Annotated in this window: 45 protein-coding genes, 1 pseudogene and 1 riboswitch (1 of these 47 cut by a window edge); of the genes and pseudogenes, 28 read left to right on the forward strand and 18 right to left on the reverse strand. The window is 73.0% G+C overall.

Going from position 1 to position 41488, the window contains the following annotated elements; all coding sequences use genetic code 11:
- Window positions 1-97: the final stretch of a VOC family protein gene (locus tag IE124_RS19735; RefSeq protein WP_189509131.1), read on the forward strand. The gene continues 371 nt to the left of window position 1, outside the view; the window shows 97 of its 468 coding nt (coding positions 372-468); its start codon lies beyond the left edge, outside the window; its stop codon occupies window positions 95-97.
- Window positions 98-144: 47 nt separating this feature from the next.
- On the opposite strand, the gene IE124_RS19740 is transcribed toward IE124_RS19735, so the two are convergent.
- Window positions 145-1362 carry an acyl-CoA dehydrogenase family protein gene (locus tag IE124_RS19740; RefSeq protein WP_189509132.1) on the reverse strand — a complete coding sequence of 406 codons (1218 nt, stop codon included), beginning with the start codon at window positions 1360-1362 and terminating at the stop codon, window positions 145-147.
- Between the two features lie 164 nt (window positions 1363-1526).
- On the opposite strand from IE124_RS19740, the gene IE124_RS19745 reads away from it, so the two are divergent.
- A complete protein-coding gene (locus IE124_RS19745; RefSeq protein ID WP_189509133.1) occupies window positions 1527-2174 on the forward strand; it encodes a TetR/AcrR family transcriptional regulator in 648 nt (215 codons plus the stop codon).
- A gap of 8 nt (window positions 2175-2182) precedes the next feature.
- Here IE124_RS19745 and def read toward each other — a convergent pair whose 3' ends face one another.
- Entirely contained in the window at window positions 2183-2743 is a 561-nt protein-coding gene (gene def / locus IE124_RS19750) for a peptide deformylase (RefSeq protein WP_189509134.1), read from the reverse strand.
- A gap of 125 nt (window positions 2744-2868) precedes the next feature.
- Here def and IE124_RS19755 point away from each other — a divergent pair, with 125 nt between their 5' ends.
- From IE124_RS19755 to IE124_RS19775, 5 genes are all read left to right on the forward strand, one after another.
- Entirely contained in the window at window positions 2869-4116 is a 1248-nt protein-coding gene (locus IE124_RS19755; protein WP_189509135.1) for a Mur ligase family protein, read from the forward strand.
- 19 nt (window positions 4117-4135) lie between these two features.
- Window positions 4136-4864, forward strand: coding sequence for a type 1 glutamine amidotransferase (locus IE124_RS19760; protein WP_189509136.1), 729 nt, complete (start codon window positions 4136-4138; stop codon window positions 4862-4864).
- Window positions 4865-5011: 147 nt separating this feature from the next.
- On the forward strand, window positions 5012-6037 hold the full coding sequence (locus tag IE124_RS19765) for a 6-phosphofructokinase (RefSeq protein WP_189509137.1): 1026 nt from the start codon (window positions 5012-5014) through the stop codon (window positions 6035-6037).
- 102 nt (window positions 6038-6139) lie between these two features.
- Entirely contained in the window at window positions 6140-7087 is a 948-nt protein-coding gene (locus tag IE124_RS19770; protein ID WP_189509138.1) for a cytochrome c oxidase assembly protein, read from the forward strand.
- 121 nt (window positions 7088-7208) lie between these two features.
- Window positions 7209-7430 carry a hypothetical protein gene (locus IE124_RS19775; RefSeq protein ID WP_189509139.1) on the forward strand — a complete coding sequence of 74 codons (222 nt, stop codon included), beginning with the start codon at window positions 7209-7211 and terminating at the stop codon, window positions 7428-7430.
- Between the two features lie 97 nt (window positions 7431-7527).
- Here the strand turns inward: IE124_RS19775 and IE124_RS19780 are convergent, their stop codons facing one another.
- Window positions 7528-8574 carry a DUF3048 domain-containing protein gene (locus IE124_RS19780; protein WP_189509140.1) on the reverse strand — a complete coding sequence of 349 codons (1047 nt, stop codon included), beginning with the start codon at window positions 8572-8574 and terminating at the stop codon, window positions 7528-7530.
- 79 nt (window positions 8575-8653) lie between these two features.
- Here IE124_RS19780 and IE124_RS19785 point away from each other — a divergent pair, with 79 nt between their 5' ends.
- Together IE124_RS19785 and IE124_RS19790 are read left to right on the forward strand one after the other, a co-directional pair.
- A complete protein-coding gene (locus tag IE124_RS19785) occupies window positions 8654-9373 on the forward strand; it encodes a lysophospholipid acyltransferase family protein (protein WP_189509209.1) in 720 nt (239 codons plus the stop codon).
- 64 nt (window positions 9374-9437) lie between these two features.
- Window positions 9438-10472: an NAD-dependent epimerase/dehydratase family protein gene (locus tag IE124_RS19790; RefSeq protein WP_189509141.1), complete on the forward strand. Its 1035-nt coding sequence runs from the start codon at window positions 9438-9440 to the stop codon at window positions 10470-10472.
- 55 nt (window positions 10473-10527) lie between these two features.
- Here the strand turns inward: IE124_RS19790 and IE124_RS19795 are convergent, their stop codons facing one another.
- From IE124_RS19795 to IE124_RS19825, 7 genes and pseudogenes are all read right to left on the reverse strand, one after another.
- Complete coding sequence (locus tag IE124_RS19795; RefSeq protein ID WP_189509142.1) at window positions 10528-11271, reverse strand: urease accessory protein UreD; 744 nt, start codon at window positions 11269-11271, stop codon at window positions 10528-10530.
- Window positions 11268-11963: an urease accessory protein UreG gene (gene ureG / locus IE124_RS19800; protein WP_189509143.1), complete on the reverse strand. Its 696-nt coding sequence runs from the start codon at window positions 11961-11963 to the stop codon at window positions 11268-11270. Before ureG ends, IE124_RS19795 begins: the two co-directional genes overlap by 4 nt.
- Before the next feature lie 75 nt (window positions 11964-12038).
- Entirely contained in the window at window positions 12039-12701 is a 663-nt protein-coding gene (locus IE124_RS19805; RefSeq protein ID WP_189509144.1) for an urease accessory protein UreF, read from the reverse strand.
- Window positions 12702-12714: 13 nt separating this feature from the next.
- Window positions 12715-14436 (reverse strand): urease subunit alpha, encoded by a 1722-nt coding sequence (locus IE124_RS19810; protein ID WP_189509145.1) that lies wholly within the window; start codon window positions 14434-14436, stop codon window positions 12715-12717.
- Window positions 14437-14719: 283 nt separating this feature from the next.
- Window positions 14720-15028, reverse strand: a pseudogene (locus tag IE124_RS19815) (urease subunit beta); the annotation flags it as partial.
- Window positions 15029-15040: 12 nt separating this feature from the next.
- A complete protein-coding gene (locus IE124_RS19820; protein WP_189509146.1) occupies window positions 15041-15343 on the reverse strand; it encodes an urease subunit gamma in 303 nt (100 codons plus the stop codon).
- Window positions 15344-15506: 163 nt separating this feature from the next.
- Complete coding sequence (locus IE124_RS19825; RefSeq protein WP_189509147.1) at window positions 15507-16127, reverse strand: TetR/AcrR family transcriptional regulator; 621 nt, start codon at window positions 16125-16127, stop codon at window positions 15507-15509.
- A gap of 103 nt (window positions 16128-16230) precedes the next feature.
- On the opposite strand from IE124_RS19825, the gene IE124_RS19830 reads away from it, so the two are divergent.
- Window positions 16231-17247: an ABC transporter permease gene (locus tag IE124_RS19830; protein ID WP_189509148.1), complete on the forward strand. Its 1017-nt coding sequence runs from the start codon at window positions 16231-16233 to the stop codon at window positions 17245-17247.
- A gap of 130 nt (window positions 17248-17377) precedes the next feature.
- On the opposite strand, the gene IE124_RS19835 is transcribed toward IE124_RS19830, so the two are convergent.
- Window positions 17378-17656: a type II toxin-antitoxin system Phd/YefM family antitoxin gene (locus IE124_RS19835; RefSeq protein WP_189509149.1), complete on the reverse strand. Its 279-nt coding sequence runs from the start codon at window positions 17654-17656 to the stop codon at window positions 17378-17380.
- A 70-nt stretch (window positions 17657-17726) separates the two neighbouring features.
- On the opposite strand from IE124_RS19835, the gene IE124_RS19840 reads away from it, so the two are divergent.
- The 3 genes from IE124_RS19840 to IE124_RS19850 all read left to right on the forward strand — a co-directional run bounded on the left by IE124_RS19840 (window position 17727) and on the right by IE124_RS19850 (window position 19665).
- Window positions 17727-18350 (forward strand): ATP-dependent Clp protease proteolytic subunit, encoded by a 624-nt coding sequence (locus IE124_RS19840; protein ID WP_189509150.1) that lies wholly within the window; start codon window positions 17727-17729, stop codon window positions 18348-18350.
- Window positions 18351-18357: 7 nt separating this feature from the next.
- A complete protein-coding gene (locus IE124_RS19845; protein WP_189509151.1) occupies window positions 18358-18663 on the forward strand; it encodes a hypothetical protein in 306 nt (101 codons plus the stop codon).
- A gap of 339 nt (window positions 18664-19002) precedes the next feature.
- Window positions 19003-19185: riboswitch (cyclic di-AMP (ydaO/yuaA leader) on the forward strand.
- A 3-nt stretch (window positions 19186-19188) separates the two neighbouring features.
- Window positions 19189-19665, forward strand: coding sequence for a C40 family peptidase (locus IE124_RS19850; protein ID WP_189509152.1), 477 nt, complete (start codon window positions 19189-19191; stop codon window positions 19663-19665).
- A gap of 59 nt (window positions 19666-19724) precedes the next feature.
- Here IE124_RS19850 and IE124_RS19855 read toward each other — a convergent pair whose 3' ends face one another.
- Window positions 19725-20168 carry an ATP-binding protein gene (locus IE124_RS19855; protein WP_055644775.1) on the reverse strand — a complete coding sequence of 148 codons (444 nt, stop codon included), beginning with the start codon at window positions 20166-20168 and terminating at the stop codon, window positions 19725-19727.
- Between the two features lie 172 nt (window positions 20169-20340).
- Window positions 20341-21522 carry an 8-amino-7-oxononanoate synthase gene (locus IE124_RS19860; RefSeq protein ID WP_189509153.1) on the reverse strand — a complete coding sequence of 394 codons (1182 nt, stop codon included), beginning with the start codon at window positions 21520-21522 and terminating at the stop codon, window positions 20341-20343.
- Window positions 21523-21665: 143 nt separating this feature from the next.
- Between IE124_RS19860 and bioB the strand changes: the two genes are divergently transcribed.
- The 8 genes from bioB to IE124_RS19900 all read left to right on the forward strand — a co-directional run bounded on the left by bioB (window position 21666) and on the right by IE124_RS19900 (window position 29359).
- Window positions 21666-22964 (forward strand): biotin synthase BioB, encoded by a 1299-nt coding sequence (bioB, locus tag IE124_RS19865; protein ID WP_189509154.1) that lies wholly within the window; start codon window positions 21666-21668, stop codon window positions 22962-22964.
- The gene (locus IE124_RS19870; protein ID WP_189509155.1) at window positions 22957-24237 is read left to right on the forward strand and encodes an adenosylmethionine--8-amino-7-oxononanoate transaminase; all 1281 of its coding nucleotides are present in this window, start codon (window positions 22957-22959) and stop codon (window positions 24235-24237) included. The genes bioB and IE124_RS19870 overlap by 8 nt, the downstream gene beginning before the upstream one ends.
- A gap of 27 nt (window positions 24238-24264) precedes the next feature.
- A complete protein-coding gene (gene bioD, locus IE124_RS19875; protein WP_189509156.1) occupies window positions 24265-24993 on the forward strand; it encodes a dethiobiotin synthase in 729 nt (242 codons plus the stop codon).
- 109 nt (window positions 24994-25102) lie between these two features.
- Window positions 25103-25447 carry a VOC family protein gene (locus IE124_RS19880; RefSeq protein ID WP_189509157.1) on the forward strand — a complete coding sequence of 115 codons (345 nt, stop codon included), beginning with the start codon at window positions 25103-25105 and terminating at the stop codon, window positions 25445-25447.
- A gap of 10 nt (window positions 25448-25457) precedes the next feature.
- On the forward strand, window positions 25458-26135 hold the full coding sequence (locus tag IE124_RS19885; RefSeq protein WP_189509158.1) for a class I SAM-dependent methyltransferase: 678 nt from the start codon (window positions 25458-25460) through the stop codon (window positions 26133-26135).
- 65 nt (window positions 26136-26200) lie between these two features.
- The gene (locus IE124_RS19890; RefSeq protein ID WP_189509159.1) at window positions 26201-26626 is read left to right on the forward strand and encodes a GNAT family N-acetyltransferase; all 426 of its coding nucleotides are present in this window, start codon (window positions 26201-26203) and stop codon (window positions 26624-26626) included.
- A gap of 367 nt (window positions 26627-26993) precedes the next feature.
- A complete protein-coding gene (locus IE124_RS19895) occupies window positions 26994-28343 on the forward strand; it encodes a hemolysin family protein (protein ID WP_189509160.1) in 1350 nt (449 codons plus the stop codon).
- Window positions 28340-29359, forward strand: coding sequence for a hemolysin family protein (locus tag IE124_RS19900; RefSeq protein WP_189509161.1), 1020 nt, complete (start codon window positions 28340-28342; stop codon window positions 29357-29359). Before IE124_RS19895 ends, IE124_RS19900 begins: the two co-directional genes overlap by 4 nt.
- Before the next feature lie 75 nt (window positions 29360-29434).
- Here IE124_RS19900 and IE124_RS19905 read toward each other — a convergent pair whose 3' ends face one another.
- Together IE124_RS19905 and IE124_RS19910 are read right to left on the reverse strand one after the other, a co-directional pair.
- The gene (locus IE124_RS19905) at window positions 29435-30121 is read right to left on the reverse strand and encodes a maleylpyruvate isomerase N-terminal domain-containing protein (protein WP_189509162.1); all 687 of its coding nucleotides are present in this window, start codon (window positions 30119-30121) and stop codon (window positions 29435-29437) included.
- Entirely contained in the window at window positions 30085-30552 is a 468-nt protein-coding gene (locus IE124_RS19910) for a hypothetical protein (protein ID WP_189509163.1), read from the reverse strand. The genes IE124_RS19905 and IE124_RS19910 overlap by 37 nt, the downstream gene beginning before the upstream one ends.
- Before the next feature lie 64 nt (window positions 30553-30616).
- Between IE124_RS19910 and IE124_RS19915 the strand changes: the two genes are divergently transcribed.
- From IE124_RS19915 to mug, 3 genes are all read left to right on the forward strand, one after another.
- The gene (locus tag IE124_RS19915; protein ID WP_189509164.1) at window positions 30617-31399 is read left to right on the forward strand and encodes an SGNH/GDSL hydrolase family protein; all 783 of its coding nucleotides are present in this window, start codon (window positions 30617-30619) and stop codon (window positions 31397-31399) included.
- Between the two features lie 97 nt (window positions 31400-31496).
- Window positions 31497-32939 (forward strand): adenylosuccinate lyase, encoded by a 1443-nt coding sequence (gene purB / locus IE124_RS19920; RefSeq protein ID WP_189509165.1) that lies wholly within the window; start codon window positions 31497-31499, stop codon window positions 32937-32939.
- A 62-nt stretch (window positions 32940-33001) separates the two neighbouring features.
- Entirely contained in the window at window positions 33002-33499 is a 498-nt protein-coding gene (mug, locus tag IE124_RS19925; protein ID WP_189509166.1) for a G/U mismatch-specific DNA glycosylase, read from the forward strand.
- A gap of 139 nt (window positions 33500-33638) precedes the next feature.
- Here the strand turns inward: mug and IE124_RS19930 are convergent, their stop codons facing one another.
- Window positions 33639-34109 (reverse strand): hypothetical protein, encoded by a 471-nt coding sequence (locus IE124_RS19930; RefSeq protein ID WP_189509167.1) that lies wholly within the window; start codon window positions 34107-34109, stop codon window positions 33639-33641.
- A gap of 152 nt (window positions 34110-34261) precedes the next feature.
- Between IE124_RS19930 and IE124_RS19935 the strand changes: the two genes are divergently transcribed.
- A complete protein-coding gene (locus tag IE124_RS19935) occupies window positions 34262-35419 on the forward strand; it encodes an ROK family transcriptional regulator (RefSeq protein ID WP_189509168.1) in 1158 nt (385 codons plus the stop codon).
- A 50-nt stretch (window positions 35420-35469) separates the two neighbouring features.
- Here IE124_RS19935 and IE124_RS19940 read toward each other — a convergent pair whose 3' ends face one another.
- Both IE124_RS19940 and sigJ read right to left on the reverse strand, forming a co-directional pair.
- A complete protein-coding gene (locus IE124_RS19940) occupies window positions 35470-36210 on the reverse strand; it encodes a GntR family transcriptional regulator (RefSeq protein ID WP_189509169.1) in 741 nt (246 codons plus the stop codon).
- Window positions 36211-36502: 292 nt separating this feature from the next.
- Window positions 36503-37426, reverse strand: coding sequence for an RNA polymerase sigma factor SigJ (gene sigJ, locus IE124_RS19945; RefSeq protein WP_268246743.1), 924 nt, complete (start codon window positions 37424-37426; stop codon window positions 36503-36505).
- 118 nt (window positions 37427-37544) lie between these two features.
- Between sigJ and IE124_RS19950 the strand changes: the two genes are divergently transcribed.
- From IE124_RS19950 to IE124_RS19960, 3 genes are all read left to right on the forward strand, one after another.
- Window positions 37545-38375, forward strand: a complete 831-nt coding sequence (locus tag IE124_RS19950; protein WP_189509170.1) for an alpha/beta fold hydrolase — start codon at window positions 37545-37547, stop codon at window positions 38373-38375.
- A 1123-nt stretch (window positions 38376-39498) separates the two neighbouring features.
- Window positions 39499-40530 carry a PucR family transcriptional regulator gene (locus IE124_RS19955; protein WP_370468787.1) on the forward strand — a complete coding sequence of 344 codons (1032 nt, stop codon included), beginning with the start codon at window positions 39499-39501 and terminating at the stop codon, window positions 40528-40530.
- Window positions 40531-40687: 157 nt separating this feature from the next.
- Window positions 40688-41203 carry an NfeD C-terminal domain-containing protein gene (locus tag IE124_RS19960; protein ID WP_189509172.1) on the forward strand — a complete coding sequence of 172 codons (516 nt, stop codon included), beginning with the start codon at window positions 40688-40690 and terminating at the stop codon, window positions 41201-41203.
- Window positions 41204-41488: the final 285 nt, after the last annotated feature.

A 41488-nucleotide genomic window follows, 5' to 3' on the forward strand; every position in this document is an offset into this window, starting at 1 on the left:
CGCCACGATCCTGTACGCGATGGACGAGCCGAACGGCATGGACTACTACGCGGTGGTGCTCCAGGACCCGGAGGGAAACGAGTTCTGTCTCGTGTGAGACGTCCGGGGGGCGGGGTGTCCAGTGCCCCCCGCCCCCGGCGCCGACTACTTCGCGAGCGCGCGGCTGATGACCATCCGCTGGATCTCGCTGGTGCCCTCGAAGATGGTGTAGATGGCCGCGTCGCGGTGCATCCGCTCCACGGGGTACTCGCGGGTGTAGCCGTTGCCGCCCAGGATCTGGATGGCCTGGCCGGTGACCTGCTTGGCGACCTCGCTCGCGTACAGCTTGGACATGGAGCCCTCGGCCGAGGTGAAGGGCTTGCCGGCGGTCGCCATCCAGGAGGCGCGCCAGACGAGGAGCCGGGCCGCGTCGATCTGGGTGCGCATGTCGGCGAGCTGGAAGGCGACGCCCTGGTTCTCGATGATCGGGCGGCCGAACTGCACGCGGGTCTTCGCGTAGTCGAGGGCGACCTCGTACGCGGCGCGGGCGGTGCCGACGGCCATGGCGCCGACCGCCGGGCGGGAGGCCTCGAAGGTGGCCATGGCCGCGTTCTTCACCCGCTCGCCGCCGCCCGCCTTCGCCTTCTCGCGGGCCCGGGCGAGGCGCTCGTCGAGCTTGTCCTTGCCGCCGAGGAGGCAGTGGCCGGGGACGCGGACGTCCTCCAGGACGACCTCGGCGGTGTGCGAGGCGCGGATGCCGTGCTTCTGGAACTTCTGGCCCTGCGAGAGGCCGGGGGTGTTCGGCGGCACGATGAAGGAGGCGTGGCCGCGCGAGCCGAGCTCGGCGTCCACGACGGCGACGACGACGTGGACGTTGGCGATGCCGCCGTTGGTCGCCCAGGTCTTGGTGCCGTTGAGGACCCACTCGTCCTTGGCCTCGTCGTACACGGCCCGGGTGCGCATGGCGGCGACGTCGGAGCCGGCGTCGGGCTCGGAGGAGCAGAAGGCGGCGACCTTCACGTCGTTCGCGTCGCCGTACATCTGCGGGACCCAGGTGCCGATCTGCTCCTCGGTGCCGTTGGCGAGGACGCCGACGGCGGCCAGGCCCGTGCCGACGATGGACAGGGCGATGCCCGCGTCGCCCCAGAAGAGCTCCTCCATGGTCATCGGGACGCCGAGGCCGGTCGGGTCGAAGAACTGCTGGGCGTAGAAGTCGAGGGAGTAGATTCCGAGCTTGGCGGCTTCCTGGATGATCGGCCAGGGGGTCTCCTCACGCTCGTCCCACTCGGCGGCGGCCGGACGCATCACATCGGCGGCGAAACCGTGCAGCCAGTCGCGGACCTGCTTCTGGTCGTCGTTGAGTTCGAGCGTGAACTCGGCCATAGTTCCCTCCCAGCAGTACGTTACTTGCGGTAACAGCAGTGTGTTACCGGCGGGTACGGGCTGTCAACCTGCGGCGGAGCACTTCGGGCCGCCCGGCACCGGGTGCCGGGCGGGTGTTACGTTGCGACAGCCTCACGGAATCGCACGGGCGGGGAGACACGCTTATGGACATCACACACCGGACCACCGACCAGCAGAAGCCCGCGGAACAGCGACGGCGCGAACTGCTGGAGGCGGCGGACCGGGTGGTGCTCCGGGACGGGCCCAAGGCGTCCATGAACGCCATCGCGGCGGAGGCCGGCATCACCAAGCCGATCCTCTACCGGCACTTCGGCGACAAGGGCGGCCTCTACCGCGCCCTCGCCACCCGCCACACGGACGCGCTGCTCTCGGCGCTCCGGAGCGCGCTCGACGCCCCCTCCGACCGGCGCCGCCGCGTCGAGGCCACCCTCGACACCTACCTGGCCTCGATCGAGGCGATGCCCCAGGTCTACCGCTTCCTCATGCACCCGGCGGAGGAGTCGCACCAGTCGGAGCAGGGCTTCGACGTCGGCCGCCATTCGGCCCCGCTGCTGCGCCGCATGGGCGAGGAGCTCGGCCAGGTCATCGCCGAGCGCGTCGACCTGGGACCCGCCGCCGACGTCCAGGCCCGGATCTGGGGCCACGGCATCGTCGGGATGATGCACGCGGCCGGCGACTGGTGGCTCGGCGAGCGTCCCTGCTCCCGCGCCGACCTGGTCAGCAGCCTGGCCGACCTCCTGTGGGGCCGGCTCGCGATGGCCGACGACCGCCCCGGCGGGCCGGGGTTCTGACCGGACCCTCAGCCCTCCAGCACGGAAGCGCCGCCACCCCACGGCCGCTTGCGGATCGTCCGCAGCAGACGTGACTTGCGCCACCCCGTCACGTGGTCGGCGTAGACCCCGCCGGCCAGGTGGTCCGTCTCGTGCTGGAGGCAGCGGGCGAAGAAGCCCGTGCCCTCGATCCGTACCGGAGTGCCGTCCAGCCGGACGCCCTCCACCACCGCGCGGTCGAAACGCGTCGTCGGCGCCTCCAGGCCCGGCAGCGAGAGACAGCCCTCCGGGCCCCGTATCTCGTCGCCGTCCGCCTCCACCAGCGTCGGGTTCACCACATGGCCCAGGTGACGCGTGTCCTCGTCGTCGGGGCAGTCGTACACGAAGACCCGCAGGCCCACACCGACCTGGTTGGCCGCCAGTCCCACGCCGTTCGCCGCGTACATCGTCGCGAACATGTCCTCGACGAGCCGGGCCAGTTCGGGGCCGAAGTCGGTGACGGGCGCGCAGGGCGTGTGCAGGACGGGGTCGCCGAGCAGAGTCATCTCTCGCACGAGGCCGGAACTGCCGGGGATGGGACGGTTTCGCATGGCCGTAAGGGTACGGTCCGCCGTGACCAGGCTGTTTCGCGCGGCCTCTCACGGTGCCGCTGTTCGGGCTGCTGGCCTGATCTCGATAGGCTGAGCCCGGACCGACGCAAGGAGGAACAGGAACGATGTCAGGACACCCCGGTAATCCAGAGCCGCTGTCGCCGCGTGCCAAGCTGGCCGTGACGGCGGGCAGGGCCGCGGCCGCGGTGTCGCGGGCGGCGGGGCGCGGCAGCGGATCGGTGATCGGCGGCAAGGTCGCGCTCAAGCTCGACCCGGACCTCCTCGGCCGGCTCGCTCAGCATCTGGACGTCGTCCTGGTGTCGGCGACCAACGGCAAGACGACGACGACCCGGCTGATCGCGGAGGCCCTGCGCGCCGCCGGCCCCGTGGTCTCGAACGCCCTCGGCGCCAACATGCCCGCGGGCATCACCTCGGCGCTGGCCGGCGGCTCGGACTCCAAGTACGGCGTCATCGAGGTCGACGAGAAGTACCTCGCCGGCGTCGCCCGTGACACCACGCCCAAGGTCATCGCGCTGCTCAACCTCTCGCGCGACCAGCTCGACCGCGCCGCCGAGACCCGCATGCTCGCCGAGAAGTGGCGCGAGGGCCTCAACGGCACGAAGGCCGTCGTCGTCGCCAACGCCGACGACCCGCTCATCGTGTGGGCCGCCTCCTCCTCCCCCAACGTGGTGTGGGTGGCCGCCGGCCAGGAGTGGAAGGACGACGCCTGGTCGTGCCCCTCCTGCGGTGGCGTGATGCAGCGTCCGGGCGACGACTGGTTCTGCGGCGAGTGCGGCTTCCGCCGTCCCGCGCCGAGCTGGGCGCTCAACGGCGACCACGTGCTAGACCCGCACGGTTCGGCCTGGCCGATCCGGCTCCAGCTGCCCGGCCGCGCCAACAAGGCCAACGCCGCCACCTCGGCCGCCGTCGCCGCCGTCTTCGGCGTACCGCCGCAGGTCGCCCTGGAGCGCATGTACCAGGTGCAGGCCGTCGCGGGACGCTACGACGTCGTCTCCTTCCAGGGCCGCGACCTGCGACTCCTGCTCGCGAAGAACCCGGCCGGCTGGCTGGAGACGTTCTCCCTGATCGACGCGCCGCCCACCCCGGTGATCCTCTCCGTCAACGCCCGCGGCGCCGACGGCACGGACACCTCCTGGCTGTGGGACGTGGACTACGGGCGGCTCGCGGGCCACCCGATCATGGTGATCGGCGACCGCCGGCTCGACCTGGCGGTCCGCCTGGAGGTCGCGGGCGTGGACTTCCGCGTCTGCGAGACGCTCGACGAGGCCGTCACGATGGCTCCGCCCGGGCAGATCGAGCTGATCGCCAACTACACCGCCTTCCAGGACGTCCGCCGCCGCGTCGGCAACTGACCCGTAGAGGACATGCAGCATGACTGACAGCAGCCTGCGCCTGGTCTGGGTCTACCCGGACCTGCTCAGCACCTACGGCGACCAGGGCAACGTCCTCGTCGTCGAGCGCCGCGCCCGCCAGCGCGGCCTCAACGTCGAGCGCGTCGACGTCCGCAGCGACCAGCCGATCCCGACCTCGGGCGACATCTATCTGATCGGCGGCGGCGAGGACCGCCCGCAGCGGCTCGCGGCCGAGCGGCTCCTCCGGGACGGCGGTCTGCCCCGGGCCGCGTCCAACGGCGCGATCATCTTCTCGGTCTGCGCCGGCTACCAGATCCTGGGCCACGAGTTCATCAACGACGTCGGCGAGCGCCAGCCCGGCCTGGGCCTGCTCGACGTGATCACCACCCGCGGCGAGGGCGCCCGCTGCGTCGGCGACGTCCTCGCGGACATCGACCCACGCCTCGGCCTGCCCCAGCTGACCGGGTTCGAGAACCACCAGGGCATCACCCACCTCGGCCCGACGGCCCGGCCGTTCGCCCGGACCGTCTTCGGCAACGGCAACGGCACCGGCGACGGCACCGAGGGCGCGTACAACGACACCGTCTTCGGTACGTACATGCACGGCCCCGTCATGGCCCGGAACCCGCAGATCGCGGACCTGCTCCTGAAGCTGGCCCTCGACGTGAACGCGCTGCCGCCGACCGACGACCGGTGGTACGAGGCGCTGCGCGCCGAGCGCATCGCGGCGGCCACGCAGCCCGCCTGACGAAACCCTCACGGGTTCGTACGAAACTACGGTGTCCACTGTGCGGACATCCGTTTCGGCCCCGCCACCCGGCACCGATAGGGTGGCGGGGATCCAGCCGGACGACGTGGTCCGGGAGTCGGCCCACGTTGCAAAGGTTTTTGGGCTATGCGCATTGGTGTGCTCACCTCCGGCGGAGACTGCCCCGGTCTGAATGCCGTCATCCGTTCCGTCGTGCACCGCGCCGTCGTCGACCACGGTGACGAGGTCATCGGCTTCCACGACGGATGGAAGGGCCTGCTGGAAGGCGACTACCGCAAGCTCGACCTCGACGCGGTGGGCGGCATACTCGCCCGCGGCGGCACCATCCTCGGCTCCTCCCGGGTCCAGCCCGCGCACCTGGTCGGCGGCGTCGAGCGCGCCCGCGGCCACGTCGCGGACCTGGGCCTCGACGCCATCATCCCGATCGGCGGCGAGGGCACCCTGAAGGCGGCCAACCTCCTCTCCGAGGCGGGCCTGCCGATCGTCGGGGTCCCCAAGACCATCGACAACGACATCGCCTCCACCGACGTCACCTTCGGCTTCGACACGGCCGTCACCGTCGCCACCGAGGCGCTCGACCGGCTGAAGACGACCGCCGAGTCGCACCAGCGCGTACTCGTCGTCGAGGTCATGGGCCGCCACACCGGGTGGATCGCGCTGCACTCCGGCATGGCCGCCGGTGCGCACGCCGTCGTCGTCCCGGAGCGCCCCTTCGACATCGACGAGCTGACCTCCCGGGTCGGCGAGCGCTTCGAGGCCGGCAAGCGGTTCGCGATCGTGGTCGTCGCCGAGGGTGCGAAGCCGCGCGAGGGCTCGATGGACTTCAAGTCCGCGGGCACGGACATCTACGGCCACGAGCGGTTCACCGGCATAGCGAACCAGCTCTCCGTGGAGCTGGAGCGGCGCCTGGGCAAGGAGGCCCGCCCGGTCATCCTCGGCCACGTCCAGCGCGGCGGCACCCCGACCGCGTACGACCGCGTCCTCGCCACCCGCTTCGGCTGGCACGCGGTGGAGGCGGCGCACCGCGGCGAGTTCGGCATGCTGACCGCGCTGCGCGGCACGGACATCGTGATGGTCCCGCTGGCGCAGGCCGTCGAGTCCCTCAAGACGGTCCCCGAGGACCGCTACACCGAGGCCGAGTGCGTGCTCTGACGACGCCAAGAGCCCAGAACCGCCCCCGGTCGCGATCGCGGCCGGGGGCGGTTCTAGTCTGGTGCGGACAACAAGCGCGAATCGGGCTCCAGGAGTACTCAGATGGATCACAGCGGGCACGGCATGACCATGGATCTGCCGCCGTTCACGCTGGCGCGGGGCCTGGAGTTCTCTCCCGACCTCTTCTTCCTCATCGGCTGCCTCGCGGGACTCGGCTTCTACGGCTGGGGTGTGGCGCGGCTGCGGCGGCGCGGTGACGCGTGGCCCGTGAGCCGGACGGTGTTCTTCACCGTCGGTGTCCTGAGCGTCGCCCTGGTGATGTGCACCAAGCTCAACGACTACGGCATGGTCATGTTCAGCGTGCACATGGTGCAGCACATGGTCATCTCCATGCTGTCGCCGATCCTGCTGCTGCTCGGCGCGCCGGTGACGCTGGCGCTGCGGGCGCTGCCGGTGGCGGACCGGGGCTCGACGGGACCGCGCGAGCTGCTCCTGAAGCTGCTGCACAGCCGGTACATGAAGGTGATCACGCACCCCGGCTTCACGATCCCGATGTTCATCGCGAGCCTGTACGCGCTGTACTTCACGCCGCTCTTCGACTTCCTCATGGGCTCCAAGCCCGGGCACATCGGGATGATGGTGCACTTCCTGATGGTCGGCCTGGTCTTCTTCTGGCCGATCATGGGCGTGGACCCGGGCCCGCACCGGCCGGGTTACGTGATGCGCATGCTGGAGCTGTTCGCGGGCATGCCGTTCCACGCGTTCTTCGGCATCGCGCTGATGATGGCGAGCGAGCCGATGGTCGGGACGTACCGGACCCCGCCCGCCTCGCTGGGGATCGACGCCCTCACCGACCAGAACGCGGCGGGCGGCATCGCCTGGGCGTTCAGCGAGATCCCGTCCGTGCTGGTGCTGATCGCGCTGGTCTACCAGTGGTACCACTCCGAGCAGCGGCAGGCCGTCCGCATGGACCGGGCCGCCGACCGGAACGGGGACAAGGAGCTGGAGGCGTACAACGCGTACCTGGCCTCGCTCCGGGCCAGGAGCTGAGACCCGGCGCGCTTTCCGCCCCGGCGCACGCGGGGGCGTCCAGGGAGTAGCGCGCGCCCCCCTTCCGGGGTCACGATGGGGACGACGACTTCCGCGGCCCCGGTCGGGAGGAGGCGGATCGATGTCCGGTCCCACGAGGACGATGGCGGCGCTCACCGGCGCGGCGCTGGTCCTGACGACGACGTACACGGTGGCGCTCGGCAGCAGCGGATGGCTGTGGTTCGGTCTGATGGTGCTGGTGGTGGCCACGATCGGCATGGCGGCGGCGGACAGCTCGACGCCCTCTGCGCCACGTCAGCGCCCACCGCGCGAGCCCGGCCGACCGGGCACGACACGGCCCTGACTCCTGTCCCCTGACCCCCGCCCCTCCGCTCGGTTAGGTCCTGTCGTCAAACTCCCGCCTGCCCTGCGGGCGGACGACGGGAGTTTGACGACAGGACCTAACCGAGCGGGGCGAGGACGACCCAGGTCTGGCCCGGGGCGAAGGCGAGGGGCGCCCCGTCCGGGGTGGTGAAGGTGGTGCCCGCGTCGGGCGTGGGCCGGGACCAGCGGGCTTCGTACGAGCGGCCGTCGCGCAGCACGAGTGCCGTGCCGCTGCCGGTCGTCTCCGTGTACGGGGAGACCGCGCCGAACCGGTCCTGGAAGTCGGACGGACGGATGGTGACGCGCTGGACGACGACCGTCTCGGGGGTGAGCGGTCCGCTGTCCGTGGCGCGGGCCTCACGGCCGTCCATCGCGACCCGCCAGGCGCGGTCGGCGGCGGACCACGTGAAGGTGTAGCGGGCCGCCGGGAAGCGGACGGTCGACGTGTCGACCGGGGTGCCGCCGGGCGGCACGGACCCGAAGCGGAAGCCGATGTCCTGGGCGTTCTCCGGGGACGGATCGGTTGCGAGGGCGCGTGCCGGGCGGACGTAGAGGTTGTGCGGCGCGGCCCGGTCCGGGGAGCGGCGGAAGGCCCCGGGGGCGGTGGTCTCGGTGACGAGGTGCAGCGGTGCCGCGTTCAGGAGGGGGTTCAGGGCGGTCTGCGCGCCGGAGTACGCGAGCACCGGCTCGCCGAACGGCGCGAGGAGCGATATGTCGGACTCCCGGGCGCTGCGGACGGGTCCTGTGAGCTCGGGGAGCCGGGAGGAGTACACGGCAAGGAGCCGGGTCACGCCGCCCTCGACCTGCTCGACGTAGACGAGGTCGGCGGCGCCGAGACCGGTGTGGGGGCGGGCCGCCGCCACGTTGTCGATCTTCACGGCGACGACGGGGGCGGGCCGCGCGGGGAGTCCCGTGAGCGGTGACCGGCCGGCCGGCGCGGGGGCCGTGGTGGAGGGCGCCGGGGCCGTGGTGGACGGGGGCGTCGTGGCCGGTGAGGGGGTCGGCGTGGGGCTCGGCTCGCGGGGGCCCGGGTCGGAGCAGCCGTACAGACCGGCCGCCGTCACCGCGCAGAGCACCGCGGTGAGGACACGGCCGGGACGTCTCGTTCCGCGTTGTCCGGTCATCGTGACGCTCCCCCACCAGTGGACCACGGGCCCGCGCGCCGATACAACGGGCATGACGGACGACGAACGGGGGTCGCGGGTGTTCTACCACCTGATGAAGCACGTACTGCTGGGGCCGCTGCTCAGGCTGCTCTTCCGGCCGCGGATCGAGGGGCTCGAGCACGTCCCGGAGGAGGGCGCGGCGATCGTCGCGGGCAATCACCTCTCCTTCTCCGACCACTTCCTGATGCCGGCCGTGCTCGACCGGCGGATCACCTTTCTCGCCAAACAGGAGTACTTCACGGGGCCCGGGGTCAAGGGACGTCTCACGGCCGCGTTCTTCCGGGCCGCCGGGCAGATCCCGGTCGACCGGTCCGGGAAGGAGGCAGGGCAGGCGGCGATCCGCGAGGGGCTCGGCGTCCTGGGCAAGGGCGAGCTGCTCGGGATCTATCCCGAGGGGACGCGCTCGCACGACGGGCGGCTCTACAAGGGCAAGGTCGGGGTGGCGCTGATGGCCCTGACCGCCGGGGTGCCGGTGGTGCCGTGCGCCATGGTCGGCACCTTCGAGATCCAGCCGCCGGGGAAGGTCGTGCCGCGAATCCGCCGGGTCACGATCCGCTTCGGGGCCCCACTGGACTTCTCCCGCTTCGCGGGGTCCGCGGACGAGCGGGCAGTGGTCCGCGCGGTGACCGACGAGATCATGTACGAGATCCTGCGGCTGTCCGGGCAGGAGTACGTGGACGAGTACGCGGCCGTGGTGAAGGCGGCGGAGGCGGGAACCGAGGAGCCCGCGCGAAGGTTCCGCCGACGGGAACGCTGAGGGCGGATCCGCGCACGGCGCAATCGCTTGGGGCACCGGTCCCGTCGCCCGTAGCGTCGCGATCATGACCAAGGGAAACGCGTTCGTACTGGGTGGGTCGGGACAGGTGGGGCGGGCGGCCGTGCGGGCCCTCGTCGCGGACGGCTGGGAGGTGACGGCCGCCTCGCGGGGCGGCGCGCGGGACGAGAGGTGGCCGGAGGAGGTCCGGACGTTGCGGCTGGACCGGACCGAGGAAGGGGCGCTCGCCGCGGGGCTCGGCGACGGCTGCGACGTGCTCGTCGACATCGTGGCGTACGGCGGCGGGCACGGCCGGCAGCTGACCGGGCTCGCCGACCGGATCGGCTCGGCGGTGGTGGTGTCGAGCGGCGCCGTGTACGAGGACGAGGAGGGCCGCAGCTTCGACACCCAGGACCGGCCCGACGGCTTCCCCGCCTTCCCCGTGCCCACCCGGGAGGACTGGCGGACCGTCGCGCCCGGCGACACCTCGTACAGCACGCGGAAGATCGCCCTGGAGCGGGAGCTGCTGGCGGCGGGCGACGCGCTGCCGACGACTCTGCTGCGCGCGGGCGCGATCCACGGGCCGTTCTGCCCGGGCCCGCGCGAGCTGTGGTTCGTCAAGCGGGCGCTCGACGGGCGGCCGGTGCGCGTCCTCGCGTACGGCGGCACCTCGCGCTTCCATCCGGCCCATGTGGACAACCTCGCCGAGCTCGTCCGGCTCGCGGCGGCGAAGCCGGGGAGCCGGGTGCTCAACGGCGCGGACCCCGAGGCGCCGACGGTGGCGGAGATCGGGGCGGAGATCGACGCGGTGCTGGGCGTACGGAGCGAGTTCGTGCTGATGGAGGGGGAGCCGGCGGAGACCGTGGGGCTCACTCCGTGGACCGCGCCGCACCCGATCGTCTACGACATGACGGCGGCGGAACGGGAGTTGGGATACCGGCCGGTGGTGTCCTATGCCGAGTCGCTCCCGGAGACGGTGGCGTGGCTGACCGCGCACCTGGCGGACCGGGACTGGCGGGAGGCCTTCCCCGGTCTCGCCAAGTACGGGGTGGACTTCTTCGACTACGCGGCGGAGGACGCCTGGCTGAAGACCCGGGGCTGACGCCGACCGGTGCGGGGGGCGGCCGTCGGACGGCCGCCCCCCGCGTCCGTGCGGTTCAGTGCGGGGCGAGTTCGGCCAGGGCCGCGTCGAGCAGGCGGCGGAGCGTGAGGGCGTCGGGGGCGACGGCGGTGACGAGGGCCGCGGGGCCCGCGAGGGGGGCGATCACGGCCCCTTCGTCGAGGAGTCTCGGCTCCCTGGGTTCGTCGGCGAAGTCGGGGTCCACCACGAGGAGTTGACCGGTGGCCCGGTGGCCGGCCAGGACCGCGCCGCCGTCCCAGCCGCCGGGGGCCCCGGGGCCGTACGCCAGTTCCTGGTCGAGCAGGGGGCGGCCGGCCCGACGGACGGTGAGGCGGGTGACGAGGGTGCCGGGCGGTTCGCCGTGCCGGCCGAGGATCTGCTCCTCACGGAGGACGAGCCGGGCCGTGGCGGCGAGCTCGACGGTGGTGCGCATCCGCAGGTGCGAGCCATGGGCGGAGACGAGCTGCTCGGGCAGCCAGCGCAGGACGCCGGACTCCCCCACGGCGATCCGGACGTCGTACGTGGCGGGCTCGGCACCGCGGCCCGGCAGGGCGAGGGTGGCGGCGGCGGTGTCGACGAGGAGCCGGGCCCCGGCCCTCACCTCCGTCTCGATCGCGAGCCGGTCGCCGCCGAGCGGGGCGCTCATCGCCCCGACGACGGTGACCCGGGTCCAGCCGGCGGCGGCCCTGGTGCGGCGCAGGGCGAGGGGGCCGTCGCTCTCCAGGAGCGGCAGCCCGCCGTCGGCCGCGGCGGCGATCCGGGCGGTGGCGCTCAGGCTCACGCGGCCGGCGCCCCGGCTCCGGCCCACGCGGTGAGCTGGAGGCGGACCCAGTCGGCGACGGGCCCGACGCCGTTCTCGGCGCGCAGGGAGGTGAGGACGACGGGCAGTTCGCCGCGCTGCTCCTTCGCGTCGCGGGCCATGCGCTCCAGGTCGGAGCCGACGTACGGGGCGAGGTCGGTCTTGTTGACGACGAGGAGGTCGGCGGTGGTGACCCCCGGTCCGCCCTTGCGCGGGATGTCGTCGCCGCCCGCCACGTCGATGACGAAGACCTGGGCGTCGACGAGCCCCTTGGAGAAGGTGGCGGTGAGGTTGTCCCCGCCGGACTCGACCAGGATGAGGTCGAGGGGACCGACGGCCTCCTCCAGTTCCTCGACGGCTTCCAGGTTGGCGGAGATGTCGTCGCGGATCGCGGTGTGCGGGCAGGCGCCGGTCTCGACGGCCCGGATGCGCTCGGGCGGCAGGACGGCGTTGCGGAGGAGGAACTCGGCGTCCTCGCGGGTGTAGATGTCGTTGGTGACGACGGCGATGGAGAGGGTGTCCCGCAGGGCCCGGCAGAGGGCGGCGACGGTGGCGGTCTTGCCGGAACCGACCGGTCCGCCGAGTCCGACGCGCAGGGCGCGGCGGGTGCCGTCGGGGCGGTGGGCGTCGGCGGATACCGCTCCGTGGTGGGTGTGACCGTGGTCGAGGTGCATCGGGAGGCTCCTGGGGGGTGGCGGTGGGCTTGTGCGTCGTACTCGGATGCTCGGGTTGCCGTGTGCTCGGGTGGCTCAGGAGGCGAAGAGGCGGACCGGCCAGGCCGCGTGCTGTTCGGCGGTGAGGTCGAGCAGCGGCGCGGAAGCGGCCGGCAGCGCGTCGACGCCCTGGCGCGCCGCGGCGGTCGCGCGGGCGGCGACGTGGTCCATCTCGGGTGCGAGGCGGGCGAGGACGGCCGTCGCCCGGTACGGATCGAGGCTGAGGAGGCGTACGGCGGCGGTGGCGGGACCGCCGACCGTCTCGTACGCGACGCAGTGAGCGGCGTCCTCGGGGCCGAGCCCGGCGGCCCGGGCGGTGGCGCCGAGGACGACGGGCTGATGGGCGCCGCGCGGGAAGGCCGCCGCCAGCGCGTCGAGTTCGGCGCTGGGCCAGGTGGCGCGGGCCGCCCGCATCAGCTGGCGGCCGAGCCTGCGGGCGGCGGCGCGCAGGGCGGGTGAGGGCGTGCGGGCGTCGGCGGCCGCGTCGAGCTCGTACGGGTCGAGTCCGTACGCGGCGGCCGCGGCCAGGCCGGCGGAGGTGAGGCCGGTGGTGTGGAGCCGGCCGCGGCAGAAGGCCTCCAGGTCGTCGGCGTCCTTGATGCGGCCCGCCTTGACGGCGGCCTCTGCGCCGCCGGAGTGGGCGTGACCGCCGGCGGGGAAGCGCCCGTCGGCGAGCACGAGGAGTGCGGAGCGTGTCATCGTTTCCGCACCCTCAGAAGAGGAAGTAGCGCTGGGCCATGGGGAGTTCGGCGGCCGGTGCCGGTTCGACCACCTCTCCGTCGATGGTCACCGAGAAGGTGTCGGCGTCGACCTCGACCCGGGGCAGGGCGTCGTTCTCCCGCATGTCCGCCTTGGTGACGCGCCGGGTGTCGCCGATCGCGGCGAACTCCTTGTGCAGGCCGAGCCGCTGGGGCAGGTCGTCCTCGATGGCCGCTCGGGCCGTGAAGTTGACGGAGCCGGCCGCCGCCGCCCTGCCGAGCGCGCCGAACATGGGGCGGGGCATGACGGGTTGCGGGGTCGGGATGGAGGCGTTGGCGTCGCCCATCTGCGCGTACGCGATCTGGCCGCCCTTGACGACGGTGAGCGGCTTCACCCCGAAGAAGGCGGGGTCCCAGAGCACGAGGTCGGCGAGTTTGCCGGTCTCGATGGAGCCGATGAGGTGGTCCATGCCCTGGGCGACGGCCGGGTTGATCGTGTACTTGGCGACGTAGCGGCGGGCCCGGTGGTTGTCGGCGCGGCCGTCGCCGGGCAGGGCGCCGCGCCGCTTCTTCATCACGTGGGCGGTCTGCCAGGTCCGCATGATCACCTCGCCGACGCGTCCCATGGCCTGGGAGTCGGAGGAGATGATCGAGATGGCGCCCAGGTCGTGGAGGACGTCCTCGGCGGCGATGGTGGAGGGCCTGATGCGGGACTCGGCGAAGGCGAGGTCCTCGGGGACGGCCGGGTTGAGGTGGTGGCAGACCATCAGCATGTCGAGGTGTTCCTCGATGGTGTTGACGGTGTGCGGTCGCGTCGGGTTGGTCGAGCTGGGCAGGATGTACGGCTCGGAGACGACCGTGATGATGTCGGGAGCGTGCCCGCCGCCGGCGCCCTCCGTGTGGTACGCGTGGACGGTCCGGCCGGCGATGGCGGCGAGGGTGTCGCCGACGAAGCCCGCTTCGTTCAGGGTGTCCGTGTGGATGGCGAGTTGGGCGCCGGTCTCCTCGCAGACGCCGAGGCAGGCGTCGATGACCGCAGGCGTGGCGCCCCAGTCCTCGTGGATCTTGAATCCGAGTGCTCCGCCCCGGAGTTGGGAGTGCATGGCCTCCCGGGACATGGTGTTGCCCTTGCCGAGCAGGCCGATGTTGACGGGGAAGGTGTCCAGGGCCTCGAACATCCGGGCGAGATGCCACGGGCCGGGCGTGACGGTGGTCGCCTTGGTGCCCTCGGCGGGTCCCGTGCCGCCGCCGACGAGTGTGGTGACGCCGGTGGCGAGGGCCTGCTCGACGACGGTCGGGGAGATGAAGTGGACGTGGGCGTCGACGGCGCCCGCGGTGACGATCTTGCCGTTGCCGACGATGATCTCGGTCTCGGGGCCGATCACGAGGTCGGGGTGGACGCCGTCCATGGTGTCGGGGTTGCCGGCCTTGCCGATGCCGGTGATCCGGCCGTCCCGGATGCCGATGTCGGCCTTGACGACGCCCCAGTGGTCGATGATCACGGCTCCGGTGATCACGGTGTCGGGGGCGCCCTCGGCGCGGGTGGTGCGGGCCTGGCCCATGGACTCGCGGACGACCTTGCCGCCGCCGAAGACCGCCTCCTCGCCGGCACGGCCGGGTCCGCCGCAGCGGTCCTCCTCGATCTCGACGAGGAGATCGGTGTCGGCGAGCCGGATGCGGTCGCCGGTGGTGGGGCCGAACAGGTCGGCGTAGACGGGGCGTTGCAGGTCAGGCACGGGGGGCTCCGTTCGGGCCGGTCGCCGCGGTGAGGGCGGCGACGGTGCCGGGGGCTGCTCCGGCTTCGGGGGCGGCGACGGTGCCGGGGGCTGCTTCGGCTTCGGGGGCGGCGACGGTGCCGGGGGCTGCTTCGGCTTCGGGGGCGGCGACGGTGCCGGGGGCTGCTTCGGCTTCGGGGGCGGCGACGGTGCCGGGGGCTGCTTCGGCTTCGGGGGCGGCGTCGGTGCCGGGGGCTGCTTCGGCTTCGGGGGCTGCGTCTGCGTCGGCGTCGAGGACCGCGTCGGCGTCGAGGGGGCCCGCGGTCTCGCCGCGCAGACCCGGGACGATCCGGCGGCCCGCGATGGGGACGAGCTCGACCTCGACGGGGATGCCGGGTTCGAAGCGGACGGCGGTCCCGGCGGCGATGTGGAGGCGCTGTCCGCGCGCGGCGGCCCGGTCGAACTCCAAGCCCGGGTTGACCTCGGCGAAGTGGTAGTGGGAGCCGACCTGGACGGGCCGGTCGGCGGAGTTGAGCACGGTCAGGCGGGTGACGGGGCGCCCCTCGTTGAGGGCGACCGGGTCCTGCGCGTACAGGATCTCTCCGGGAATCATCGGCGTCCCCGCTCAGACGATGGGGTCGTGGACGGTGACGAGCTTGGTGCCGTCCGGGAAGGTGGCCTCGACCTGGACGTCGTGGATCATCTCGGGGATGCCCTCCATGACGTCCTCGCGGGAGAGCACCTTGCGGCCGGAGGCCATGAGTTCGGCGACCGTGCGGCCGTCCCGGGCGCCCTCCAGGATGTGGGAGGTGATCAGGGCGACGGCCTCGGGGTGGTTGAGTCTCACACCCCGCGCCCGGCGCTTCTCGGCCACGTCGGCCGCGACATGAATGAGCAGGCGTTCCTGTTCGTGCGGGCTCAGTTGCACTCTTCCACCTCACAGTCGTCGACCGGGACGGCACCCGGACAGCTGCGGACCCTACCCAGCTTCAACAGCCTGTTGAGCTGCCGGGAAGCGGTCCACGGCCGGACATTGCACGTTAGGGCGGAAGTTTTTCCGGCTCGTTAACTCCGGCTTTGCGTTTTCATGATCATCGGACCGGATCGACGGACATCGACATCAGGCCCCTGAGCCCGTCCTCCAGGATGTCCACGGCCACGTCCCCGAAGAGCGCCTGCTGGGCGATGAAGCCCTGGGCGACGGCGATCAGGGTGCGGGCCACGTGGTCGGCGGGGACGTCGGCGCGCAGGATGCCGCTCTCGCGGTAGGCGGTGACGAGCTCCGCCCAGGCGACGCGCATGCCGTGGTAGCCCTCGGCGAGGGTCTTCGCCAGCGCCTCGTCGCGCAGCGTCTCCGTCCACACCTGGATGATCAGCCGCGCGAAGGCCTGCCGGTCGGCACCCTCGATCCGCTCCTCCAGGAAGAGCCGGAGCACCGCGCCGAGGAGGACGTCGGGCGTGGGCGGCGGGGTGGCCCTGGACGCCTCCTCGAACGCGCTCCGGATGCCCGCGAAGGCCTCGGTCGCGATGGCCGCGATCAGTTCGTCCTTGCCGCGGAAGTAGCGGTAGACCGCGCCGGCCGACAGGCCCACCTCGGCCAGCACGTCCTGCATCGAGGTCGCGTGGAAGCCGTTGCGGGCGAAGCAGCGCGCCGCGCCGTCGAGGATCTGCCGCCGCCGGGCGTCGAGGTGTTCCTGGGAGACACGAGCCATGGGACGAACCTAAAACGAATATTCATTCTTGACAACTTCCCGGCACGGCAGGACAGTGGCACCAAGAAAAACGAACGATCCTTCTCTTTGAATCGAGGACACCATGTCCGCCACCACCACCGCCCCCGCCCTCGGCGCGGGGCGCAGAACCATCGCGGTGATGGCGCTGATCCCGACCGTCGTGGCCCTGGCCCTCTGGGCCTTCGCCTGGCCGGCGGCCCGGACGGCCCCCCGCGACCTGCCGATCGGCGTCGCCGGCCCCGCGACGGCGGTCACCGCCCTGGAGCAGGGCTTCGCCCGCCACGAGGGGGCCTTCGAGGTGCACCGCTACGAGGACGCCACCGCGGCCCGCGCCGCGATAGCGGACCGGGACGTATACGGAGCGGTGGTCGTGACACCGGGCGGTACGGAGCTCCTGACCGCCTCGGCCGCGAGCCCGGTGGTGGCCGGGCTGCTGAGGGAGGCCGTGACGGCGCAGGTCCCGGAGGGCGCGAAGGTGACCCTCACGGACGTGGTCGCCGCCCCGGCCGGTGACCCCCGCGGGGCCGTACTCGCCTCCAGCCTGCTGCCGCTCGCCCTGGCGGGGGCCGCGGCGGGTGTCGTCACGACCCTCCTCGGACTGCGCGGGACCCGGGCGGTGACCACCCTCGTCGGCGCCTCGGTGCTCGCGGGGCTGGTCGGCACGGCCCTCGCCCACAGCTGGCTCGGTGCGCTCACCGGCGGCTGGTGGGCGGAGGCCGGGGTGCTGTCCCTGACCGTCCTGGCGATCGCCTCGACCTTCGCCGGACTCGCCGCGCTCATCGGGAAGCCGGGCTTCGGGCTCGGGGCGCTGCTCATGATCCTGATCGGCAACCCCTTCTCCGGGGTGTCGAGCGCACCGGAGCTGCTGCCCACCGCGGTCGGCTCGCTCGGGCAGTCGCTGCCGCCGGGCGCGGGGGGCTCGGCCCTGCGGTCGGTCTCCTTCTTCGACGGCGCGGCAGCGGGCGGACCGCTGCTCGTCCTCGCGGTCTGGGCGGCTGCGGGTCTGACCGCGACCCTGCTGGGCGCCGGCGGGCGCCGCGCCGGCAAGAAGCCGGTGGCGGCGCCGGCCCCGGTCCCGGCCCCGGCGCCCGTGGGCTGAGCGCGGGCGACGAAAGACGGCCGCGTGCCCCCGCTGTAGCGGACGGGGGCACGCGGCTCTTCCGTATGTACGACTCCTCTGCGCGCGCGGCGCTTCCGCGCCTGCGGGCGCTTCCGTGTGTACGGGAGGGTCAGGAGACGCCCGGGTCGCGATGGTGGGCGGCGATGCCGAAGCGGCGCTGTTCGCCCGTGGCGGAGTCGACCGGGCGCAGCGCGGAGACCGAGCTGACCACCTGCTCCGCCGCCGGCTCGTCCGCCGACTCCAAAGCCTCCAGGTCAGCGGCCGAGACCAGGGCGACCAGGGGCTTCCCGTGGCGGGTGACGACCACGCGCTCACCGCCGTACACGACGCGGTTGATGAGGTCGGCGAGCTCAGCCCGCGCTTGCGTCACCGGGATCTCGTAGGTCATGCTCCCCATCTTACGGCCTGTACGTCCTGTACATTTTTTACAGAGACAGTTTCGATGGAGGTGCTCAGCCATGGACGCGCGCTACGTTCTGCCCGAGTTCACGGAGCGGACCAGCTTCGGGACCCGGACCCTCGACCCGTACTCGAAGCTCCTCGAGTCCCGGATCGTCTTCCTCGGCACGCCGGTCGACGAGACCTCGGCCAACGACGCCATCGCCCAGTTCCTCTACCTCGACCACGCGGCCCCCGGCCAGGACATCTCGCTCTACATCAACTCCCCCGGCGGCTCCATCAGCGCCATGACCTCGATCTACGACACGATGCGGACGCTCTCCTGCGACGTGGAGACCACCTGCCTGGGCCAGGCCGTCTCCACCGCGGCCGTCCTGCTCGCCGCCGGCACCCCGGGCAAGCGCCTGATCCTGCCCGGCGCCCGGGTCACCCTCCGTCAGCCGACCCTGGACGAACCCCTCCAGGGGCAGCTCAGCGACCTCGACCTCCAGGCCGCCGAACTCCTGCGCCTGCGCGCACTGGTCGCCGGGATGCTCGCCGAGCACACCGGACAGGACCGGGAGCGGATCGACGCCGACACCGACCGGCTGACCGTCCTGGACGCAGCGGCGGCCGTCGCGTACGGCCTGGCGGACCACGTGGTCGCGAACCGGCGCGCCGCCGCCGGCGGTACGGAGGGGTGACCCGGCCGTGGTCCCCGAACTGCCGCCGCTGCCCGCCCTGACCCGGGCGGAGGGTGAACTCGTCGACGCGTACCTCGAAGTCGTCGACCTCCTGGGGAAGATCAATCCATCCAGGAGCACGCATACTTATGGGGCGTTGCGCGCGGCTCAGGCCCTGGTGGGGCGCGCGGAGGCGCTGCGCGAGGCCCTGACGCTCATGCATATACGGGGCGAGGCCGAGGTCCACACGGACACATTGGCGCGCGCCCTAAGGGTGTTGGACGGGGAGCGCCGGACGGACCGCGTCACCGTCCCGAGGACCCGGGCGAGTTGACATTCTCGCGTGTCGTGTCGAGGTCCGGTCGGCCGACAGTCACCGCAGAATCCCTCCCCCGTTCGGCGTAGTCGACGAGTCGACATATGAAGCGGGCGAGTTGCGCAACAGGTGTACGCATTTGGCGGAATCGAACGTTCCATCGCTGGTACGCGGCTCGTCGGCCAAACCTCCGAAGATCACAAAGGCGGTCTGTCCACCTGAATGGATCAGTCGTGAGGAGCCTCACATATCGCCGTTTCAGCTCGGTTTTCGCCCATGTCGTGGGTCAAGATCCCTCTCGACGACAAGCCCCCGCCACCGCGGCGGGGCGGTCCGGGCGGACGCCGAGTCCTGCCGCTGTCCCGGACGTCTGGTCGACAGGAGTGGATCGGCAGGAGTGGAGGACCCAATCAGTACGGGACGTTCGCGCTGTCACGACAGCGAGGGCCGTTCCTTGGGGTGAAGCCGCAGCCGCGGCCGGGCATCTTCGCCTGCCCGAACCCGACAGGTCATCCTTCTCAGGCGGCTGACGAAGGGTTGCGCATGACCGCGCAGATGCATGTCCCGTCCCTGCTGTCCCGGGCCGGAGCCGTCTCGGCTCTCACCCTCGCCGCCGTCGGCGGCACGCTGTTCGCACCAGGTGCGGCACCGGAGGCCCAGGCAGCGACGACACACGCGAACAAGGCACTGAGCGTCGCCGTGTCAAAGAAAGGATCGCCCTACCGGTACGGATCCGCCGGACCCACGCGGTTCGACTGCTCCGGTCTGACGCTCTACGCGTACAAGAAGGCGGGCAAGTCGCTGCCACGCACCGCGCAGCAGCAGTACAACAAGACCCGGCACATCTCCAAGGCCAGCAGGCAGAAGGGTGACCTGGTCTTCTTCCACTCGGGTGGGAGGGTTTACCACGTCGGCATCTACGCCGGCAGCGGCAAGATCTGGCACTCGCCCAAGACGGGTTCCTGGGTGAAGCTCGACAGGATCTGGTCGTCGAAGGTCTACTACGGCCGCGTCCGGTGACGGCCCCCGGGCGCTGACCTCTGACGGGGGGGGTGCGGTGGCGCCGCCGCACCCCGGCCTCAGCGGTACGAGCCCGACAGCGGGGCCATCGTCCACGGCAGCGTGATCCAGACCGTCTTGCCGCCCTCCTCGGTCGGTGTGACCGAGAGGCGGCCACCGGCCTCCGCCGCCAGGACCCGGATGATGACCATGCCCCGCCCGTTGTCCTGCTGGACCGCTGCCGGAAGGCGGCGGGGCCAGCGGGGATGGCTGTCGGTCACCCCGATGTGCAGCCGCTCCTCCCGCTCCAGGCGGAGGTCGACCGTGAAGGTGGGCGACTGACCGAAGGTGTGCTGGACGGCGTTGGTGGCCAGCTCCGAGATGATGAGCCGGATCGAGTCCGCGATCTCCGCGTCGCCGTCGAGCCCCCAGTCCCCCAGGACGTCCGCGACGTATCTGCGTGCCGTGCGGACCGAGGCGGGATCGCTCGGCAGAGTGACGGATACTTCCTGATGGTCTGCCATGGCGGCGCTGTCCCTTTCCCGCCGGGGACACCACCCCGGATTGCGCTTCGCGTCAGAGTGCCACCGATCGTGCCGCCCCGTACGGGGTTCCACCACGATATGTGCGCATCTATCGCCCGAAGCGGTGAACTCTGCTGCCCGTGAACGCTCTTGGGCACCGGAGTCGAAGCGGTCAGACGGCGGCGGGCGCGGTGCGCAGGATCGTCCGCACCGCCCGGTCGACCTCGGAATCCGTCAGGTCCGCGCGGGCCGTGAGCCGCAGCCGCGAGATGCCGTCCGGGACGGACGGCGGACGGAAGCACCCGACCGCCAGGCCCTGTTCGCGGCAGTCCGCCGCCCAGCGCAGCGCCGCCTCGGGCGAGGGGGCCCGCACCGAGACGACGGCCGCGTCCGGCCGCGCCGCGGTCAGCCCGGCCGCCGTGAGGAGCTCGTACAGGGTGGTGGCGACGGTCCGCGCCCGCCCGGCGAGCGCCGGCTCGGCCGAGATCAGACGCAGGCTCGCGAGCGCGCCGCCCGCGGCCGCCGGGGCGAGCCCGGTGTCGAAGATGAAGGTGCGCGCCGCGTTCACCAGGTGCTCGATGACCCGGGCCGGGCCGAGGACCGCGCCGCCCTGGCTGCCCAGGGACTTGGAGAGGGTGAGCGTGGCGACGACGTCCTCGTCGCCCGCGAGGCCGGCCTCGTGCAGGGCGCCCCGGCCGCCGAAGCCGAGGACGCCGAAGCCGTGGGCGTCGTCGACGACGAAGCCGGCGCCGTGCGCGCGGCAGGCCTCGGCGAGTTCCGTCAGCGGGGCCTTGTCACCGTCGACGGAGAAGACGGAGTCGCTGACCACGAGCGCCCGGTGCGCCGGCCGCGCCTCCAGGGTCTTGCGTACGGCCTCGGGGTCGGCGTGCGGCACGACGGCGGTCTCGGCGCGCGCGAGCCGGCAGCCGTCCACGATGGAGGCGTGGTTGGAGGCGTCCGAGACGATCAGCGAGTCCCGGCCGCCGAGCGCGGTGAGTGCGGCCAGGTTGGCGGCGTATCCGGAGGAGAAGACGAGGGCCGCCTCGAAGCCGCAGAAATCGGCGAGTTCGCGCTCCAGGCGGGTGTGCAGCCGGGTCGTTCCGGTGACGAGCCGGGAGCCGGTCGCGCCCGCGCCCCAGCGCCTCGCCGCCTCGGCCGCCGCCTCGGTGACCTCCGCACGGCGAGTGAGGCCGAGGTAGTCGTTGCTCGCCAGGTCGAGGAGCTCCGACTCGGCGGCCCGGGGCCGCAGCGTACGCACGAGACCGGCTTCCGCCCTGCGGCGCGCCTCGGCGTCGGTCCAGTCGAACGCGGTCCGGCGCGGGCCCTCGGCCCGGGCGTCGTCGGCCAGTGGCATGCGGCGATCCTTTTGTAGGCAGCCCACAGACCCTAACCGGAGTCCTTCGAGGTCGGGATGTGGTCATCCACACACCTCGTTCGGGGGCGTTTGTTCGGATCCTCCTTGGCCCGAGGGTGGGCTGTAGGCAAGGATCAGCGTTTATGGACCTGCTGAACACGCTGGTGGAGAAGGGGCTGCGGCGCGAGCTGCCGACCCGTGAAGAAGCGCTCGCCGTACTGGCGACCTCCGACGACGAGCTGCTCGATGTGGTGGCGGCTGCCGGGAAGGTGCGCCGTCAGTGGTTCGGGCGGCGCGTGAAGCTGAACTACCTGGTCAACCTGAAGTCGGGGCTGTGCCCCGAGGACTGCTCGTACTGTTCTCAGCGGCTCGGCTCCAAGGCCGAGATCCTCAAGTACACGTGGCTGAAGCCGGACGAGGCCTCCCAGGCCGCCGCCGCGGGTGTCGCGGGCGGGGCCAAGCGGGTCTGCCTGGTCGCGAGCGGGCGAGGTCCGACGGACCGCGACGTCGAGCGGGTCGGCAAGACCATCGAGGCGATCAAGGAGCAGAACGAGGGCATCGAGGTGTGCGCCTGCCTCGGTCTGCTCTCGGACGGCCAGGCGGAGCGGCTGCGGGACGCCGGCGCCGACGCGTACAACCACAACCTGAACACGTCCGAGGCGACGTACGAGGGGATCACCAAGACCCACACCTACGCGGACCGGGTGGACACCGTGCAGAAGGCGCACGCCGCCGGTCTGTCGGCCTGCTCCGGTCTGATCGCGGGCATGGGCGAGACCGACGAGGACCTCGTCGACGTCGTGTACGCGCTGCGCGAGCTCGACTCGGACTCGGTGCCGGTCAACTTCCTCATCCCCTTCGAGGGCACGCCGCTCGCCAAGGAGTGGAACCTGACCCCGCAGCGCTGCCTGCGGATCCTCGCGATGGTGCGGTTCGTCTGCCCCGACGTCGAGGTGCGGATCGCGGGCGGCCGTGAGGTGCACCTGCGCTCGATGCAGCCGCTGGCGCTCAACATCGCGAACTCGATCTTCCTCGGTGACTACCTGACGAGCGAGGGCCAGGCCGGCCAGGCCGACCTCGACATGATCGCGGACGCGGGCTTCGAGGTGGAGGGCGCGGGCACGACGACGCTGCCCGCGCACCGGGCGGACGCGCTCGCGGCGGCGGGCGCCGCCGCGGCCGGCGGCTGCGGTTCGCACGCCTCGGCGGAGGGCGCGGGCTGCGGCTCGCAGGCCCCGGCCGAGGGCGGCGGCTGCGGTTCGCACGCGGGCGCGGGCTGCGGTCCCTGCGGAGGCCACGCCGCGCCGGCGGCCGAGCACGTGGCGGCCGAGGCGGCTGCGGCTGCGGCGACCGAGGCGGTCCCCGCGGCGAACACCGCGCGGACCGACCTGGTGGCGGTCCGCCGCCGGGGCGCCGGCACGGACCTGGCGCCGAATGCGTAACGACGAACTCCTCGCCCTGGACCGGGCGCACGTCTGGCATCCGTACGGCCCCATGCCGGGCCGTACGGACCCGCTGGTCGTCGCGTCCGCGTCCGGGGTGCGGCTCCGGCTCGCCGAACCGGCCGAGGGCCGGGACGAGTTGATCGACGGCATGTCCTCGTGGTGGTCGGCGATCCACGGCTACAACCACCCCGTGCTCAACGAGGCGGTGAAGGGTCAGCTCGACCGGATGAGCCACGTCATGTTCGGCGGGCTCACCCACGAGCCGGCCGTGCGCCTCGCCGCCCGCCTCGTCGAGATCACCCCCGAGCCGCTGCGGCACGTCTTCCTCAGCGACTCGGGTTCGGTGGCCGTCGAGGTCGCGGTCAAGATGTGCCTCCAGCACTGGCGCTCGGTGGGCCGGCCGGGCAAGCAGCGACTGCTCACCTGGCGCGGCGGCTACCACGGGGACACCTGGCAGCCGATGTCCGTGTGCGACCCCCAGGGCGGGATGCACGAGCTGTGGTCGGGGGTGCTCCAGCGACAGGTGTTCGTGGATGCCCCTCCGGTCGCGTACGAGGAGTCGTACGCGGAACTGCTCCGCAGCGAGATCGCGCGGCACGCGGACGAGCTGGCCGCGGTGATCGTGGAACCGGTCGTGCAGGGCGCGGGCGGGATGCGCTTCCACGACCCGGCCTATCTGAAGGTGCTGCGCGAGGCCTGCGACGAGCACGACGTCCTGCTCGTCTTCGACGAGATCGCGACCGGCTTCGGCCGCACGGGCACACTGTTCGCCGCGGACCAGGCGGGGGTCTCCCCCGATGTGATGTGCGTGGGCAAGGCGCTGACCGGCGGCTACCTGTCGATGGCGGCGACGCTCTGCACGAGCAGGGTCGCCGACGGGATCTCCCAGGGCGAGGTCCCGGTCCTGGCGCACGGGCCGACCTTCATGGGGAACCCGCTGGCCTCGGCGGTGGCCCTCGCCTCGATCGACCTGCTCCTCTCGCGGGACTGGGCCGTGGACGTCAAGCGCATCGAGGCGGGGCTGCGCGAGGGGCTCGCTCCGGTCGCCGGTCTCCCGGGCGTGAAGGACGTGCGCGTGTGCGGCGCGATCGGCGTCGTCCAGCTCGACCACGCCATCGACATGGCGGCGGCGACGCGGGCGGCGGTCGGGGCGGGCGTGTGGCTGCGCCCGTTCCGGGACCTGATCTACACGATGCCGCCCTACGTGACCGGCGACGAGGACCTGGCCCGGATCTGCGCGGGGGTCCACGCGGCCGCCGCCGCGGGCTGAACGACAGACGGAAGGACAGGGACAGCAGTGGGAATCGTCGTGGTCTCCGGTACGGGGACGGAGATCGGCAAGACGGTGGTGACCGCGGCGGTGGCCGCCGTGGCCACGGCCGCGGGCCGGTCGGTCGCGGTCCTGAAGCCGGCGCAGACCGGGGTCGGGCCGGACGAGACGGGCGACGCGGACGAGGTCGTCCGGCTGTCCGGCGCCGCGGCCTCGGTCGAGCTGGGGCGCTTCCCGGAGCCGCTGGCTCCGGGAACGGCAGCGAAGCGGGCCGGACTCGCCCCGGTCGGGCCCCGGCAGGTGGCCGAGGCCGCCTCCGTGCTGGCCGCCTCGCACGATCTGGTGCTCGTGGAGGGGGCGGGCGGGCTGCTCGTCCGCTTCGACGAGGAGGGCGGCACGCTCGCGGACGCGGCGGCGCTGATGGGCGCCCCCGTCCTGTGCGTGGTCCCCGCGGGGCTCGGCACGCTCAACACGACGGCCCTGACGGCCGAGGCGCTCGCGGCGCGGGGCATCGAGCAGCTGGGCGTCGTGGTCGGCAGCTGGCCGGACGCGCCGGACCTGGCGGCCCGCTGCAACCTGGCGGACCTGCCGCAGTCGGCGGGCGCGCCCCTGCTCGGGGCCGTACCGGAAGGTTCGGGCTCGCTCGGTCCCGCGGAGTTCCGAGCGGCGGCGGCCGGCTGGCTGGCCCCGGTGCTCGGGGGGACGTGGGACGCGGAGGCGTTCGGGGCGGAGTTCGCGGCGGAGTTCCAAGCCTGACCCGCTGTCCGCATCGGGGCCGACTCGGGGCCCGGGCTCGGGGGCCGAACGGGGCCGGCTCGGGGGCTGATCGAGGGCCTGTGGGGGGCGGACTCCGTACTCTGGACGCATGCGCGCTCGTGTTCAGGAGATCGTCTTCGACTGTGCCGACCCCGCCGCCCTCGTACGTTTCTGGGCGGGCCTCCTCGGTGGCGAGCCGGTCGACCGCACCGGCGACTGGTCGTACGTCGACCCGCCGGACTTCGTCCGGCTGGCCTTCCAGCGTGTGCCGGAGGGCAAGGCGGTGAAGAACCGCGTCCATCTCGACCTGGAGGTGGCGGACCCGGACGGGGCCGCCACCGAGGCGGGACCCGTCGGCGCGGTCCGGGTCGGCGGTCTCGTGACGGACGAGCAGGGCTCCTTCCAGGTCATGCGGGACCCGGAGGGCAACGAGTTCTGCTTCGTGACCGGGTGAGGGGCGCCCGATGACCCCTCCGTCTCCTTCGCATGCTCCGACGCCTCCCCCCGGTCCTCGGGTCCGCCACCCGCTCTTCGCTCGCTTCTACGCCCGCATCAGCGTGTCGGCCGACGCGCGCGGAGGGATCGCCGCCCTGCGCGAGGAGCTGCTGTCCGGGCTCACCGGCCGGGTCGTCGAGATCGGGGCGGGGAACGGGCTGAACTTCGCGCACTACCCGGCCGGCGTCACGGAGGTCGTGGCCGTCGAACCGGAACCCCGGCTGCGGCGACTGGCCGAGGAGGCCGCGCGGCGGGCGCCCGTGCCGGTGTCCGTCCTGCCGGGCACGGCCGAGGCGCTGCCGGCGGAGGACGGGGACTTCGACGCGGCCGTGGCCTCGCTGGTGCTCTGCACGGTACGGAGCGTGCCGCGGGCCCTCGCGGAGGCGCGTCGCGTCGTGCGTCCCGGCGGCGAGCTCCGCTTCTTCGAGCACGTCGCGGCGGGGACACCCGGGCTCGCGCGCGTACAGCGGGGACTGGACCGTACGGTCTGGCCGCTGCTCTTCGGCGGCTGCCACACCTCCCGGGACGCGATCGGGGCGATCGGGGCGGCGGGCTTCGCCCTCGGCCGGTACCGCTCCTTCGACCTCCCGGAGAGCGGGCCGCGCACGCCGAGCTCCCCGTGCGTACTCGGCAGGGCCACGCGATGAGCGGCCCGTCCCACCCGCCGGAACTCCGTGGCACAGGCTCCGATCCGCGTGATGGGATCCGGGCCATGACCCATCCGCAGATACGTTCCGCCCTGCCCGAAGAGGCCGATGCCGTCCTGGCCTTCTGGAAGGAGTCCGCCGAGGGGACGTCCGTCTCGGACGACGTGGACGGGGTGACCCGGCTCGTCGAGCGGGATCCGGACGCGCTCATCCTCGCGGTCGCCGACGGGGTCATCGTGGGCTCGGTGATCGCCGGCTGGGATGGCTGGCGCGCCTCCCTCTACCGGCTGGCCGTGCTGCCCTCCCACCGCCGGCGCGGCATCTCCACCGCGCTGCTGCGGGCGGCCGACGAGCGGTTCGCCGCGCTCGGCGGGCGACGGGTGGACGCGATGGTCCTGGAAGCGAACGAGACGGGCCGGCGGCTCTGGACGGCCGCCGGGTACGAGCGCCAGGATCAGTGGCGCCGGTGGGTGAAGCCCCTCGACAGCTGACCGAAGGCGGACGAAGGGAGCCCCTCGGGGGCCGTCGACGAGGGTTCGGGGCAAGCGCCCCTCGGCAGATCCTCGGCGGATCCTCGACAGCCCCTCGGCAGGTCTGCGACAGCCCCTCGGCAGGTCCGCGAGAGCCCTCCGACAGCCCGTCGCCAGCGGGTCGCCAGCCGGTCGACGGCTGGCGAGCCGGACTTCCCGACGGCCGATCATGACTCCGCTTTGCCCATCCTTTACCATGGTTCTTCATCCCGACGACCGAAAGGTGTGAGCGTCCGCCCATGGGCGAGCCTCCCAGTAGCACTGGTTCCACGTTCCGACATCGAGCGATCCTCTCCCCTCTGGCTGATCATGGGACGGAGGTGAACCGATGACCGAAGTGCTTCTGCTCGTGCTGGCGCTCCTGCTCTCGCTCGCGTGCGGCGCCTTCGTCGCGGCCGAGTTCTCGCTCACGACGGTCGAGCGCGGCGAGCTCGAAGCCGCCGTCGAGCGCGGCGAGCGCGGCGCGGCGAGCGCCCTCAAGGCCGTCCGTTCGCTGACCTTCCAGCTCTCCGGAGCCCAGCTCGGCATCACCGTCACCAACCTGGTCGTCGGCATGCTCGCCGAGCCCTCGGTCGCCAAGCTGATCAAGGGCCCGGTCGAGGCGCTCGGCCTCTCGCCCACGGTGGCGTCCTCGGTGGCCCTCGTCATCGGCACCGCCCTGTCGACCGTCGTCCTGATGGTCGTCGGCGAGCTGGTCCCGAAGAACTGGGCGATCTCCTCGCCCCTCGCGGTCGCGAAGGTGGTGGCGACCCCGCAGCGGGTGTTCACGGCCGCCTTCAAGCCGCTGATCAGCCACCTCAACAACACCGCGAACCGGATCCTGCGCCGGCTCGGCATGGAGCCGACCGAGGAGCTGGCCTCGGCGCGCTCCCCGCAGGAGCTCGTGGCGCTGGCCCGGCACTCCGCGAAGGAGGGGGCGCTGGAGGCGGACACGGCCGAGCTGTTCGTCCGTACGCTCAACCTCGCCGAGCTGACCGCCGAGAACGTGATGACGCCCCGCGTCCAGGTCACCGCCCTGGAGGTGCAGGCCACCGCCGAGGACGTGGCGAACGCGACCCGCGCGACCGGGCTCTCCCGCTTCCCCGTCTACCGGGGCAACCTCGACTCGGTCGTCGGCATCGCACACATCAAGGACGTGCTCGCCATACCGGCCGGCGAGCGGGCGCGCCGCCGGATCGGCGAGATGGTGCGCGAGCCGCTGCTCGTCCCGGAGACCCTGACCGTGGACCGTCTCCTGGACCGGCTCTCCGGCAAGCAGACGATGGCCGTCGTGATCGACGAGTACGGCGGCACGGCCGGGGTCGTGACCCTGGAGGACATCGTCGAGGAGGTCGTCGGCGAGGTCCGCGACGAGCACGACCCGCACGAGACGCCCGACCTGGCGCGGGCGGGCGAGGACGCCGACGGCCGTGAGCTGTGGTCCGCCGACGGCGCCGCACGAACGGACCAGGTGGGGGCGATCGGCCTCCGGGTGCCGGACGGCCCGTACGAGACGCTCGCGGGTGTCGTCGCCAACGAGCTGGGCCGCATCCCGGCCGTCGGCGACACCGTGGAGCTGGCGGGCTGGCGGCTGGACGTCGTGGACGCCTCCGGGCGGCGCGCGGCGCGCGTGCTGATGCACGCCCCCGCTCACGCCGCTCCGCACGACTCCGACGAGACCGGGGAGGCCGGCCGATGATCGTCATCCAGCTGTTGATCGGTCTGCTGACCCTCGTCGTCAACGCGTTCTTCGTCGGCGCCGAGTTCGCGCTGATCTCGGTCCGCCGCAGTCAGGTGGAGCCGCTGGCCGAGGCCGGGAACCGGCGGGCGCGCAGCGTCATCTGGGGCCTGGAGCACGTCTCCGCGCTGCTCGCGGCGGCCCAGCTCGGCATCACGCTCTGCACCCTGGTCCTCGGCATCGTCGCCGAGCCGGCCATCGCGCACCTCCTGGAGCCGGTCTTCGACGCGGTGGGCGTGCCGCACGGGCTGGTCCACCCCATCTCGTTCGTGATCGCGCTGAGCGTGGCCACGTACCTGCACATGCTGCTGGGCGAGATGGTCCCGAAGAACATCGCGCTGGCCGAGCCGACGCGCACCGCGCTGATCCTCGGCCCGCCGCTGGTGACGCTCGCCCGGGCGCTGCGGCCGGTGATCTTCGCGATCAACGCCTTCGCGAACGCGCTGCTCAAGCTGTTGCGGGTGGAGGTCAAGGACGAGGTCGCGGCGACGTTCTCGGACGACGAGCTGGCCCGCATGGTCACCGACGCCGGCGACGCCGGGCTCCTGGACGACCGGGCCGCCGAGCGGCTGCACGACGCCCTGGAGCTGGGCCGCCGTCCGGTGCGGGACGTCGTGATGCCGGCGGAGAAGGTCGTGTACGCGCGGGTCGGCACCACTCCCGAGGAGCTGGAGGCGCTGTCGGCGTCGTCGGGCTACTCGCGTTTCCCGGTGGTCGACTCGGAGCGCAGGATCCTCGGCTATCTGCACGTCAAGGACGCCCTGGACGTCTCCCCGCGCGACCTGCCGTTCCCGGTGTCCGCGCTGCGGCCGATCGCCCGGGTCCGGGCGGCCACGCCGCTGGACGACGTCCTGACCGCGATGCGCCGGAGCCGTACACACCTGGCCGCGGTCCTCGACGAGGACGGCAAGCCGGCCGGTCTCGTGACGATGGAGGACGTGCTGCGCGAGCTGGTGGGGCGCCCGGCGGCGCCGTAGGCCGCGGGCACGTCGTGACGAAGGGCCCCGGGACCTCCTCCCGGGGCCCTTCGGCCATTTCTCGGGTACGGCTCCTCAGAGCGCGGTGGCGGTCAGCCAGTCGTCGAGGAGGGCGCGGTCCCCGGTGCGGGCGAAGCGCGGGTCGTCGGCGGTGTACCGGCGGTGCAGGAGGAGGAGCAGGTCGCCGCTGTCGCCGGTGACGCCCGCGGCCGGTTCGGTGCGGGCGGCGGACACCGCGCTTCCGCGCCGCTGGGTGAAGCCGCCCCCGCCGAGCGTGAGCGTCCAGACGGTACCGGTGTCGCGGGCCGTGAACCGGAGCGGCTCACCGTCACGGTCGAGGTGGGCGATCCGCTCGGCGGTCCTCGGGACGTACAGGAGGGTGGCGAGGTGGTGCTCGATGCCCTCGGCGGCCGTGCCCGGGTCGATCGTTTCCGCGGCCCCCGCGAGGGCCAGCTCGGCGTCGGCCTGGTGCACGACGGCCTCGAAGAGCACGTGGCGCGGGTAGTAACCGGCGCGTGGTTCGGGCCCCGGGGACCAGAGCGGGGTGTCGGGGTCGGCGGCGCGCAGGGTGGAGACGAGCGCCTCGGCGCCGTCGGCGAGCCAGGCGGGGTACCCGGCGGGGTCCCTCGGCAGGCCGAGCGGGACGTCCCGGGCGGGGACGCCGACGGTGGCCCGGGTGCGGACGAGGTGCTCGGCCCAGTGGTGGACGGTGCCGAGGTGCCGGGTCAGCTCGGCGAGGGGCCAGCCGGGGCAGGTCGGCACGGGCGTGGCGGGGTCGGCGCCCGGACGGTGGCGACGAAGCGGCGTGCCTGCCGGGCGAGCGCCTCGCAGGCGGCGGCGAGCGTGGGGGCGTGCGTGGCGGCGGGGGTGTGCGCGGCGCCGGGGGCGGCTTCTGTGGTCGCCCGGGCTGCGGCCCGGGCGGGCGCGCAGGTCTCCTCCGGGAGGCCGAAGGCCTCCGGGACCCTCAGCAGCTCTTCCCGCCAGGGGCCCTCCGGGTGGCGCTGGGCCGCCGCGCGGAAGTGTCCGTCGAGGGCACGACGGTCGGCCGTCGGGAGTGCGGAGAGCGTGGCCGCGGTGCCCTCCAGCCACTTCACCGCCGTGTCGGGGTCCAGGACCTCGTCGTCGCTCGTCTCGACGGCCGCCACCAGCTCCGCCAGGGCCTCCGCCAGTGTGCTCAGGAGGCCGTCGCTCATCGGATCTTCCCCTTCGGGTCCTCCACGGCATCCCGCGCATACCGCGCGGTATGATCTCTCCGCCATGGAGATCAATGCCACCTACACCAGTCTCGTCGCCCTCGGCGACAGCTTCACCGAGGGCATGTCGGACCTGAAGGCCGACGGCTCGTACCGGGGCTGGGCCGACGTCCTCGCGGGCCGGCTCGCCGCCCGTACGCCCGACTTCCGCTACGCGAACCTCGCCGTGCGCGGAAAGCTCATCGGCCAGATCGTCGACGAGCAAGTCGACCTGGCCGCAGGCATGAAGGCCGATGTCGTGACCCTGGTCGGCGGCCTCAACGACACCCTCCGGCCCAAGGTCGACATGGTCCGGGTGCGGGACCTGCTCACCGAGGCAGTGGAACGCCTCACACCCTCCTGCGAGCAGCTGGTCCTGATGCGCAGCCCCGGGCGCCAGGGCCCGGTGATGGAGCGCTTCCGCCCCCGCATGGAGGAGCTCTTCGCCCACCTCGACGAGCTCGCCGCCCGACACGGCGCCCTCGTCGTCGACCTGTACGGGGCGCCGGCGCTCGGCGATCCCCGGCTGTGGGACGTGGACCGGCTCCACCTGACCTCCGAAGGGCACCGACGGGTGGCCGAGGCCGTGTGGCAGGCGCTGGGCCTGCCGCCCGAGGACGACTGGCGGACTCCGCTGCCCCCGGCCGGGCGGCCCGCCTGGGCGAGCCGGCGGATCGCGGACGCCCGCTTCGCCAGGGAGCACCTGGGCCCGTGGATCGGGCGCAGGCTCACGGGCCGCTCGTCAGGCGACGGCCGCGCCCCGAAGCGCCCCGAGCTGCTGCCGTACGAGGCGCCGGCCGGCCCGTGAGCCGACGGAGGGTCACCTCCGTGACCTGCGTCTCGTAGCAAAGTCCACATCCGGCCGTGGCGCTGGCCTGCACAAACCGCCAGTAGACTCTCTCCACGTGACTGCTGTGACTGCGAAGCCCCGCATCCCCAACGTTCTGGCCGGCCGCTACGCCTCCGCGGAGCTCGCCGTCCTCTGGTCCCCCGAGCAGAAGGTGAAGCTGGAGCGTCAGCTGTGGCTCGCCGTGCTGCGAGCGCAGAAGGACCTCGGGATCGAGGTTCCGGACGCCGCCCTCGCCGACTACGAGCGCGTGCTCGACCAGGTCGACCTCGGCTCCATCGCCGAGCGCGAGAAGATCACCCGGCACGACGTGAAGGCCCGGATCGAGGAGTTCAACGCCCTCGCCGGCCACGAGCACGTCCACAAGGGCATGACCTCGCGCGACCTCACCGAGAACGTCGAGCAGCTCCAGATCCGCCTCTCGCTCGAGCTGATGCGCGACCGTACGGTCGCCGTCCTCGGCCGCCTCGGCAAGCTCTCCGCCGAGTACGCCGAGCTGGTCATGGCGGGCCGCTCGCACAACGTCGCCGCCCAGGCGACCACCCTCGGCAAGCGCTTCGCGACGGCCTCGGACGAGCTGCTCGTGGCGTACGCGCGTCTCGAGGAGCTCCTCGGCCGCTACCCGCTGCGCGGCATCAAGGGCCCGGTCGGCACCGCTCAGGACATGCTGGACCTGCTCGGCGGCGACGCGGGCAAGCTGGCGGACCTGGAGCAGCGGATCGCCGGTCACCTCGGCTTCGCCAACGCCTTCACCTCGGTCGGCCAGGTCTACCCGCGCTCGCTCGACTACGACGTGGTCACCTCGCTGGTGCAGCTGGCCGCCGCGCCCTCGTCGATCGCCAAGACGATCCGCCTGATGGCCGGCCACGAGCTGGTCACGGAGGGCTTCAAGCCCGGCCAGGTCGGCTCCTCGGCGATGCCGCACAAGATGAACACCCGCTCCTGCGAGCGCGTCAACGGCCTGATGGTCATCCTGCGCGGCTACGCGTCGATGACCGGCGAGCTGGCCGGCGACCAGTGGAACGAGGGCGACGTGTCCTGCTCCGTGGTCCGCCGCGTCGCCCTGCCGGACGCGTTCTTCGCGCTGGACGGCCTCCTGGAGACCTTCCTGACCGTGCTCGACGAGTTCGGCGCCTTCCCGGCCGTCGTCGCCCGCGAGCTCGACCGCTACCTGCCCTTCCTGGCGACCACCAAGGTCCTCATGGGCGCCGTGCGCGCCGGCGTCGGCCGCGAGGTCGCCCACGAGGCCATCAAGGAGAACGCCGTCGCCTCCGCCCTCGCCATGCGCGAGCAGGGCGCCGAGCGCAACGAGCTCCTCGACAAGCTGGCCGCCGACGACCGGATCCCGCTGGACCGTGCGCAGCTCGACGAGCTGATGGCCGACAAGCTGTCCTTCACGGGCGCCGCCGCCGACCAGGTCGCGGTCGTCGTCTCCCGTATCGAGGAGATCCTGAAGCAGCACCCGGAGGCCGCGGCCTACACCCCCGGCGCGATCCTCTGACCCGAACCCCCCGGTTCACCAAGGCGGAGCTGGAGGCCGCCCGCGACCGCGTCGTTCCCGACGTGGCCGCGGGCGGCCTTTCCGTGCTCTTCTGCGGGATCAACCCGGGTCTCATGACGGCGGCGACGGGCCACCACTTCGCCCGCCCCGGCAACCGGTTCTGGCCGGTGCTCCACCTGTCGGGCTTCACCCCGAGGCAGCTGCGGCCGGACGAGCAGCAAGAACTCCTTTCGTACGGACTCGGCATCACCAATGTCGTCGCCCGTGCGACGGCCAGGGCCGACGAGCTGAGCCGCGAGGAGTACCAGGAGGGTGGACGCCTCCTGACCGAGAGGGTCGAGCGCCTCGCGCCTCGGTGGCTGGCGGTCGTCGGCGTCACCGCGTACCGGACGGCCTTCGGCGAGCCGAAGGCCGCCATCGGGCCGCAGGAGCGGATGATCGGCTCCACCCGGGTCTGGGCGCTGCCCAACCCGAGCGGCCTCAACGCCCACTGGACGGCGGCGACGATGGCCGAGGAGTACGCCAGGCTCCGGGAGGCCGCGGGGCTGCCCGGTTCGTGAGGGGAGCGCCCGTGGAGTGGGGTGGCCACCGGCCGTTTCAGCCGGTCGAGGACGGTCCGATGGAGGACATGTCCCCGGGGGCGCGCGCCGGGAGTACGGGCACCGGATGGCGACCAAGGACGGGCGACTCGGCGGTCGCCTACGCCCGAGGCGGATCCGCCGTGGTCACCACGGCGAGGAGCCGGAGGGGCAGCTCCTTGTCCCACTGCGAGATCCCGAGGCCGATCCAGCGGTCGTCGTCCTGCCAGAGGAGCAGCTCGGGGGTGTCGGAGCAGAGGGTGGACCAGGGCTCCGGTAAGGACTCGCCGGCCAGGCTCCGTTCCAAGAGCGGCCAGAGGTCCAGCTCCACCGGCGGGCCCCAGCGAGCGGCGAGCAGGCCGGCGAGGCCGTCCCGCTCCGCTTCGTACTGCTCCTCGGCGAGCGCCCGGCGGGTGCCGTCGTCCTCCCAGAAGTCCTCGCTCGTGGCGAGTTCGGCCAGGTGAAAGCCCGGATGGACGCCCGGATGGACGCCCGGGTGGGTGCCCGGGTGGGAGGGCCGACCGCCGCCGGAAGCGTCGGCGAGGCGGGCGCGGAACTCGTCGATCGTCGCCAGATGGCGTGCCGTGGTCATGAGGCCAGTAAAGCGGCCGGCACTGACAGTTGGCGTCGCGTCAGGCGGGCCCGCCGGGTCCCGGGGCCGTACGGCCCGGGGGCGGCACTCGCCGCGCCGGGACCCATTGAGTACCATCCGCCGAAGAGGTGCACGAGCTGGGAGGACACACTGTGGGGCGGCTGACCGGCGGGGATCCGTCTCTGCTGCGGCGGATCAACTCCGCGGTGGTACTCCATGCCCTGCGGGGCGCCGACGCGCCCACGCTCACGGACCTGACCCGGATCACGGGTCTGTCCCGGCCGACGGTCGAAGGGGTCGTCGAGGGACTCATGGAGGGCGGGCTCGTCGTCGAGTCCGCGCCCGAGGAGGGCGAGGCCCGGCGTCAGGGGCGTCCGGCCCGGAGGTTCCGCTTCCGTGCGGAGGCCGGTCATCTCCTCGGCATCGAGATCGGCCCGCACCGCGTGGCCGCGCTGCTGTCCGGTCTGGACGGCCGGATCATCGGCGCCGGGTCCCGCGAGGTCTCGGAGACGGCCACGGAGGACGAGCGCCTGGACAAGGTGCGCGCGGTCGTCGCGGACGTCCTGCGCAGGGCCGGGGTCGCCCGTTCCAACCTGCGGGCCGTCGGCGTCGGGACGCCCGGCATCGTGGAGGCCGACGGCACGGTGCGCCTCGGTACGGCGCTGCCCGGCTGGACGGGTCTCGCGCTCGGCGAGCGGCTGCGCCGCTCCTTCCGCTGCCCGGTGATCGTCGAGAACGACGCGAACGCGGCGGCGGTCGCCGAGCACTGGAAGGGCGCCGCGACCGACTCCGACGACATCGTCTTCGTCCTCGCCGGGCTGAGCCCGGGCGCCGGGTCGCTGATCGGCGGCCGGCTGCACCGCGGCTACGGCGGAGCGGCCGGCGAGATCGGGGCCCTGCACCTGCTCGGCCGCGGGGTGACCCCCGAGCACCTCCTGTCGACCACCGACGAGCCGCTGCACCCGCTGGACGAGCAGGCGGTCGCCGAGGTCTTCGCACTGGCCCGCAAGGGCGACGCGCGGGCGGAGGCGGCGGTGGACCGGTTCATCCAGCGGCTCGTGCACGACGTGGCGGCACTGGTGCTCGCGCTCGACCCCGAGCTGGTGGTCGTCGGCGGCTGGGCCGCCGGGCTCGACGGGGTCCTCCCGCCGCTCCGCGAGGAGCTCGCGCGCTTCTGCCTGCGGCCGCCGCGCGTGGTGCTCTCGCTGCTGGGCGAGGCCGCCGTGGGCACGGGTGCGCTGCGCCTCGCCCTGGACCACGTCGAGGAGCAGCTCTTCGCGGTCGACGGAACGGTGACGGCCCGCCGCTGAACCGCCGGTCGTGGCGGTCCTTCGACGGGCCGGTGCGCGGTGCGCGAGTGTCAGGAGGCCATCACGAGGTCGACCGAGTCGCCGAAGGTGAGGCGGCAGGTGTCGGCGCGGTACGTGGCGACCGAGACGGCGGCGGTGCGCCCCTCGGAGAGGTAGCGGGTCGTCACGACGAGGACGGGCGCGCCGGGCAGCCGGTCGAGCTCCTTGGCGTCGTCGGCACGGGCGGAACCGAGCTCCACGGAACGGTCCTGGCCGTCGAGGGCGAGGTGCTGGAGCTCGCGCAGCACCGTGCGGGCCCTGGCGGGTCCGGCGGGGGCGTCGATGGCGCTGAGACCCGGGACGGAGGCGGCCGGCACGTACAGCAGCTCGGCGGCGACCGGCTGGCCCTGGGTGACGCGGAGACGGCGGACGATGTGCACCCGCTCGCCCGGCTCGGTCTCCAGGACGCGCGCGACGGCGGCCGGAACCACGTCCGAGACGGAGTCCTGGGGCTGCCAGGTCTCGTCGCCGACACCGGGCCAGGAGTGCTGGGCGGTGGAGACGTCGACGCCGACGCGCGGCGGGGCGACGGTGGTGCCGACCCCGCGGCGGCGCTGGAGGCGGCCTTCCAGCTCCAGCTGCTCCAGGGCCTGGCGGAGCGTGGCACGGGCGACGCCGAACCGCGCCGCGAGCTCCCGCTCGTTCGGCAGGATCTCTCCGACGGCGAAGTCCGAGTCGAGCGCTTCGCCGATCACTGTCTTGAGGTGCTGGTACTTCGGCTCCGGTACCGATTCCAGCTGCGTGGTCCCCACCCTGATCCTCCGCAATTCGCCGTGTCCCGCGGCGTTTTTCCGCGCCCTTGTTTATTAAAGGTTCCTGCACTAACTCTGCGACCATAAGGCGAGCCACCCCCTTGGTCAAGACCAATCCTCCGTCAGACGCCCCTGAATGTGACCCTCCGACCTAGATCGTTCACAGGACGTTCGCGCCCTCGTGTGCCCGGCGCAGCAAACGGCCCCGCCTCCCGGGACGGGAGACGGGGCCGGAGCGGGGGCGGAGCTGGGGAGAGGTAGGGCGCCGGGGGTGGGCCGCGTCCGGTGGTCCTCAGAGGCCGGCGAGGGCGTGGAGCTTGTCGGGGTTGCGGATGATGTAGACGCACTGGACGCGGCCGTCGCGCACCTCGACCTGGAAGACCGAGTCCGGCCTGCCGTCCTGGAAGGCGACGACGGCGGGGGCGCCGTTGAGCTCGGCGAAGCGGTAGTCGTACACGCTCTGCGACCCCTTCGCCACGCCACAGAGGAAGCGGCCGACCTTGTCGGCGGTGTCGATGATCCGCAGCGGGGCCTTGGACTTCCCTCCGCTGTCGCCGACGAGCCGCGCGTCCGGGGCGAGCAGGGAGAGGAGCTCGCCGAGGTCACCGCCGGCCGCGGCGGCGAGGAAGCGCTCGGTGAGGTCGCGGCGCTCGGCCGGGTCGACGTCGTAGCGCGGTCTGCCCTCGTCGACGTGGCGCCGGGCCCGGCCGGCGAGCTGGCGCACGGCCGCCTCGGAACGGTCGAGCGCGGTGGCGATCTCCGTGAAGGGGAAGCCGAAGGCCTCGCGCAGCACGAAGACGGCCCGCTCCAACGGGGAGAGGGACTCCATGACGACGAGGACCGCCAGGGAGACGGAGTCGGCCAGCAGGGCGCGCTCGGCGGTGTCCGGGGCGGTCGGCCCGAAGTCGGTGACGACGGGTTCCGGCAGCCAGGGGCCGACGTAGGACTCGCGGCGCGCCTGGGCCTGCCGCAGCCGGTCGAGGGCGAGCCTGGTGGTGATCCGTACGAGGAAGGCGCGCGGCTCGCGGACGGTGGCGCGGTCCTCGGCGGTCCAGCGGAGCCAGGCCTCCTGGACGACGTCCTCGGCGTCGGCCGCGCGGCCGAGCATCCGGTAGGCGACACCGAGGAGCATCCGGCGGTGTTCCTCGAAGAGGTCGGTGAGGGCGGCGGTCGGCGTGGTCTCGGTATCGGCCGTGGTCTCGGTATCGGTGGGCACCGGCCCATCCCAGCCGACCGTCGCTGCCCTGTCCAGTTTCGGACCCCGCTCTTGAACTACTGACTACCGAACGGTAATTCTAGCTGACGAGTCGTCTAAGTAACCGCAGGGAGCCGGCATGCCCGCACGGATCGCGTTCTCGATCGAGACCCCTTCGGGTCCCCGTACGACGTCCCTCACGTACGAGCGGAGGGGCTCGGGGGAACCGCTGCTGCTGCTCCACGGCATCGGCCACCACTGGCAGGCCTGGGAGCCGGTGCTCGACATCCTCGCCGGCGAGCGCGAGGTGATCGCCGTCGACCTGCCCGGCTTCGGCGCCTCGGACGGTCTGCCCGAGGGCTGCCCCTACGACCTGCCCTCCGTCGTCCCGGTGCTCGGTGCCTTCTGCGAAGCCGTCGGCTTCGACCGGCCGCACGTCGCGGGGAACTCCCTGGGCGGACTGCTCGCGATCGAGCTCGGCCGGGAGAAGCTGGTCCGCTCCGTGACCGCCCTCTCCCCCGCCGGCTTCTGGTCGGAGGCCGAGCGACGGTACGCCTTCGGGACGCTACGGGCCATGCGGGGCGCGGCCCTCGCGCTGCCCGTGCCGGTGATCGAGCGGCTCTCCCGTACGCCCGCCGGGCGGACCGTGCTCACCAGCACCATCTACGCGCGCCCCGGACGCCGTTCACCCGAGGCGGTCGTCGCCGAGACCCTCGCGCTGCGTGCGGCCACCGGCTTCCACCAGACCCTGGCCGCTGGCCGGGCCGCCCTCTTCCGCGACGACGTGCCCGCCGTCCCGGTCACCGTCGCCTGGGGCACCCGGGACCGGCTTCTCCTGCGCCGCCAGGGCGTCCGCGCCAAGCACGCCCTGCCCGACGCCCGGCTGGTGCGGCTGCCCGGCTGCGGTCACGTGCCCATGAACGACGACCCGGCTCTCGTCGCCCGCGTCCTCCTGGACGGCAGCCGCTGACCCCCTGCGGCTGAAGAGGCCGGTGCCCAGGGCGGCGCCGGCCCCCACGAGGAGGCTCCCGGCCGCCTGCGGGAGCCCGAAGGCGGCGCCCGCGACGGCGGCGGCGCTGAGCGCGGCGGCGACCGGGATCGCCCCGGTGTAGAGGGTCGCCCGCTCCATGCCGATCCGCTGGACGCCCATGTAGAAGAGGACGAAGCCGACGACGGTGGCCAGGGCCGCCTGCCAGACGAGGGCGCCCGTCTCCACCGCCGTCGGCATCCGGACGAAGCCGGCCCCGTCGACGACGAGGCCGAGCAGCGTCGCCTCGACCGCGCCGACCCCGCACACGGCGGCGGTCAGCAGCTTCGGCCCGAGGAGGCGCAGCACCGGTACGGCGAGCACGGTGAACCCCACCTCGCCCGCGAGCGCCGCCATCGACCAGCCGATCCCGGCCGGGTCCGTCCGCCCCCAGCCCTGCACGGTGAAGGCGCCGGCGGCGACGAGCAGGGCCCCGTAGAGGACGGCGGGGGCAGGCTTGCGGCCCTCGGTCAGCGGGACGAGGACGGCGACGACGATCGGGGCGCAGCCGACCAGGACGCCTGGGACGGCCGGTTCGGCGGTCCGTTCGGCGGCGAGGACCGCGAGGTTGAAGCCGACCATGCCGACACCCGCGACCGCGCCGAGCCGCAGCCAGTGGCGGAGCGTCAGGACACGGAGCGGGGCCAGGCCGCCGCGGCCGAGGAGCGGGAGCAGGAGCAGACAGGCCGCCGCGTACCGCAGCGCCTGCCCGCCCGCGTACGGATAGGCGCCGAGGAGGCTGTTGGCGGTGAAGGAGGCGCCGACGAGGGCGTAGGCGAGGGTGACGAGCAGGACGCCGCGCAGGGAGTTCGCGTTCATGGTCCCGACGTTAGGAAGCGGCGCGGTCCTGGTGGAGGTCCACTCTCCCCGCGCTATCGGGGACCACTTCTGTGCGCCGGGAAAGGCCTGCTCCGCTCCTCGCCCGGGCTCGCGGCGTGTCACCCTTGGTCCCCGCGCGTCAAGAACTCGTCAGGACGCGCCGGGCAGGGCGGGAGGGGCCGTGACGCAGACGGAGACGGACAGGGACAGGCACGGAGAGAGGGAGAGGGAGCCGGTCGAGGAGTATCTGGAGGGGTACGCCGAGATCCTGACCGGTGTGTGCGCGGGGGGCCGCAGGCTCACCCGTGACGAACGCGAGGCCCTGCGCTCCCGGGGAGAGCGGGCCGCGGAGGTCGGCATCGGACTGCGGGCCCTGGTCCGCGCCCATCTCTCGGCCGCCCAGCGGGTCCTCCCCGATGTGCCGCACTCCGCCGTCGGTCACCTCCTGAGCGCGGTGGAACAGGCCGTCGACGCCTTCGCCGAGGGCCACGAGCGGGCGCAGCGGCTGGCGATCCGCCAGGAGGAGGCCGCGCGACGGGAGTTCGTCGACGACCTGCTGTACGGGCGCAGCGACCTCGGGAGGCTCGCCGAGCGCGCGGTGCGCTTCGGACTGCTCCTGTCCCACGCCCACGCCGTCGCCGTGGCGCGGGGCCCGGAGCCGTACGACGACGGCTGCGCGGTCACGCGGGCCGTCGAGTCCTCGCTCCTCGCCCGCTTCGGCGACCGACGGATCCTGCTCACCACCAAGGACGGGCGGCTGATCTGCCTGGCCCCGGCGGACGAGCCCGAGGTGCTCGCCCACTTCGCCAAGCAGGCGTACGGGGCGACCGGCGGCGGGCAGGTCGCGGTCGGGCGCGCGCACCCGGGCGCCGGCGGTGTCGTCCACTCCTACGAGGAGGCCCTCAACGCGCTGGACCTCGCCGCCCGCATGGACCTGGACGACCCGGTCCTCCACGCGGCGGACCTCCTCGTCTACCCGGTGCTCGCCCGGGACCGGCAGGCCATGGCCGATCTCGTCCGGACCGTGCTGGGTCCGCTCAAGGAGGCGCGCGGCGGCCCGAAGCCCCTGCTGGACACCCTCACCGCGTACTTCGACACCGGCTGCGTCACCGCGCAGGCGGCCCGCCGACTGAGCCTGAGCGTGCGGGCGATGACGTACCGCCTCGACCGCATCCACCGGCTGACGGGCGCGGACCCCGCCGATCCGGTCCAGCGCTACACCCTGCAGACGGCCACCGTCGGGGCCCGGCTCCTCGGCTGGCCCGACCAGCCGCTGTGACTTCCTGAGCCTCCCGCCGCGCCCCGCCTCGCCGCCCCCTCTCCCGACGGCATCAAGAACGCGTAAAGACTGCCGGAACCAGGCAATGAACAGCGGCGCCGGTCCGTGACAGCCTTTGCCTGGGGGCGGAACGGCCGCACGGAACGAGGGGGCGCACATGGGCTGGTTTCTGGGTCTCGGCAGCGCGGGTCTCGTCCTGCTGGCCCTCTCCCTGGTCTTCGACGGCATCCTCGAAGGGTTCTTCGACTCGATCGGTGGCGGACTCGACGTACTCGACGGGGTCCTCTCGCTGCCGGTGATCGCCGGCTTCGTCTCGGCCCTCGGCTTCACGGGAGCCATCGCGACGGGCGCCGCGGGCGCCGGCGTCGTGGCCGCGACCCTCGCGGGCATCGCCGTGGGCCTGCTCACGGCCTGGCTCACCTGGCGGTTCAGCCGGGCGCTGCTCCGGGACGGCTCGGGGCCCGCGCCACGGGGCGAGGACCTCACGGGGACCTCGGGCGCGGTGGTCACGGCCATTCCCGCCGACGGCTACGGCGAGGTCCTGCTGTATCTGGCCGGGCAGCCGGTGAAGTACGCGGCGAGGGCCGCGGGACCGGTGGCGCGGGGTGCCGAGGTGTGGGTGGAGTCCGTGCTGTCGCCGACGTCGGTGACCGTCCGGCCCGTCGAACGCTGACCCGGCCTGTCAACCGCTTGACCCGGCCTGTCCAACGCTGCCCCGGCCCGTCGAACCCTGACCCGGTCCGAGACCCGGTCCGAGACCCGGCCCGACCCGGCCGCCGTCCCTCTTCCGTCCCCTCTCTCCACATCTTCTTCCATCCAAGGGGGAGCTCACCATGAGTCCTGTCCTGGCCGCCGTCGTGGGCATCGTCGTCCTCGTCGTGCTCCTCGGCCTCACCGTCATCACCCGTTACAAGGTCGCCGGGCCCAGCGAGGCGTTCATCATCACGGGCCGGCGCGG

This window comes from Streptomyces narbonensis (genome assembly GCF_014649015.1).
GTDB classification, from domain to species: domain Bacteria; phylum Actinomycetota; class Actinomycetes; order Streptomycetales; family Streptomycetaceae; genus Streptomyces; species Streptomyces narbonensis.

What these genes read in the sequence shown, in the direction of transcription:
- IE124_RS19930 (WP_189509167.1), bottom strand. Translation starts at nt 34,109, where the DNA reads ATGACCACGGCACGCCATCTGGCGACGATCGACGAGTTCCGCGCCCGC.
- IE124_RS19890 (WP_189509159.1), top strand. Translation starts at nt 26,201, where the DNA reads ATGACCCATCCGCAGATACGTTCCGCCCTGCCCGAAGAGGCCGATGCC.
- IE124_RS19915 (WP_189509164.1), top strand. Translation starts at nt 30,617, where the DNA reads ATGGAGATCAATGCCACCTACACCAGTCTCGTCGCCCTCGGCGACAGC.
- IE124_RS19755 (WP_189509135.1), top strand. Translation starts at nt 2,869, where the DNA reads ATGTCAGGACACCCCGGTAATCCAGAGCCGCTGTCGCCGCGTGCCAAG.
- IE124_RS19910 (WP_189509163.1), bottom strand. Translation starts at nt 30,552, where the DNA reads ATGAGCGACGGCCTCCTGAGCACACTGGCGGAGGCCCTGGCGGAGCTG.
- IE124_RS19950 (WP_189509170.1), top strand. Translation starts at nt 37,545, where the DNA reads ATGCCCGCACGGATCGCGTTCTCGATCGAGACCCCTTCGGGTCCCCGT.
- IE124_RS19760 (WP_189509136.1), top strand. Translation starts at nt 4,136, where the DNA reads ATGACTGACAGCAGCCTGCGCCTGGTCTGGGTCTACCCGGACCTGCTC.
- IE124_RS19835 (WP_189509149.1), bottom strand. Translation starts at nt 17,656, where the DNA reads ATGACCTACGAGATCCCGGTGACGCAAGCGCGGGCTGAGCTCGCCGAC.
- IE124_RS19900 (WP_189509161.1), top strand. Translation starts at nt 28,340, where the DNA reads ATGATCGTCATCCAGCTGTTGATCGGTCTGCTGACCCTCGTCGTCAAC.
- IE124_RS19880 (WP_189509157.1), top strand. Translation starts at nt 25,103, where the DNA reads ATGCGCGCTCGTGTTCAGGAGATCGTCTTCGACTGTGCCGACCCCGCC.
- IE124_RS19830 (WP_189509148.1), top strand. Translation starts at nt 16,231, where the DNA reads ATGTCCGCCACCACCACCGCCCCCGCCCTCGGCGCGGGGCGCAGAACC.
- IE124_RS19775 (WP_189509139.1), top strand. Translation starts at nt 7,209, where the DNA reads ATGTCCGGTCCCACGAGGACGATGGCGGCGCTCACCGGCGCGGCGCTG.
- IE124_RS19960 (WP_189509172.1), top strand. Translation starts at nt 40,688, where the DNA reads ATGGGCTGGTTTCTGGGTCTCGGCAGCGCGGGTCTCGTCCTGCTGGCC.
- IE124_RS19840 (WP_189509150.1), top strand. Translation starts at nt 17,727, where the DNA reads ATGGACGCGCGCTACGTTCTGCCCGAGTTCACGGAGCGGACCAGCTTC.
- IE124_RS19805 (WP_189509144.1), bottom strand. Translation starts at nt 12,701, where the DNA reads ATGACACGCTCCGCACTCCTCGTGCTCGCCGACGGGCGCTTCCCCGCC.
- IE124_RS19745 (WP_189509133.1), top strand. Translation starts at nt 1,527, where the DNA reads ATGGACATCACACACCGGACCACCGACCAGCAGAAGCCCGCGGAACAG.
- bioB (WP_189509154.1), top strand. Translation starts at nt 21,666, where the DNA reads ATGGACCTGCTGAACACGCTGGTGGAGAAGGGGCTGCGGCGCGAGCTG.
- IE124_RS19895 (WP_189509160.1), top strand. Translation starts at nt 26,994, where the DNA reads ATGACCGAAGTGCTTCTGCTCGTGCTGGCGCTCCTGCTCTCGCTCGCG.
- IE124_RS19765 (WP_189509137.1), top strand. Translation starts at nt 5,012, where the DNA reads ATGCGCATTGGTGTGCTCACCTCCGGCGGAGACTGCCCCGGTCTGAAT.
- IE124_RS19825 (WP_189509147.1), bottom strand. Translation starts at nt 16,127, where the DNA reads ATGGCTCGTGTCTCCCAGGAACACCTCGACGCCCGGCGGCGGCAGATC.
- IE124_RS19860 (WP_189509153.1), bottom strand. Translation starts at nt 21,522, where the DNA reads ATGCCACTGGCCGACGACGCCCGGGCCGAGGGCCCGCGCCGGACCGCG.
- IE124_RS19870 (WP_189509155.1), top strand. Translation starts at nt 22,957, where the DNA reads ATGCGTAACGACGAACTCCTCGCCCTGGACCGGGCGCACGTCTGGCAT.
- IE124_RS19780 (WP_189509140.1), bottom strand. Translation starts at nt 8,574, where the DNA reads ATGACCGGACAACGCGGAACGAGACGTCCCGGCCGTGTCCTCACCGCG.
- IE124_RS19885 (WP_189509158.1), top strand. Translation starts at nt 25,458, where the DNA reads ATGACCCCTCCGTCTCCTTCGCATGCTCCGACGCCTCCCCCCGGTCCT.
- def (WP_189509134.1), bottom strand. Translation starts at nt 2,743, where the DNA reads ATGCGAAACCGTCCCATCCCCGGCAGTTCCGGCCTCGTGCGAGAGATG.
- IE124_RS19770 (WP_189509138.1), top strand. Translation starts at nt 6,140, where the DNA reads ATGGATCACAGCGGGCACGGCATGACCATGGATCTGCCGCCGTTCACG.
- ureG (WP_189509143.1), bottom strand. Translation starts at nt 11,963, where the DNA reads ATGCACCTCGACCACGGTCACACCCACCACGGAGCGGTATCCGCCGAC.
- IE124_RS19850 (WP_189509152.1), top strand. Translation starts at nt 19,189, where the DNA reads ATGACCGCGCAGATGCATGTCCCGTCCCTGCTGTCCCGGGCCGGAGCC.
- IE124_RS19740 (WP_189509132.1), bottom strand. Translation starts at nt 1,362, where the DNA reads ATGGCCGAGTTCACGCTCGAACTCAACGACGACCAGAAGCAGGTCCGC.
- IE124_RS19855 (WP_055644775.1), bottom strand. Translation starts at nt 20,168, where the DNA reads ATGGCAGACCATCAGGAAGTATCCGTCACTCTGCCGAGCGATCCCGCC.
- IE124_RS19790 (WP_189509141.1), top strand. Translation starts at nt 9,438, where the DNA reads ATGACCAAGGGAAACGCGTTCGTACTGGGTGGGTCGGGACAGGTGGGG.